This window comes from Pseudomonas sp. PB105, from assembly GCF_009764655.1.
GTDB lineage: Bacteria > Pseudomonadota > Gammaproteobacteria > Pseudomonadales > Pseudomonadaceae > Aquipseudomonas > Aquipseudomonas cyclaminis.
Genome location: NZ_RWIO01000039.1, coordinates 1 through 56,047, shown reverse-complemented (window position 1 = coordinate 56,047; position 56,047 = coordinate 1). Strand labels below are relative to the sequence as shown.

Annotated in this window: 57 protein-coding genes (1 of these 57 cut by a window edge); 30 read left to right on the top strand and 27 right to left on the bottom strand. The window is 60.2% G+C overall.

Going from position 1 to position 56,047, the window contains the following annotated elements; translation table 11 throughout:
• Positions 1-361, top strand: the end of a protein-coding gene (arcD, locus tag EJD88_RS09200; protein ID WP_112196588.1) for an arginine-ornithine antiporter. 1,067 nt of this gene lie to the left of the window's left edge; the window shows 361 of its 1,428 coding nt (coding positions 1,068-1,428); its start codon lies beyond the left edge, outside the window; it ends in the stop codon at positions 359-361.
• 122 nt (positions 362-483) lie between these two features.
• Here the strand turns inward: arcD and EJD88_RS09195 are convergent, their stop codons facing one another.
• The 7 genes from EJD88_RS09195 to EJD88_RS09165 form a co-directional block, all read right to left on the bottom strand.
• Positions 484-1,833 (bottom strand): CoA transferase, encoded by a 1,350-nt coding sequence (locus EJD88_RS09195; RefSeq protein WP_158877813.1) that lies wholly within the window; start codon positions 1,831-1,833, stop codon positions 484-486.
• A 40-nt stretch (positions 1,834-1,873) separates the two neighbouring features.
• Entirely contained in the window at positions 1,874-3,217 is a 1,344-nt protein-coding gene (locus EJD88_RS09190) for a HAMP domain-containing sensor histidine kinase (RefSeq protein WP_158877812.1), read from the bottom strand.
• Positions 3,218-3,285: 68 nt separating this feature from the next.
• Entirely contained in the window at positions 3,286-3,750 is a 465-nt protein-coding gene (locus tag EJD88_RS09185) for a Spy/CpxP family protein refolding chaperone (protein WP_158877811.1), read from the bottom strand.
• Between the two features lie 262 nt (positions 3,751-4,012).
• Positions 4,013-4,690 (bottom strand): response regulator transcription factor, encoded by a 678-nt coding sequence (locus tag EJD88_RS09180; RefSeq protein WP_099585469.1) that lies wholly within the window; start codon positions 4,688-4,690, stop codon positions 4,013-4,015.
• 7 nt (positions 4,691-4,697) lie between these two features.
• Positions 4,698-5,105, bottom strand: a complete 408-nt coding sequence (locus EJD88_RS09175) for a translation initiation factor 2 (RefSeq protein ID WP_158877810.1) — start codon at positions 5,103-5,105, stop codon at positions 4,698-4,700.
• 106 nt (positions 5,106-5,211) lie between these two features.
• The gene (locus tag EJD88_RS09170) at positions 5,212-5,511 is read right to left on the bottom strand and encodes a YciI family protein (protein WP_015885584.1); all 300 of its coding nucleotides are present in this window, start codon (positions 5,509-5,511) and stop codon (positions 5,212-5,214) included.
• Position 5,512: 1 nt separating this feature from the next.
• Entirely contained in the window at positions 5,513-6,109 is a 597-nt protein-coding gene (locus tag EJD88_RS09165; protein WP_112196584.1) for a septation protein A, read from the bottom strand.
• 87 nt (positions 6,110-6,196) lie between these two features.
• Here EJD88_RS09165 and EJD88_RS09160 point away from each other — a divergent pair, with 87 nt between their 5' ends.
• The 6 genes from EJD88_RS09160 to rluB all read left to right on the top strand — a co-directional run bounded on the left by EJD88_RS09160 (position 6,197) and on the right by rluB (position 11,120).
• Positions 6,197-7,060 (top strand): PHP domain-containing protein, encoded by an 864-nt coding sequence (locus EJD88_RS09160; RefSeq protein ID WP_099585466.1) that lies wholly within the window; start codon positions 6,197-6,199, stop codon positions 7,058-7,060.
• A 13-nt stretch (positions 7,061-7,073) separates the two neighbouring features.
• A complete protein-coding gene (locus EJD88_RS09155) occupies positions 7,074-7,703 on the top strand; it encodes an L-threonylcarbamoyladenylate synthase (protein WP_158877809.1) in 630 nt (209 codons plus the stop codon).
• Positions 7,704-7,823: 120 nt separating this feature from the next.
• On the top strand, positions 7,824-8,522 hold the full coding sequence (locus EJD88_RS09150; RefSeq protein WP_174244890.1) for a ScpA family protein: 699 nt from the start codon (positions 7,824-7,826) through the stop codon (positions 8,520-8,522).
• Positions 8,523-8,534: 12 nt separating this feature from the next.
• Entirely contained in the window at positions 8,535-9,443 is a 909-nt protein-coding gene (scpB, locus tag EJD88_RS09145; protein WP_122305129.1) for an SMC-Scp complex subunit ScpB, read from the top strand.
• A 129-nt stretch (positions 9,444-9,572) separates the two neighbouring features.
• Positions 9,573-9,764 carry a DUF1289 domain-containing protein gene (locus EJD88_RS09140; protein WP_112196582.1) on the top strand — a complete coding sequence of 64 codons (192 nt, stop codon included), beginning with the start codon at positions 9,573-9,575 and terminating at the stop codon, positions 9,762-9,764.
• A gap of 144 nt (positions 9,765-9,908) precedes the next feature.
• Positions 9,909-11,120, top strand: a complete 1,212-nt coding sequence (gene rluB / locus EJD88_RS09135) for a 23S rRNA pseudouridine(2605) synthase RluB (RefSeq protein ID WP_099585462.1) — start codon at positions 9,909-9,911, stop codon at positions 11,118-11,120.
• A gap of 125 nt (positions 11,121-11,245) precedes the next feature.
• On the opposite strand, the gene EJD88_RS09130 is transcribed toward rluB, so the two are convergent.
• Positions 11,246-12,205 (bottom strand): leucyl aminopeptidase, encoded by a 960-nt coding sequence (locus EJD88_RS09130; protein ID WP_158877808.1) that lies wholly within the window; start codon positions 12,203-12,205, stop codon positions 11,246-11,248.
• 70 nt (positions 12,206-12,275) lie between these two features.
• Entirely contained in the window at positions 12,276-12,413 is a 138-nt protein-coding gene (locus EJD88_RS27000; protein WP_034100099.1) for a hypothetical protein, read from the bottom strand.
• 637 nt (positions 12,414-13,050) lie between these two features.
• Between EJD88_RS27000 and EJD88_RS09125 the strand changes: the two genes are divergently transcribed.
• Complete coding sequence (locus EJD88_RS09125) at positions 13,051-14,472, top strand: amino acid permease (RefSeq protein WP_158877807.1); 1,422 nt, start codon at positions 13,051-13,053, stop codon at positions 14,470-14,472.
• An 84-nt stretch (positions 14,473-14,556) separates the two neighbouring features.
• On the opposite strand, the gene EJD88_RS09120 is transcribed toward EJD88_RS09125, so the two are convergent.
• Entirely contained in the window at positions 14,557-14,931 is a 375-nt protein-coding gene (locus EJD88_RS09120) for a cytochrome c (RefSeq protein WP_099585459.1), read from the bottom strand.
• A gap of 63 nt (positions 14,932-14,994) precedes the next feature.
• On the opposite strand from EJD88_RS09120, the gene arfB reads away from it, so the two are divergent.
• Positions 14,995-15,408, top strand: coding sequence for an alternative ribosome rescue aminoacyl-tRNA hydrolase ArfB (gene arfB / locus EJD88_RS09115; RefSeq protein WP_088426440.1), 414 nt, complete (start codon positions 14,995-14,997; stop codon positions 15,406-15,408).
• On the opposite strand, the gene EJD88_RS09110 is transcribed toward arfB, so the two are convergent.
• The 4 genes from EJD88_RS09110 to EJD88_RS09100 form a co-directional block, all read right to left on the bottom strand.
• Positions 15,409-16,605, bottom strand: coding sequence for an MFS transporter (locus EJD88_RS09110; RefSeq protein ID WP_099585458.1), 1,197 nt, complete (start codon positions 16,603-16,605; stop codon positions 15,409-15,411). It lies immediately after the preceding gene.
• Between the two features lie 105 nt (positions 16,606-16,710).
• Positions 16,711-16,884, bottom strand: a complete 174-nt coding sequence (locus tag EJD88_RS26995; protein WP_178117069.1) for a hypothetical protein — start codon at positions 16,882-16,884, stop codon at positions 16,711-16,713.
• 75 nt (positions 16,885-16,959) lie between these two features.
• Positions 16,960-17,121: a hypothetical protein gene (locus EJD88_RS09105; protein ID WP_155989987.1), complete on the bottom strand. Its 162-nt coding sequence runs from the start codon at positions 17,119-17,121 to the stop codon at positions 16,960-16,962.
• Positions 17,122-17,249: 128 nt separating this feature from the next.
• Complete coding sequence (locus EJD88_RS09100; protein ID WP_112196578.1) at positions 17,250-17,561, bottom strand: DUF962 domain-containing protein; 312 nt, start codon at positions 17,559-17,561, stop codon at positions 17,250-17,252.
• 161 nt (positions 17,562-17,722) lie between these two features.
• Between EJD88_RS09100 and EJD88_RS09095 the strand changes: the two genes are divergently transcribed.
• Complete coding sequence (locus EJD88_RS09095) at positions 17,723-18,781, top strand: AraC family transcriptional regulator (protein ID WP_112196577.1); 1,059 nt, start codon at positions 17,723-17,725, stop codon at positions 18,779-18,781.
• On the opposite strand, the gene EJD88_RS09090 is transcribed toward EJD88_RS09095, so the two are convergent.
• Positions 18,738-20,192: a TrkH family potassium uptake protein gene (locus EJD88_RS09090; RefSeq protein WP_099585456.1), complete on the bottom strand. Its 1,455-nt coding sequence runs from the start codon at positions 20,190-20,192 to the stop codon at positions 18,738-18,740. The genes EJD88_RS09095 and EJD88_RS09090 overlap by 44 nt on opposite strands.
• A gap of 183 nt (positions 20,193-20,375) precedes the next feature.
• On the opposite strand from EJD88_RS09090, the gene EJD88_RS09085 reads away from it, so the two are divergent.
• Complete coding sequence (locus tag EJD88_RS09085; protein ID WP_158877806.1) at positions 20,376-24,482, top strand: dermonecrotic toxin domain-containing protein; 4,107 nt, start codon at positions 20,376-20,378, stop codon at positions 24,480-24,482.
• 63 nt (positions 24,483-24,545) lie between these two features.
• Here EJD88_RS09085 and EJD88_RS09080 read toward each other — a convergent pair whose 3' ends face one another.
• The 6 genes from EJD88_RS09080 to EJD88_RS09055 form a co-directional block, all read right to left on the bottom strand.
• Complete coding sequence (locus tag EJD88_RS09080; RefSeq protein ID WP_099585454.1) at positions 24,546-25,889, bottom strand: imelysin family protein; 1,344 nt, start codon at positions 25,887-25,889, stop codon at positions 24,546-24,548.
• Positions 25,890-26,016: 127 nt separating this feature from the next.
• A complete protein-coding gene (locus EJD88_RS09075) occupies positions 26,017-28,068 on the bottom strand; it encodes a bifunctional diguanylate cyclase/phosphodiesterase (protein ID WP_158877805.1) in 2,052 nt (683 codons plus the stop codon).
• A gap of 444 nt (positions 28,069-28,512) precedes the next feature.
• Entirely contained in the window at positions 28,513-28,734 is a 222-nt protein-coding gene (locus tag EJD88_RS09070) for a hypothetical protein (RefSeq protein WP_158877804.1), read from the bottom strand.
• A gap of 135 nt (positions 28,735-28,869) precedes the next feature.
• Positions 28,870-29,466 (bottom strand): superoxide dismutase, encoded by a 597-nt coding sequence (locus EJD88_RS09065; protein ID WP_003212997.1) that lies wholly within the window; start codon positions 29,464-29,466, stop codon positions 28,870-28,872.
• A 177-nt stretch (positions 29,467-29,643) separates the two neighbouring features.
• Positions 29,644-30,246 carry a LysE/ArgO family amino acid transporter gene (locus EJD88_RS09060; protein WP_099585451.1) on the bottom strand — a complete coding sequence of 201 codons (603 nt, stop codon included), beginning with the start codon at positions 30,244-30,246 and terminating at the stop codon, positions 29,644-29,646.
• Positions 30,247-30,251: 5 nt separating this feature from the next.
• Entirely contained in the window at positions 30,252-30,446 is a 195-nt protein-coding gene (locus EJD88_RS09055; protein WP_099585450.1) for an ACT domain-containing protein, read from the bottom strand.
• Between the two features lie 96 nt (positions 30,447-30,542).
• Here EJD88_RS09055 and EJD88_RS09050 point away from each other — a divergent pair, with 96 nt between their 5' ends.
• The 10 genes from EJD88_RS09050 (at position 30,543) to EJD88_RS09005 (ending at position 41,645) form a co-directional block, all read left to right on the top strand.
• Positions 30,543-31,436: a LysR family transcriptional regulator ArgP gene (locus EJD88_RS09050; protein ID WP_112196573.1), complete on the top strand. Its 894-nt coding sequence runs from the start codon at positions 30,543-30,545 to the stop codon at positions 31,434-31,436.
• Between the two features lie 52 nt (positions 31,437-31,488).
• Complete coding sequence (locus tag EJD88_RS09045; RefSeq protein ID WP_158877803.1) at positions 31,489-32,487, top strand: NAD(P)-dependent oxidoreductase; 999 nt, start codon at positions 31,489-31,491, stop codon at positions 32,485-32,487.
• Between the two features lie 123 nt (positions 32,488-32,610).
• On the top strand, positions 32,611-33,456 hold the full coding sequence (locus tag EJD88_RS09040; protein ID WP_099585447.1) for an ATPase: 846 nt from the start codon (positions 32,611-32,613) through the stop codon (positions 33,454-33,456).
• A 171-nt stretch (positions 33,457-33,627) separates the two neighbouring features.
• Complete coding sequence (locus EJD88_RS09035) at positions 33,628-34,887, top strand: AGE family epimerase/isomerase (RefSeq protein ID WP_158877801.1); 1,260 nt, start codon at positions 33,628-33,630, stop codon at positions 34,885-34,887.
• A 104-nt stretch (positions 34,888-34,991) separates the two neighbouring features.
• Positions 34,992-36,278 carry an ABC transporter substrate-binding protein gene (locus EJD88_RS09030; RefSeq protein WP_099585445.1) on the top strand — a complete coding sequence of 429 codons (1,287 nt, stop codon included), beginning with the start codon at positions 34,992-34,994 and terminating at the stop codon, positions 36,276-36,278.
• An 80-nt stretch (positions 36,279-36,358) separates the two neighbouring features.
• On the top strand, positions 36,359-37,267 hold the full coding sequence (locus tag EJD88_RS09025; protein WP_003175732.1) for a carbohydrate ABC transporter permease: 909 nt from the start codon (positions 36,359-36,361) through the stop codon (positions 37,265-37,267).
• Complete coding sequence (locus tag EJD88_RS09020) at positions 37,260-38,105, top strand: carbohydrate ABC transporter permease (RefSeq protein ID WP_099585444.1); 846 nt, start codon at positions 37,260-37,262, stop codon at positions 38,103-38,105. The genes EJD88_RS09025 and EJD88_RS09020 overlap by 8 nt, the downstream gene beginning before the upstream one ends.
• Before the next feature lie 2 nt (positions 38,106-38,107).
• On the top strand, positions 38,108-39,268 hold the full coding sequence (locus EJD88_RS09015; RefSeq protein ID WP_099585443.1) for an ABC transporter ATP-binding protein: 1,161 nt from the start codon (positions 38,108-38,110) through the stop codon (positions 39,266-39,268).
• An 85-nt stretch (positions 39,269-39,353) separates the two neighbouring features.
• Complete coding sequence (locus EJD88_RS09010) at positions 39,354-40,700, top strand: carbohydrate porin (RefSeq protein WP_122308159.1); 1,347 nt, start codon at positions 39,354-39,356, stop codon at positions 40,698-40,700.
• A gap of 99 nt (positions 40,701-40,799) precedes the next feature.
• Positions 40,800-41,645, top strand: coding sequence for a D-hexose-6-phosphate mutarotase (locus EJD88_RS09005; RefSeq protein WP_099585441.1), 846 nt, complete (start codon positions 40,800-40,802; stop codon positions 41,643-41,645).
• Positions 41,646-41,767: 122 nt separating this feature from the next.
• Here EJD88_RS09005 and EJD88_RS09000 read toward each other — a convergent pair whose 3' ends face one another.
• The gene (locus tag EJD88_RS09000) at positions 41,768-42,628 is read right to left on the bottom strand and encodes a MurR/RpiR family transcriptional regulator (RefSeq protein WP_169851198.1); all 861 of its coding nucleotides are present in this window, start codon (positions 42,626-42,628) and stop codon (positions 41,768-41,770) included.
• 219 nt (positions 42,629-42,847) lie between these two features.
• Between EJD88_RS09000 and zwf the strand changes: the two genes are divergently transcribed.
• From zwf to EJD88_RS08985, 3 genes are read left to right on the top strand one after another with little or no spacing between them, the layout of a single operon-like run.
• Positions 42,848-44,314 (top strand): glucose-6-phosphate dehydrogenase, encoded by a 1,467-nt coding sequence (gene zwf / locus EJD88_RS08995; protein ID WP_158877799.1) that lies wholly within the window; start codon positions 42,848-42,850, stop codon positions 44,312-44,314.
• Positions 44,301-45,014 (top strand): 6-phosphogluconolactonase, encoded by a 714-nt coding sequence (gene pgl, locus EJD88_RS08990; protein ID WP_158877797.1) that lies wholly within the window; start codon positions 44,301-44,303, stop codon positions 45,012-45,014. The genes zwf and pgl overlap by 14 nt, the downstream gene beginning before the upstream one ends.
• 17 nt (positions 45,015-45,031) lie before the next feature.
• On the top strand, positions 45,032-45,697 hold the full coding sequence (locus tag EJD88_RS08985; RefSeq protein WP_099585438.1) for a bifunctional 4-hydroxy-2-oxoglutarate aldolase/2-dehydro-3-deoxy-phosphogluconate aldolase: 666 nt from the start codon (positions 45,032-45,034) through the stop codon (positions 45,695-45,697).
• A gap of 107 nt (positions 45,698-45,804) precedes the next feature.
• Here EJD88_RS08985 and EJD88_RS08980 read toward each other — a convergent pair whose 3' ends face one another.
• Together EJD88_RS08980 and EJD88_RS08975 are read right to left on the bottom strand one after the other, a co-directional pair.
• Positions 45,805-46,980: an aminotransferase class V-fold PLP-dependent enzyme gene (locus EJD88_RS08980; RefSeq protein ID WP_158877795.1), complete on the bottom strand. Its 1,176-nt coding sequence runs from the start codon at positions 46,978-46,980 to the stop codon at positions 45,805-45,807.
• Between the two features lie 14 nt (positions 46,981-46,994).
• Entirely contained in the window at positions 46,995-47,231 is a 237-nt protein-coding gene (locus tag EJD88_RS08975) for a DUF3820 family protein (RefSeq protein WP_099585436.1), read from the bottom strand.
• A gap of 208 nt (positions 47,232-47,439) precedes the next feature.
• Here EJD88_RS08975 and EJD88_RS08970 point away from each other — a divergent pair, with 208 nt between their 5' ends.
• Entirely contained in the window at positions 47,440-47,907 is a 468-nt protein-coding gene (locus EJD88_RS08970) for a PA2169 family four-helix-bundle protein (RefSeq protein WP_099585435.1), read from the top strand.
• 71 nt (positions 47,908-47,978) lie between these two features.
• Here the strand turns inward: EJD88_RS08970 and EJD88_RS08965 are convergent, their stop codons facing one another.
• Positions 47,979-48,449 carry a MaoC family dehydratase gene (locus EJD88_RS08965; RefSeq protein WP_010208208.1) on the bottom strand — a complete coding sequence of 157 codons (471 nt, stop codon included), beginning with the start codon at positions 48,447-48,449 and terminating at the stop codon, positions 47,979-47,981.
• A gap of 69 nt (positions 48,450-48,518) precedes the next feature.
• Entirely contained in the window at positions 48,519-49,463 is a 945-nt protein-coding gene (locus EJD88_RS08960) for an alpha/beta hydrolase (RefSeq protein WP_099585434.1), read from the bottom strand.
• 211 nt (positions 49,464-49,674) lie between these two features.
• Here EJD88_RS08960 and fadD2 point away from each other — a divergent pair, with 211 nt between their 5' ends.
• Together fadD2 and fadD1 are read left to right on the top strand one after the other, a co-directional pair.
• Positions 49,675-51,363 carry a long-chain-fatty-acid--CoA ligase FadD2 gene (fadD2, locus tag EJD88_RS08955; RefSeq protein WP_099585433.1) on the top strand — a complete coding sequence of 563 codons (1,689 nt, stop codon included), beginning with the start codon at positions 49,675-49,677 and terminating at the stop codon, positions 51,361-51,363.
• Positions 51,364-51,700: 337 nt separating this feature from the next.
• Positions 51,701-53,392 (top strand): long-chain-fatty-acid--CoA ligase FadD1, encoded by a 1,692-nt coding sequence (gene fadD1 / locus EJD88_RS08950; protein WP_158877793.1) that lies wholly within the window; start codon positions 51,701-51,703, stop codon positions 53,390-53,392.
• A 129-nt stretch (positions 53,393-53,521) separates the two neighbouring features.
• Here the strand turns inward: fadD1 and EJD88_RS08945 are convergent, their stop codons facing one another.
• Entirely contained in the window at positions 53,522-53,899 is a 378-nt protein-coding gene (locus tag EJD88_RS08945) for a hypothetical protein (protein WP_099585431.1), read from the bottom strand.
• A gap of 199 nt (positions 53,900-54,098) precedes the next feature.
• On the opposite strand from EJD88_RS08945, the gene EJD88_RS08940 reads away from it, so the two are divergent.
• The 3 genes from EJD88_RS08940 to def all read left to right on the top strand — a co-directional run bounded on the left by EJD88_RS08940 (position 54,099) and on the right by def (position 55,958).
• On the top strand, positions 54,099-54,284 hold the full coding sequence (locus EJD88_RS08940) for a CsbD family protein (RefSeq protein ID WP_099585430.1): 186 nt from the start codon (positions 54,099-54,101) through the stop codon (positions 54,282-54,284).
• A gap of 181 nt (positions 54,285-54,465) precedes the next feature.
• Complete coding sequence (locus EJD88_RS08935; protein ID WP_099585429.1) at positions 54,466-55,422, top strand: YihY/virulence factor BrkB family protein; 957 nt, start codon at positions 54,466-54,468, stop codon at positions 55,420-55,422.
• A complete protein-coding gene (gene def / locus EJD88_RS08930) occupies positions 55,419-55,958 on the top strand; it encodes a peptide deformylase (protein ID WP_158877791.1) in 540 nt (179 codons plus the stop codon). Before EJD88_RS08935 ends, def begins: the two co-directional genes overlap by 4 nt.
• Positions 55,959-56,047 lie beyond the last annotated feature (89 nt).

Sequence of the window (56,047 nt, the reverse complement as noted above, 5' to 3'; positions counted from 1 at the left end):
CACGCTGATTTACCTGGCTTCGTCGATGATCCTGGTGCCGTACCTGTGGTCGGCGGCCTACGCGGTGCTGTTGAGCGGGCGCGGCGAAACCTATGAAGGTGCCCAGCGTCAGCGATTCAAGGATCTGTTGGTGGGCGTGATTGCCCTGAGTTACGCGGTATGGCTGCTCTACGCCGGGGGGTTGAAGTATTTGCTGCTGTCGGCGCTGCTCTATGCGCCGGGCGTGATCCTGTTTGCCCTGGCCAAGCGTGAGCAGGGGCGGCCGTTGTTTACTCACATGGAGAAAGGCATTTTCAGTTGCGTGATCGCCGGTGCCGGGCTGGCGGCGTATGGGCTGTACAGCGGGGTTCTTTCGTTATGATTGGGTTAGCTGTACTGGCCCCATCGGGAGCAAGCTGCCTCCCACATTTTGATTTGTGAACACAGTCACATGTGGGAGGGGCGGTGCGACGGTTCGACTTGCCCCCGATAGCGACCGCCAGATCACCACTGTGCTCGGTGCGAGCCTAATTCCCCGGCCGGCAAATCCCACTGCAATGGCGTACCGCTGATGGTCAGCGGGGGGAGCAACCGGTGGGCCTGGCCCCAGGCGGTCTGTTCCACGACCAGGCCTTGATCACACGGCTCTTCGGCCCGCAACGCTGGTTGCTCCGGCGCTTGTCCCGCTTCTACCAACAACGTTGCCGTGCGCGCCAAGGACAACCGCGCCGACCCACCACGGCCGGATTCCAAACGCTCGCTCAAGGCCTGGATCGCGCTGGCCGCCATCAAATACCCGGTGGCGTGGTCCAGGGCCTGCAACGGCAGCGGCACCGGTTTATCCGCTTGTTTCCAGGCCATGCCCGCGTCGGCGATGCCGCTGCTCATCTGCACCAGGCTGTCGAAGCCTCGGCGGTTGCGCCATGGGCCGCTCCAGCCGTAGGCGTTGAGGCTTACGTCGATCAGGCCGGGGGCGAGGGTTTGCAGTGCACTTGGGGTGTAGCCCAGTTGTTCCAGGGCATCGGCGCGGTAACCGTGCAACAGGATGTCGGCTTCCTTGAGCAGGCTTTCGAAAATCTGCCGGTCTTCGGGGTTTTTGAGGTCCAGTCGGGCGCAGCGTTTGCCGAGGGTCATTTCCGGCACCACGCCGGGCTCGTTCCAGGTGGGCGAGTCGATTCGCAATACACTGGCGCCCAGGCCCGCCAGAAAGCGGCTGGCCACGGGACCGGCCAGTACGCGGGTCAGGTCGAGCACCTTGATGCCGGCCAGCGGACGGGCGATCGAGCCGAGCCAGGGCGTGTCACGGCTGGTGTCGAAGGTCTGGCGCTGTATCAGCGCTTCAGCATTCACCGCCAACCCCTGCGGATGGATTTGCCAGGCCTGCCACGTGCGCATCTGCGCGACGCAACCACCGGCATCGACAATCGCCTGTTCCAGCTCTGCGGCATTCCACGTTGAGACTTTGGCTGCCATCTCGGCGCGATCTGCGACGTTGCCCAGCACCTGTTCGGCGGCGGCACGGTGATGGGGCGCGTTGGTGTGCAGGCGGATCCAGCCATCGGCGCTGGCGTAGTCGCCGGCCACCGGGTCCCACAGTGGCGGCACTTGCCAGCCCAGCGGGCGAATTGAGGAAGAGAACCAGAACGACGCGAGGCGGCGGTCGACATTCACGCTGGGCAAACGTCCGGTCTGTTGTTGGATCAATCGGGCGACGGCCTGTCCGGCGGCGCCGATGCTGGCGCTGGCCAGTTCGGTAACGGCGAAAATCGAGGGCAGGGCGCCAGCCTCGGTCAGGGTCAGCGGTGTCTGGGGCAGATCGAGTGCGGCTTGGATGGGAGTCAGCAGGTCAGTCATCAAAGGCCCTCCATAAGAGAAGGGCCACTATAAAAGAACATCACACCGGTGTGACAACCCCAGGTTCCAACGGCAGGTCGATGCTGGCGATAAAGCCACCGCCGGGGTGATTGGCCAGAATCAGGCTGCCGCCATGGCGTTCGGCTGCACGCCGCGCAATCGCCAGGCCCAGGCCGTGGCCTTGGGCGGTCTGGCCGGGCGCCCGGTAGAACGGCTCGCCCAGTTGGCTGAGGTGCTCGGCGTCCACGCCGGGGCCATGGTCGCGCACGCTGATCAGGATTCGTTCGTCGTGGCGCTGCGCCCGCAATTCGATGGCCTCGCCTGGCGGGTTGAACCGTTGGGCATTGCGCAGCAGGTTGTCGACGGCGCGTTCGATCATGGTCGGCCAGCCCTTGAGGTGCAGGTCGTTTTCGCTGGTCAGTTGCACCACCTGGTCGGGCGCGCTGAGCTGGGCGTCTTTTTGCAGGGTCTTGAGCAGGGGATTGAGGTCGACGTCTTCGGCGCTGGCGTTATCGGCATCGACGCGGGCCAATACCAGGATCTCGCTGATCAAGGCCTCCAGGCGGTCGCATTCGCGGGTCAGGCGAGGCCAGAGTTTTTCCCGCTCTTCGGGGCTGGCGCGTTCGGCCAGGGCCAAGGCTATCCGCAGGCGCGCCAGGGGCGAGCGCAGTTCGTGGGACACGTCGCGCAGTAATTGGCGTTGACTGCCGATCAGGCTTTGCAGGCGTGCACCCATGCGGTTGAAGTCGGTGGCGAGTACGCCGAACTCATCACGACGGTTGGCCAGGCGCGCCAGGCTGTTTTGCTGGTAGGTGGCCTGGCCAAGGTCATGCACCGCACCGCGCAGCCGGCTCAGCGGGCGGGTGATGGATAGGGTGACGAACAGGCTGAACAGGGTCAGCACCACCAGGGCAATCGCTAGGGCGCTCAATGGCCACGTGAGGCTGCTGCGGTGCCATTCGTCGAGTTCGGGGTGGGCGATGCGGTAGATCAGCAAGTACGTGTCGCCGGTTTTCTCGCTGGTGTACTCGGCGGTCAGGCGGCGCCAGGGCAGGTGGCCTTCCTTGCTGTCGTTTTGCCGTGCTTCAAAGGCGGCGGCGCGGCGCGGGAAGGTGCCACGCACCACGGGCTCGCCGCTTTCGTTCAGCACTTGCACATCGATGTGGTACTGGCGCTTGCGCTGTTGCAGCAATTCCTGGGCAGCGTCTTCGCCCTGGGTTTCGTAGAGTTGGGTCCACTCTTGCGCCAGGTTTTTGAGGCCGGGGTGGCGGCTGAGAATCCAGGCATCTTGATTGAGCATATGCCCAAGCAGGATCGACAACCCGGCAACCAAGGCGATGGCCAGCCAGAAACTGGCCAGGATGCGCCAGAACAATGAACGCACAGGAAACCCTCAAACAGGAAAAGCCCAGTGGCGGGGGCCACTGGGCTGGGAGCGTTAACGCGGGGGCATTATTGCGCTTTTTGCGGCTGTTGCGCTTTCCATGCCTGGAATTCCTTCCATTCGGCGCGGCGCTGTTCCTGCTTTTTGATGATCTCGTCGAACTGCTTCTGCTGGTCAGGCTTGAGCACGGCACGGATATCGGCCTGGGTCTTCTGCTTGCCGGCGGCGATTTCATCCTGCATGGCTTTCTGGTCAGCGGCCGGGAGCTTGTCCAGGTACTTTTTGGTCAGGTCTTTGCGAGCGTGCCATTGGTCGCCCATCAGCTTGCCGATCTGCTGGCGCTGTTCCTTGCTCAGGTCCAGCTGGCTGAAGGGGCCGCCTTTGCCACGCGGACCGTGTTCACCGCCGTGGCCCGGGCCGCCCATCATGTGGCCGGAAGGCTCGCCCATCGGGCCTGGGCCTTCAGGCATCGCGGCCATGGCAACGGTTGGCAGGGCAGCGGCGAACATCAAAGCGATAAGGGTCTTGCGCATGGTGATTCTCCTGTCTCTATTCCGGTGAGTCCGGATGTGAGTAGATTACCCAGAGCAAGGTCAGCGGCGGTCAGGGGAGCGTAAAGCTTGGGTAAAGAGGGGTTTGATGCGAGCTGACAAAAGGTTCGCGAGCGCAGAGGTAAATAGTGGGAGCGGGCTTGCCTGCGATGGGCATGTGTAGCGTACGTATTGACACCCCGCGATCACCGAGACCCCAACGCAGCCTCGCTTGCGCTCGGCAGCTGCTACACATGGGGCTTGCTTAGAGGCTGTAGTAATAGCCACGACTGCGCAACGCCACGATCCGTGGCCGGCCATCCGGGTGCGGGCCGATTTTTTTGCGCAGGTTGCTCACGTGCATGTCCAGGCTGCGGTCGTACAGGGTCAGCTTGCGGCCCAGGGCGATCTGCGCCAGTTCCTGCTTGTCCAGCGGCTCGCCGGGCTGGCGCAGCAAAGCTTCCAGCAGGCGGCTTTCGGAGACGGTGAGGGTGAATTCCTGTTCATCGATACTGACCACGCCGCGCACCGGGCTGAAGCACAGGTCGCCCAGCTCAAGCTGGCTGGATACGGCGGCCGGGTGGCTGCGGCGCAATACGGCGCGCAGGCGGGCGGTCAGCTCCCGTGGGTCGCAGGGTTTGGCGAGGTAATCGTCGGCGCCCAGTTCCAGGCCGAGGATGCGGTCCAACGGTTCGCCCCGTGCCGAAAGCATCAGCACCGGCAATTCAGGGTGATCGTTGCGCAATTGCTTGAGCAGCTCCAGGCCACTGCCGTCGGGCAGCATCACATCGAGCACCACGGCGGCCGGAGCGCTGTCGGCCAAGGCCTTGCGCGCGCTCAAACCGTCGTGACAGGCATGCACCTGAAAGCCTTCCTGGCTCAACCAACTGGTCAGCAGCTCACAGAGCTCCTGGTCATCATCTATCAGTAACAGCTCGCTCATGACTCACTCAATTTAGCCATTGTCGACGGCGACGGTGCCCACCGCTGGCGAAGATCCCGCACAGCAAGGCGATCAGTGCGACGGCCCCGCCGGTGACAAACCATTGCTGTTGCTCGGTCAGCCATCGGGTCAAGGCACCGCCCTGTGAATCTTTGAGTTGCTGGGCCAGCTTTTGGTTCTCTTGACGAAGGCGACTCAATTGAGCGCTTTCGCGGGAAGCATCCGCGTTTTGCAGTTGCTTGTTCAGTTCTTCACGCTGGCGCTCGCTTTCTTTCAAACGTTGCTGCAACTCGCTGATCTGGCTGCCGGCACTCAAGGACAGCGGCGTGGAACTGCCGGTGTTCGAGGTTTCTTCAGCATGGGCCGTAGCCGCGATCGTTAACACTGCCAATAGACACAACTGACGTAAGCGCATCGGAACTCCTGATTCCACACGAATATTCAGACTGTTGTCGGCCGGTTACCGAGAATAATGAGCAATTAGCAGCGCGCCGAACGCAATGTGTCCGGCGCAGCACGGGTTACGGCAGGACTTGCTTGAACGGCTTGATCACGACATCGGCGTAAACGCCGGCCGCGACATAAGGATCAGCCTTGGCCCAAGCCTGGGCATCGGCCAGGGAGGCGAACTCGGCGACAATCAGGCTACCGGTGAAACCGGCGTCGCCCGGATCGTTGCTGTCCACGGCCGGGTGCGGGCCGGCCAGTACGATGCGGCCTTCGGCTTGCAGCTGCTTGAGGCGCTCGACGTGGGCCGGGCGTACGGACAGGCGTTTTTCCAGCGAGTTGGCAACGTCAGTGGCAATGATTGCGTAGAGCATGTCAGTCCTCGGTTTTCGGCGTGGTGGGCTCGGCGTCATGCAGGTGGCGCGACAGGTAAATGCCCTGGGCGACCAGGAACAACACGGTCATGCCCAGGCTGCCGAACACTTTGAAGTCGACCCAGTATTGCTGGAAGGTAAAGGCCACGAACAGGTTGGCCGCGCCGCAGAAGATAAAAAACACGATCCAGGCCACGTTCAGGCGTACCCAGACCGGTTCCGGCAGGGTCAGCGCGTGGCCCATGATCCGCTTGATCAGGAGGCGGTCGCCGATGAAGTGGCTGCCGATAAACGCCAGGGCAAACAGCCAGTTCACCACCGGGGCTTTCCATTTAAGGAAGGTTTCGCTGTGAAAAGCCAGGGTCAGGCTGCCGAAAACCAGGCACGCGACCAGGGTCAGCCATTGGCTTTTTTCCAGTTTGCGCTGGGAGATGAAAATCGCGCCGTAGACCACGACAGAGCTGATGATCAGCACGGCGGTGGCGCTGTAGATGCCGCCGACAGTGAGCTCATGGCCGGCCAGATCGACGACCCGAGGGTCGAGTTTGTAAACGATGAAGAACAGCAACAGCGGGATGAAGTCGATGAATTGTTTCACAGTAAGAGCCAGAAGCTGGATGTGGCGGCATAATAACAAACATCCTTGGTTGCGAAAGCGCCAGCTGACTTGAGGTTACACACTCCCGTGAATGTTGATTTGCACTGCCACAGCACGGCCTCCGACGGCGCCCTGGCGCCCGCGGTACTGGTTGCGCGTGCGTTTGAAAAAGGCGTGCGAGTCCTGGCGTTGACCGACCACGACACCCTCGAAGGCCTCGACGAAGCGCGTGTAACCGCCCATTCGTTGGGCATGCAGTTGGTCAACGGCGTGGAATTGTCCTGCACCTGGGGCGGCGCGACCATTCACGTGCTCGGCTACGGCTTCGATCAGAAAGCCCCGCCGCTGGTGGAGGCTATCGCGCAATTGCACGACGGCCGCTGGCTGCGGTCCGAAGAAATAAGCCGCAAATTGGCCCTCAAAGGCATGCCCAATGCCCTCGACGGCGCCCGCGCCATCCAGCAGGAACTGGGTGACAGTGGCAATGCACCGGCCCGTCCGCACTTTGCCGACTGGATGGTGCGTGAAGGTTTTGTCAAAGACCGCGCTGAAGCCTTCCGCAAATGGCTGGGGGCTGGCAAGTTGGGTGATGTGAAGCAACATTGGCCGACCCTTGAGGACACCGTCGAGACCCTGCGGGCCTCCGGGGCCTGGGTCAGCCTGGCGCATCCCTGGCATTACGATTTCACGCGCAGCAAGCGTCGCAAGCTGATCAGCGACTATATTGGAGCGGGCGGCCACGCGATCGAAGTGGTCAACGGGCATCAACCCGCCGAACAGGTCGGCAGCCTGGCGATTCTTGCCCGCGAATTTGGTCTGCTGGTCAGTGCCGGCAGTGATTTTCATGGCCCAGGCGGCTGGTCCGAGATCGGCGAGTACCGCGCGGTCCCGGAAGATTTGCCGCTTTTGTGGGGGCGATTCAAGCATGACCCCATTATTGCCACCGTCTGAACAGGTAGAACCCGTGAGTCAATTCTTCCAGATTCATCCGGAAAACCCCCAGGCACGCCTGATTAAACAGGCCGTGGAGATCATTCGCGCCGGCGGCGTGGTGATCTACCCGACTGATTCGTCCTACGCCATCGGTTGCCAGATCGGCGACAAGGGCGCGGTCGAACGTGTGCGCCGTTTGCGTCAATTGGACGACAAGCACAACTTCGCGCTGATCTGCAGCGACTTGTCCCAACTGGGCCTGTTCGCCAAGGTCGACACCGGCACTTTCCGCCTGCTCAAGGCGCACACGCCGGGCCCGTACACCTTCATTCTCAACGCCACCCGCGAAGTGCCGCGCCTGCTGTTGCATCCGAAGAAGCGCACCATCGGCCTGCGTGTGCCGAGGCACCCGATTGCCCTGGCGTTGCTGGCTGAGTTGGGTGAGCCGCTGATGAGTGTGTCGTTGATCATGCCCGGCGACACCGAACCCCTGGAAGACCCGTACGAAATGCGTCAACTGCTGGAAAAGCAGGTGGACCTGATCATCGATGGCGGCGTCGGCGGCGGCAAAGCCTCCACCGTGATCAACTTGGCCGATGGCGATCCAGAAGTGATCCGTGTGGGTTGTGGTGATCCGGCGCCCTTTATGGTCGAGGCCTGAATGTCGTCAGTGGAAACCGTCGACCCTCAGGCAGGCGCCCAGCAGGAACTGCCGTTTGCCATGGTGTACGGCCAGGCCGTGCTGGAAATGCCCCTGGATCTGTACATTCCGCCGGACGCGCTGGAGGTCTTCCTTGACGCCTTCGAAGGCCCGCTGGACTTGTTGCTGTACCTGATCCGCAAGCAGAACATCAACATTCTCGACATCCCGGTGGCGGAAATCACCCGCCAGTACATGGGGTATGTCGAGCTGATGCAGTCGGTGCGCCTGGAACTGGCCGCCGAGTACCTGGTAATGGCCGCCATGCTGGCCGAGATCAAGTCGCGCATGTTGCTGCCGCGTTCGGAGACGGTCGAAGCCGAAGAAGACGACCCACGTGCCGAACTGATCCGCCGTCTGCAAGAGTACGAACGCTTCAAGGCCGCCGCCGAAGGCATCGACGGTCTGAGTCGCGTGGGCCGCGACGTGGTGGTGCCCAAGTTGGATGCTCCCGAAGCCCGCGCGCGCAAACTGCTGCCAGACGTGAGCCTGGAAGAATTGCTGATGTCCATGGCTGAAGTGCTGCGCCGTGGCGATATGTTTGAACACCACCAGGTCAGCCGTGAGGCGCTGTCCACCCGCGAGCGCATGAGTGATGTGCTGGAGCGCCTCAAGGGCGGTGGGTTTGTGCCGTTTGTCGAGCTGTTCACCAAGGAAGAAGGGCGCCTTGGGGTGGTGGTGACCTTTATGGCGGTGTTGGAATTGGTCAAGGAGTCCTTGGTCGAGCTGGTCCAGAATGAGCCTTTTGCGGCTATCCACGTGCGGGCGCGAGCCGAATAAAGAGCTGAATCGATGAATCTGACTGAACCCCGCGAACTGGCGCCCCTGCTGGAGGCCTTTCTCCTGGCCTCGGGCAAACCGCAATCCCTGGAGCGCCTGTTCGAACTCTTCGAAGAGGCCGAGCGCCCCGAACCGCCGGTGTTCAAAAAGGCGCTGGAGATTTTGCGCAAGTCCTGTGAAGGCCGCGCCTTTGAACTGCGCGAAGTGGCGTCGGGTTATCGCCTGCAAATCCGTGAGAAATTTTCCCCGTGGGTCGGCCGTCTGTGGGAAGAGCGCCCGCAGCGTTATTCACGGGCGATGCTGGAGACCATGGCACTGATCGCCTATCGCCAGCCGATCACTCGTGGCGAGATTGAGGATGTGCGGGGCGTGGCGGTCAACAGCCATATCGTCAAGACGTTGCTGGAGCGTGAGTGGATCCGCATCGTCGGCTACCGCGACGTGCCGGGCAAACCGGCGATGTTCGCCACCACCAAGGTATTCCTCGACCACTTCAATCTGAAAAACCTCGACGACCTGCCGCCGCTGGCCGAATTGCGCGAGATGGAAGCCGAGCCGGTGCTGGACTTCGACGACGCCCCGGTGCCGGCAAGCCTGCAGGAACTGGCCGATGCCAGTGCCGAGCCGGAAGAGCCCAAGGACGAAACCAGTTTCCACACGTTGTTGCTGGAGCTGGACGACATGGAGCAGGGCATCAAGACCGACTTTGACGATCTGCTGCGTGATGGTGCGGCGGAGCCTGAAGCCGAAGCCCAGCCTGAACCAGAGCCAGAGGAAGACATCCTCGGTGTGGCCGAAGCCCGGGAAAAACTCCTGGCCGCCGTCGCCGCGCTCGAACAGCCGCCGTTGAGCGATGAAGAAGACGAAGCTCGCGCGTTGGCCGAAGCTATCGAGGCCGAACGTCGCGAATTCGAAGACTGATGAGGGCATATGTGGGAGGGGGCTTGCCCCCGATTGTGGTGTGTCAGTTTGCACATGTATTGACTGACCCACTGCCATCGGGGGCAAGCCCCCTCCCACATTTTGATCTCCATTTGACTGGGAGAAACCATGAGCTCAACCAAAGACCCGTGCATCAGCATCTGCAAATTCAGTGACGACATCTGCGTCGGTTGCGGTCGCAGCAAACGCGAAATCCGCGCCTGGAAGAAACTCGACAAAGTCGACAAACGCAGTGTCCTGGCCGAAGCCGAACTGCGTTTGCTGGCCCTGGGCGCCACCGGTCGGCGGAAAAACAAATGACTTGGCGCATATCGACTAGTCTCTGATGCGCAACGCTCACCATGAGCGTATGATTCGCGACCCTTTGCCGACCTATTCGGCCAAAGCCCCGCTTTCAACACTCTTCAGGCCACGCCTGAATCGACCCACCGGGAGGTGCTTAAGATGAACGACAAAGACCAGAACGACAGCCAGGAAATCGGCCCAGCAGGTGAAAAACTGCAAAAGGTGCTGGCGCGTATCGGCGTGGGCTCGCGCCGCGACGTCGAAGCCTGGATCACCCAGAAGCGCATCAAGGTCAACGGCGTCGAGGCCACGCTTGGCCAGCGCGTCGACCTGCACGATGCAATCACCATTGATGGCAAGGTCATCAAGCGTGAAGAGGCCGCCGAATCGGTGCGCCGCGTGATCATGTACAACAAGCCCGATGGCGAGATCTGCACCCGTGACGACCCTGAAGGCCGTCCGACCGTGTTTGACAAGATGCCCAAGCCTAAAGAAGGCCGCTGGATCAACATTGGTCGCCTCGACATCAACACCACCGGCTTGCTGATGTTCACCACCGACGGTGAACTGGCCAACCGCCTGATGCACCCGTCTTACGAGATGGACCGTGAATACGCGGTACGTGTCCGTGGCGAAGTCGATGACGAGATGATCGAGCGCTTGAAAGCCGGCGTCGTGCTGGAAGACGGCCCGGCCAAGTTCACCGATATCAAGCAGGCTCCAGGTGGCGAAGGTTTCAACCACTGGTACCACTGCGTGGTGATGGAAGGCCGTAACCGTGAAGTACGTCGCCTGTGGGAGTCCCAGGGCCTGGTGGTCAGCCGCCTGAAGCGCGTGCGTTTCGGTCCGGTGTTCCTGAACTCCGACCTGCCGATGGGCCGCTGGCGCGAAATGAGCCAGTACGAAGTCGACATCCTCAGCGCCGAAGTGGGCCTGACGCCGGTCGCCATGCCGCAGATGAACGCCAAGAGCAAAGACAAGCTTGAGCGTATGCAGCGTAAATCGTCGCGTCCTGTGGCCCGTACCGAGCGTGTGGCGCGTACCGTACGCCCGGCACTGGATGCCCCGGCGACCGGCGGGCGTATCTCCCGTCAGCCGCATATCGAAGGTGAGCGCCGCCCAACGGCCCCATCGCGTCAGGAAGGCGAGCGCGCACCGCGTACCCCGCGTCCGGCGCCGGCCGGTGGTCGCAGCAACCGTGGCGAGGCAGATCGCCCAGCCGACAACGCCAGCACCAAGCGCCCAGCCAAGCCGGCGGCGAACAAGCGCCCCGGTCCGAAACTGGTGGCCGACGAGCCATCGGGCAAGCGCCGTGGCGCTCCGGCGGGTTCGGGTCAGCGTCCGGGTTTTGGGCGCAAGAAGCCGCAGTGATGCGCTAAGCGCTGCGCAAAAACGCCAACCCTCGGGTTGGCGTTTTTTTTAGATCTGGATTTGAAATGCATTCAATTGCGGGCAAGGCCGGCTCCCACAGGGGGCCTCGTCATCCTGATGTCCTTCTAAAACGCGAAAGTGCCATCAAACACCGGCTTGTCGTCGAGTGCCAATACCCCGCTGGCAAAGATCAGATCCAGGTGATGGCTGCCTTTCTGCCCGCCGCCCAGGCCCAGGTGCAAGCCGCAATGGCGCTCCTCAAACCCGGCATTGCGTGCATACAGGTCCTTCACGCCTTCATTGGTACCAATCCCCAGTTCTTCCACACGCCGGTTCGACGGGTTGGCGTTCAGGTACTTATTGAAATCATCCACCAGCCCCGGCACATCGCTGGCGACGCTGCAGACGGTCGAGTTCTCGATCCACAACTCCAGCGGCGATTGCAGCACGCCGTATTTGCGCGCAAACGGGATGGTGCTGAGAAAAGTGCCGACAAACCGAACCTGGCCGTTGATGGCTTCGCTGTGGGTGGCGATCTCGCCGGGGGCCAGGTCGTGGTTACCGACGCCGTTGATATTGGTCCACTTCTTGATGCTGCTCAGTGGCGCCTCAAGGCGCGAGCCATGTTTGTCGGTAAAGCTGAGCACATTGGCCTGGCCCATGCGCCGGATCAGCGTGGCGTTGAGATCGGCAATACGCTGCGGCTCCACGCTGAAGGTGTCGTAGAAGTAATCGCCGTAATCCTTGAACAGCAGGGACTTCTTCCAGTGCTCAGCCATTACACCCTGCAAGGCGCGGATAAAGTCCGGGCCTTCGGCGCGTGGGTTTGGCAGGGTCGAGGAATCGTAGAGAAACAGGTACAGGTCACAGGTTTCGATGGAGTGGGCCAAGGTATCGCTGGCGGTCAGGTCCAGGCGCTGTACCTGGAAGTTGAAGCGGGCGGCGCTGCTGTGGGTGATGGCCTGGGCAATGGCGTCGTAACGCTCGGTATGGCCCAGCAGCACGGTGGGGCAGTTCAGGCCGCTGAGAGCCGGGTGGTGGGCGAGGTAGTAGAGAAAGTGTTCGACGGCGCGGGCCTTGTCCATGACGTGTGTCCTTGTGTGCCTTGGGAAAGGGGGCAGGCGCCGTGCACAGCACCTGCCGGATGCCTGCCGGTTAGAACGGCCACATCGCAGTGCCGAACGGCACCACGGCATCGGCTTGCATCATTTCAACGGCGGCCTCGTGGGTCGGTGCTTCAAACCAGTCGTCGAGTTGCAGTTCGGTTTCCAGGTCGTTTTCCAGTACTTGCATGGTGTATCTCCTAGAGGACGGTGTTTGAGTACGGCCTGCCAACGGGCTTCGCTGGCAAGTGGAATGAACCTAGGAGAGGCTGTTACTTAATGCAAAATATTTATTGACACGGTTTCATTTGGATTTTTTCTTCTGTTTTTTTAGCACGCATTTTTTCTGAGGAAAAACAGTGAGCTGGCAGCCTCTTGTTGACGGAAATTTCGGATCGCCAATTTTCCCAAAGATGACAGCTGTAACGCAGATTTTCCGCGATGTAACGATTAGTTTACGACTAAACGGTGGCGTTATTGGGCGACTCGAAGCTGTAAGGAATCCCTGACAGATCGTCGCATGCACCGTTCGGGGGCGGGCGTAAGCTGTCGAGCGGTGTACAATGCGCCGCGTTTTACTGTGACCCCCTTTGCGTAACCCGCAAAAGGCCAAGACCTTGGGGTTTGCCGACCCCGATCACTCCGCCCGGCCACGAGCCTGGCGGGTTCGATTTCGTCACAGATAAAAACAAACAGGTGACGCATGACCATTAGAAAGACGCTGTACTCCTGGTGCCTGCGCTGGGGTTTGAGCGGCGCTGCTTGAGTCGAGATTCCAGGCAGCAACCTGCATTCAATATCCTCAAACCTTGCGTGAGACCCTTTTCATGAGTGGACCCCATTCCCCTTCAGGCGAGCTGAAACGCGGCCTGAAAAATCGGCATATCCAGTTGATCGCCCTCGGTGGCGCCATCGGCACCGGCTTGTTCCTCGGCTCGGCCGGGGTGCTCAAGTCCGCCGGCCCGTCGATGATCCTGGGTTATGGAATCTGCGGCTTCATCGCCTTCATGATCATGCGCCAGCTCGGCGAAATGATCGTCGAAGAGCCGGTCGCCGGTTCCTTCAGCCACTTTGCCCACAAGTACTGGGGCGGTTTCGCCGGCTTCCTGTCGGGTTGGAACTGCTGGATTCTGTACATCCTGGTGGGCATGTCCGAGCTGACCGCCGTGGGCAAGTACGTGCACTACTGGTGGCCGGAGATCCCGACCTGGGTCTCGGCGGCGGCGTTCTTCGTATTGATCAACTTGATCAACCTGGCCAACGTCAAAGTCTTCGGTGAAGCTGAGTTCTGGTTCGCCATCATCAAGGTCGTGGCCATCGTCGGCATGATCGCACTGGGCAGCTACCTGCTGGTCAGCGGCAGCGGCGGCCCGCAGGCCTCGGTGAGTAACCTGTGGGAACACGGCGGCTTCTTCCCCCATGGCGTGGGCGGTTTGGTGATGGCCATGGCGATCATCATGTTTTCCTTCGGTGGCCTGGAAATGCTCGGCTTCACCGCCGCCGAAGCCGACCAGCCACGCACCGTGATCCCCAAGGCCATCAACCAGGTGATCTATCGCATCCTGATCTTCTACATCGGCGCCCTGGTGGTGCTGTTGTCGCTGACGCCGTGGGACAGCCTGCTGGCGACCCTCAATGCGTCCGGCGATGCCTATAGCGGCAGCCCGTTCGTGCAGGTGTTTTCGATGCTGGGCAGCAACACCGCTGCACACATCCTTAACTTTGTGGTCCTGACCGCAGCGTTGTCGGTCTACAACAGCGGCACCTACTGCAACAGCCGCATGCTGCTGGGCATGGCCGAGCAGGGCGACGCGCCCAAGGCCCTGGCCAAGATTGATAAACGCGGCGTGCCGGTGCGCTCCATCCTCGCCTCGGCGGCAGTGACCCTGGTGGCGGTGCTGATGAACTACTTCATCCCGCAACACGCGCTGGAACTGCTGATGTCCCTGGTGGTGGCCACGCTGGTGATCAACTGGGCGATGATCAGCTTCTCCCACTTCAAGTTCCGCCAGCACATGAACCGCACCGGTCAGGTGCCGCTGTTCAAGGCGCTGTGGTACCCGTACGGCAACTTCGTTTGCCTCGCGTTTGTGGTGTTTATCCTGGTGATCATGCTGATGATTCCGGGGATCCAGGTGTCGGTTTACGCGATCCCGGTGTGGGTGGCGTTTATGGCGGTGTGTTACTGGCTCAAGAACAAGCGCAGTGCTGAAGCCGCGTTGAACACAGCGAGTGCTGCGTTGAAGTAAACAGATGCACGTCCACAGAAAACCCCGCGTCCTGTATTCCTCTATCGGGAACTCAGGACGCGGGGTTTTTGAGTTTTCAAGTCGTCAATTTTTTGAAATCACGCCGCTCATGTATTCATTCAAATCGCGAAAGTCCTTGACGGTCCAGGCATGCGGCGCGACCTGCACACCGTTTTCGCGCAGCGTTTTCGGGATCAAATCTCCATTCGGGCGAAGTATGACCGAAGAAACAATAACGCCCGGATAAGCCGCCAGCCGTTTTTTGAAGGCGGGCGTTGTAAGGTCGGGTGTAGGCGGGTTGCTTTTCTTCGCCAACGGCCCCGTGGCCTTGAGGTCTGGCCCGTGGCACATGGCGCATCGCTGTGAATAGAGGTTTTTGCCATTGGCATTATCTGCAAAGGACAGTGATGTTTGAATGAGTGATAAGGTGCCGAGCAAAGTGATCAGTAGTGTTTTCATGTTCATGCGTCCTTGTTGATGTTGTCCGAATTGGGCGTGTCCGTTGCCTAAGGTTTTTGATTGATGCTGGTAATTTCCAATAACGTCCACCTGCCCGACGCCGAGATCGAGTTGACCGCCATTCGCGCCCAGGGGGCGGGTGGGCAGAACGTCAACAAGGTGTCGAGCGCGGTGCACCTGCGTTTTGATATTCCGGCGTCGTCGTTGCCGGACTTCTACAAGGAGCGCTTGCTGGCGCTGCGCGACAGCCGCATCACCAGCGAAGGGGTGCTGATCCTCAAGGCCCAGCAATACCGCACCCAGGAACAGAACCGCGCCGACGCGCTCGAGCGCCTGGTGGAGTTGATCCTCAGCGCCACCAAAGTGGAGAAGAAGCGCCGTCCGACCAAGCCGACCCTGGGCTCGAAGAAACGCCGTCTCGAATCCAAGACCAAGCGCGGCAGCATCAAGGCCGGGCGCGGCAAGGTCGACTTTTAGTCAGTCGCCACGTGCCTCGCGGGCCTTGGGTGCCTGTCGGTACAGGTACACGCTCAGCAGCAAGCCGCCGAGGGCGGCGAGAGCGGCGAACAGGAAGATCGAGGCAAAGCCGAAGCCAGCCGCCACAGCCCCGGCCAATGGGCCGGTGATGCCCAGCGACAAGTCAATAAACAACGAGTAGGCCCCCACGGCGGAGCCTCGGCTGGAGGCCGGCACCAGGTTGACGGCCTCCACGCCAAGCGCCGGGAACACCAGGGAAAAGCCAAAGCCGCTCAATGCGGCGCCAGCCAGGGCCAGGTTGGCGTCCGGCGCCAGCCACAGCAACAGCAAGCCGAGAATCTCTACTGACAGGCAGGCAATCGCCACGCGAAAGCCGCCGATGCGGTTGATCAAATTGCCGAACAACAACCGTGCACCGATGAAGCTGGCGCCGAACAGGCTCAGGGCCCACACCGCGTTATCCCAGTGCTGCGTGGTGTAATACAACGTGATAAAGGTGGCGATGGTGCCAAAGCCGATAGAACCCAAGGCCAACGCGCAGCCGTGGGGCAGTACGCGGCCCAGCACGTTCATGAACGGCAGGCGCACGCCGGCCACAATCGGCGCGGCGACCTTGTTCCAGGCCAGCAGCAGGCCGACGATGGCCAGCAGGATAATGCTGACGCCCATGCTCCACAGGCCGAAACTCTTCACCAGGACCACGCCCAGCGGCGCGCCAACGGCCAGCGCGCCATAGCTGGCAATGCCGTTCCAGGAGATGACCTTGGCCGTATTCGCCGCGCCTACCCGGCCGATGCCCCAGCCGATGGCGCCCGAGCCCACCAGGCTTTCCGCGCTGCCCAGTACCAATCGACCGACAAGCAAGCTGCCCAGGCTGACGGCCGGCAGGTTTGAAAACCACGCTGCGAGCAGCATGAACACGCCACTCAGGCCGCAGCCCGCCAGGCCGATCAGCACGGCGCGCTTGCTGCCCAGGTTATCGATGATTTTGCCGGCGTAAGGACGGCTCAGCAGGGTGGCCAGGTATTGCACGCTGATCACCAGCCCTGCGATCACCGCGCCATAGCCCAGCTCACTGTGGACATAGCCCGGCAATACAGCCAGGGGAATGCCAATATTCAGGTAGCCGATAAAGGTGAACAACACGATGGAAACAACTTGCAGCGTGACCGCCATGGGGCGCTGGGTATCTGGCATGGGGAGAGGTCCACTGTCGCAGCAGGTAAAGATAGGCTGCTAATGATACCGGGGCTTTGGCGTGCGCAGGGCGGTAAAACGCAAAAACGTCAGATCAAAAAGACGTCAGGTTTTGGCAGGCGCCAGTAATTGGGTGGTGACCAGAGCCGCCAAGGCGTTTTCCTGGGTGCCGAAGCGCTTGAGCAGCACGGCTTGTTTGTCCGCGCTGAGACGGTTCCACACGTCGACCATTTGCAAGGCAGCATCGAGTACGGCGGTGTCGGGGAGGGTGTCGGTCATGATGGGGAATCTCGGGTGATTCAGGCAGTGTGGAAAGCGCTCAAAGCTGCGCTTTCCACACGGTCTGGTACGGCGTCAGTCCTGGCTTTTGCTGTCGACTGGTTTTGCTTCTTTGGCCTCAGGCTGCTTGGCGCTGGCCTGCTGCGGTGTTGGCTGCTCAGTTTCGTGCAGGCTTGGGAAGGGGAGATTAGGTATCTCGTGCATCGTCGTCGCTCCTCGCAAGGTCTGTTTTTTCAATCGCAGGTGATTCCGCGCTCTCAAAAAGCCTTGGCAGGATACAGCACTGTAAATGACAAAAAGACTTTTATATCGACGGATGCACGAACCTTCATGGTTTTTACGCAAGTGACAAGAGGTCACACCGTTCAGAACGGCACTTTGCCCAGGATCATGTCGCGGTACATCACAAAATCCCCTATCAAGCTGTAGAACGGGTGCTGAAAGGTGGCCGGGCGGTTCTTTTCGAAGAAGAAGTGGCCAATCCAGGCAAAGCTGTAGCCCGCGATAGGCAAGGCGATCAACAGGCCCAGGGAACCCCGGCCGATGGCATACGCCAGGATCCCGATCACCAGCGTTGTGCCGATAAAGTGCAGGCGCCGGCAGGTGCTGTTGGCGTGCTCGGCCAGGTAATAAGGGTAAAACTCGGCGAAGCTGTTGAATCGCTTGACGTTTTCCACGGTGATCGGCCCTTTGGTTGTTATGCCGCCCAACAGGTGTTCGGCGGGGAGCTTATTTGAGTCTAGAGTGATCAGTGGTAACAGCCAGTGACATTAGATGCCACTTTAGTATCCTTGGCTTCCTGGCTGCCGTTTTGAGCCTGCTTTATTAAGAAGACGCCATGAGCGAACGAACAACTTCTGCAAGCTGGGCAATGGGGATAGTCAAGGCACTGGAAATGGATGGCCTGGATTGCCGCGCTCTGTTCAAACAGCTGGGCCTGGACTACGCCGCCCTCAACGACCCCGACGCGCGGTTCCCGCAGGATTCCATGACCCGCCTGTGGCAGCGCGCAGTGGAGCTGTCGGGCAACCCGGCGATTGGCCTGAACATGGGCAAGGTGGTGCGCCCGGCGTCGTTTCATGTGACCGGTTATGCGTTGATGTCCAGTAACACACTGGCTGAAGGTTTTATGCGGCTGGTGCGTTACCAGCGGATCATCGCCGAAAGCGCCGACTTGAGTTTCCGACTTTTACCTGAAGGCTATGCGCTGATTCTGACGGTGCATGGCGACCATCTGCCGCCCACCAGGCAAAGCGCCGAAGCCTCCCTGGCCTGTGCGTTGGCGCTGTGCGGCTGGCTGACCGGGCGCACCCTGCAACCGCGCAAAGTCCTTTTGCAAGGTGAACAGCCGGCTGACCTGGAGCCCTATAAGCAAGCGTTTCATGCCCCGTTGGAGTTCAACGCGGCCTATGACGCGTTGATTTTCGAGCGCGCCGACATGGACGCGCCGCTGCCCACGGCCAACGAGGCCATGGCGCTTTTGCACGACCGGTTTGCCGGTGAATACCTGGCGCGCTTTTCCGAGAGCCGCGTGACCCACAAGGCGCGCCAGGTGCTGTGTCGTCTACTGCCCCAGGGCGAACCCAAGCGTGAAGTGGTGGCTCAGACGTTGCACCTGTCCCAACGCACCTTGCAGCGGCGTTTGCAGGAGGAGGGCACGAGTTTCCAGACCTTGCTCGACGACACCCGCCGCGAACTGGCCGAGCAATACCTGGCGCAGCCAAGCATGACGCTGCTGGAGATTGCCTACCTGCTGGGCTTTGCCGATCCCAGCAACTTCTTCCGTGCGTTCCGCCGCTGGTTCGATGCCACGCCCGGCGAATACCGGGCGCGGTTGCAAGACACGGCGCCCGTCAGTGACGCCAGAACGCCGGGATGCACAGAACAAAGACTGTGATGATTTCCAGACGGCCCAGCAGCATGCCCAGGGACAGGATCCACTTGGCCGCATCCGGCAGGCTGGCGAAGTTGCCCGCCGGGCCAATGGTTTCGCCAAGGCCGGGGCCGACGCCGGAGACGGTACTGGCGGCGCCGGTGAGTGCGGTCATCCAGTCCAGGCCCAGCAGCGACAGGGCCAAAGCGATCGCGCAGATGGTGATGGCGAAGAAAAACGAGAAGGTCAGGATCGACCGTACGATTTCTTCGTCGAGACGGTGGCCGTTGTACTTCTGCTTGATCACGGCACGCGGGTGAATCAGCTGGTTCAAGTTGGCCTTGAGCAGGATGTAGGCAACCTGGAAGCGGAAAATCTTGATCCCGCCCGCGGTGGAGCCCGAGCAACCACCGATAAAGCCCAGATAGAAGAACAGCATCAGTGAGAAGTTGCCCCAGAGGCTGTAGTCCCCCAGTGCAAAGCCCGTGGTGGTCACGACTGACGTGACGTTCAGCGCCACGTGGCGCAAGGCATCCAGCCAATGCAAGTTGGTGGTCCACCAGTACCAAGTGCCGAGCACCAGCCAGGTCACCACCAGCAAACCGAGCAAACCCTGTACCTGTTGGTCGCGGATCAAGGCCTTGCGATTACCGCGCAAGGTGGCCACGTACAGGGTAAACGGCAGGCTGCCGAGGATCATCACCACCACCGCCACCCAGTGCACCGCCGGTTGTTTCCAGTGCGCGAGGGATTCGTCGGAGGTGGAGAAACCACCGGTGGAAATCGCCGACATCGCGTGGTTGATCGCATCGAACAGGCCCATGCCGGCCCACCAGAACGCCAGGCTGCCCAGAATGGTGATGCCCACATACGCCGCCACGATCAGCCGCGCCACCATGTGCGAGCGGGGCATGACCTTTTCCGAGCGGTCCGAGGACTCGGTCTGGAACAGGCGCATCCCACCAATGCGCAGCAGCGGCAGGATCGCCACCGCCATGCCGATAAAGCCGATACCGCCCAGCCAGTGCAGCAGTGAACGCCACATCAGTATGCCCGGCGACATGCTGTCCAGGCCGCTCAGTACCGTGGAACCGGTGGCGGTGATGCCGGACATGCTTTCGAAAAACGAATCGGTGTAACTGATGTGCTGAGTCAGCAAAAACGGCAGCGCAGCGAACACGCACACCACCACCCAGCTGGTGACCGTGAGCAGGTACATGTCGCGTGGGCGCAGGTGCACATGTTCGGGACGGCCTGGGATAACCAGCGCCAGCCCCGCGATAAAGGTGATCAGGCTGGCCCACAGGAACGAGGGCAAGTCGCTGGTGCGTTCGAAGATCACCAGGGTGGCCATGGGCACAACCATGGCGATCGCGAGTGTGATCAGGAAGATGCCGATGATGAATCCGATGATGCGCAGGGTCGGCAACGCCATGAAGTGAGCTCGAAATAGGGCAGAGGCGCCATTCTACCTGGGGTGCGGGGCATGTAAACCCGGGGCTGTCGGTGCGCCGCGAGTCTCATCGTTCCGGTTGCGCAAGACAACTATGTAATTCATCCGCGGCCCTTGATCCAAGCAGCATGGATGCTTCCCAGTCAATGGCTCCAAGGTGGTCCCATGTCCTCTAATCACGTGCCGCTGCATCCCTCGATCAGGCGGCGATTGTCGTCGATCGATACGCCGCTCCAGGTTTCCCAACTGAACGACCTGGTGGCGCTGAATGTCACGATCCGACGTTTTTTCCAGCAACAGCCAACATTCCAGGGATTTGTCCAGGACGCGCTGGAACAGGCGTTCCCTGCGTTGGGTTCCTACAGCGATCCTCAGGCGATCTTCATCCGCGAGGGCAACACCAACCCGTTGTTCGACCGTGACCACACCCACAACCTGCCTGCCCATGTGTTGGATGCCGTGGTCCGGCGAATTGTCCATCAGCAGCCGTCGGACTATGCCAAAGGCAAGACTGCCTTTGAGCGCCGGACCGGAACGGGGGATGCCACCACGCCGGTGACCGAGTTGACCCCCGCCACTTTCGATCGTTTTCTGGACGCCTTGGCGGGCGAGCTGCCGGTGCGTTATGAGCGTTATCTGCAGCATTATTGGTCGAGCCCGATTGGCCTGACCGACACCCGAACGCGCAAGGCCTGGCTGATCGCCCAGAGGTCCGAGCAACTGCGGCTTGAGGCCGAGTTGCTCAAGAGCGATGGCACCTTGAGCGACGGTGCCTACGTGCTGCTGACTAAAATCCTGCGCTATCCCGATAACGCGTCCCGGCAGCAGCACCTCAAGGGCTACCGGCCCTCTGTGTTCAGTGTGGCGCTCAAGGGTGAGGGCGCCGCGCCGAGTTTGCTGCTGCACGGTGCGTTGGTGCTGACTGCCAGGGAGCCCGGCGGTCAATCCGCCAGCTCGGCACCAGATCGTGAGTTGGCGAGTGATGCCTCGGTCGGCACGGTTGTGTTGTTCACCCCGGAAAGAGGGCTTGAAGGGTTTGAAACGCTGGCGCAGCTCGATCAGGAGCTGCATCGCCGATTGAGCGCCGAGACGACCTTCGAAGAGCTGTTGATGATGATTGCCCAAAAGCACCACATCCGTGGGATGGGCACGCACAAGCAGGCGAACGCACAGAACCAGTGGCTGTACCGGGAAATCACCGACTCGGCCTGTGCGGCAAGCGTTGAGGCGCAATGTGAGCGACTGCGTGAGGACTTCGCCACCCAGATCGAGCATTTTCGCGGTCGTGAGCTGTTTGACGGGATCAGTGACCTGCCCGATAGCCTGAACCGCGTCACTGATTTGGGCGATACCTTCGGCCTGCAATCCATTGAGCTGGCCCGAGAGCCCAAGCGCATCGCCGGGCGACTCAAGGCGTTCCTGAAGTCGGCATCACCGGCCGAGCAAACCGCATGGACGAGCGCTTTCACACAGTATCAACACGAGCTTGCGCGTGTGCTTGAATGGGACGGCTTGCCCTCCCTGCAGCAGTTCGGTGACAAGGCGACGTTGCTGGCCTACGCCAATGAGCAACTGCGCAACGCCTTGAAAGCCGAGCATGGGCTTGAGGTGGACCCCGATCACATCAAGGTCCAGACCAGAACGCCACGCCTACCGTCGGCGGTGTATGGCGCCGGCGCCAGGCCGGTGATACCGGATGAAGGACCGCGCCACCTCACGCACACCCGCAGCTTGACCCAAGTGGCCCTGGAAAACGTCGGCGGGTTGGATTTCAACTTCGTCAATTTCTCCACGATCACCGATAACCAAGGCAAACCCTACGAGGGCCTGAGCGCTTCCCAGGTCAAGGACCTGGTCCGAGGCCTGAACATCGGTGAAAAATATGATGCCTTTCTCAAGGACCGCTTGCTGACATCGCCCGCAGCCCTTGCCCAGCGAGACAGTTACGCGACGCTCATGCAATACCAGGTACGTGTGGATGCCGTTGAGGCAAAGATCGCCGGGGATTTCCTGCCCAATCGACACGACCGGGGATTCAACTGGGTCAATTGCGCGCTGGATCACCCTGAAGATACCAGTGAGCGTGCCCTGGTCGAGGGCCATCGCATTTTGGTGCGCAGCCTCAAACTGCGCGGTGCCCGGGTGCGTGGTGTGCGGGTGTTCAGTACAGCGTCGGAGTCTGTCGGTTCGCTGGTGGTGTATATGCCCCAGGCGCCTTTGGGGCGTGTGTTTTACGAGTTCAGCGATCGCGCTGCCTTTTATCGCGAGGTGATCAACCACAGCGCCTGGCACGACTACCTGGTGAGTCGCGTCAGTCGAGATGAACAGTCGAGCGTGCGTAACCTGTTGAAGACGCCGGTGCCCGGCACGCTGGTGCATCTGGCCAGGATTGCGGACAACATCTTTCTGGAGGCTTACGAGATCGAAGCCTCGGCGGCGATCAATTCAGCCGCCGCCCAATCGACCACGACCCAGGAAACCAACATCGACACGGTGTCTGGTGTGACTGAAGTGGCGCTGGATGTGGTCATGGCGATCCTGCCGATCAAGGTGACCATGGTGATCGGTTTGGCCAGGAGCCTGTATTCACTGGTCAAGGCCATCGAAGCGGCGAAACAGGGGGACCGGGAGGTGGCGGCCCATGGCTTTGTCAGAGCTTTCGCCGAATTGGTTGGCACGGTGTTTGATGGCTGGATGGGCCATGCACCGTCCCGCAAACCCTCCCAGCCCTGGGGGTTGAACAGCAAAATGGCGCAACGCACAGTGCCTTCGCGGTTAACGCCATTGAAGGGCTGGGAGCGCCAGAACGTGTTCACCCAGGCGCCCGTAAACGGTGGTTTGGCGAGGCACTTTCTGAAGGACGCCGGGCATTGGTACCTCGTCAAGTACGACGCCGATGTGCACGTCTGGCGCGTAATCGATGCACGCACGCCGTTCGCTTTTCATCATGCGCCGATCCGCCGACATGCCTTGGGGCATTGGGAAATCGCTGCACCGGCCATTGGCTTGAAAGGTGGTTTCCCCGTTGAGCGGACATTGATGAATGCCTTTCCCTATTTGTCTCGAACCCGTGCGCGGCAAGTGCTCGACTCGTTCAGCTTCCCTCAGGGGCGGGTCCTGGAACTGGAGTTGGAGTTTGCGAGGGAAATAAGTACCTGGCGTGAGATCCCCAGCCGTTTTCAGGCCTACCTGAACCGCCCCGTGGATGATGTGTGGGACTTGTTGAACGGCTACCAACCGCTTGGCGCGTCGACCGTCACGGTCAGCGAACCTGCCGTCGTGGTGCCAGGCCCCGGTTTCCCCATAGTGCCAAGTGTGTTGCCGGGCAAGTACGTATGGTCTGGCTGGAGGCTGGAGCTGGATGCTTCGCAGTTGACGCCCAATGCATCTCGCCCTCACACGTTCAAGGTACCTCAAGCGTCAGGCGTTGCAGCCGCAGATGTCATCCAGGTGGAGCAGCAGTTCTATCCAATCCTGCCCAAGGGGGACAGTTTTCCCGACAATTGGGTTCATATCTATGATCCGCGCTTGCCGCCGAGTGTCACCGCTGACATTGACGTGATGGTGAGCCGCAACATCTTTCAACAGCCTCGCTTGGCGTGTTTCGATGTGTCTAGCAATCAATGGCTGATCGATAGCAGTCGGCACTTTAAGCGAACTCCAGCTGGCTATGCGATGGAGGCCTTTCCGGTCTTGACCACACGCGCCGCTAAAAAATTGGTCGGTGCGCTGTCCGATTACTGCAATCCTGGCGGCGTTGTCAGCTCAAGCGGGCTGACGGCGTTCCTGGCTCAGTTGAACAGATGGCGTGCAAAAGGCATGGGGCTGGGGCTTGATCCATTGATGCTGCTTCAGCCTTTATCGATTATCGACAACCAAGCCCTTTCAGGGTTTGTAACGCTGAATTTCAACTTGCCCAAGACGTACGGGAATAATCTGCTGGACCCATGGGGTGCAGTCCAAGCCAGAGCATTGCTGAAGGGCCATTTGGGCGCGATGGGCTACCAGTTCATTGCCGACGGAGGGCCGAGCCCGGAGTTGTTATTTCGATGGCCGCAAGGTGACACGGTGTACTGCATGATTCCGAGGGGCGGCGTATCCTCGGCGCGTCACTTTGTCCCAGGTGCGCCATCGCAGCTGAGCCTGAATGTTCTGGATGAGGTGAGCAAAACGCTCATCCGGCAAAGTCAGGACAGCGGGAAGTTTGTAGTGCTGCAGGGCGGGCTGATCAATCGTTATAACAGCGCTATTGCTTCCATCATCAGGGGCTGACGCAAAGGCGGGAGACTTGTGACCAGGCACCGCAAGCATTGCGCTTGCGGTGCGCTGCTTTGATCAGAACTCGTGATCAGCGTTATCCGGATTGAGGTCGCTGATGCCCAGCTTGCCCGCTGCGGCTTCGATCGAACCGGTCTGCTTGACCAGCGAGGCGATCGCGTCGCGCACGATCTGGTTGCCGGCGTCATTGCCGGCCGCGATCAACTGGTCGTAGTGCTCACCCTTGTTGGCGTGATCAACGATGACCTGCATCTTGGCTTCGGTCGCAGCCAGGTCTGCCTTCAGCGCGGTGTCGGCAGCCGGATCGGCCTTGGCCACCAGGGATGCCAGGCTCGCGCCGGTCATCTTGGTGCCGTCGACGCGGGTGTACTCGCCCAGGTAGACGTTGCGGATGCCCTTGGCGTCATAGAACTGCGAGTTGTGGGTGTTATCGCTGAAGCAATCGTGTTCGTCTTCCGGCGAGTTGGCTTCCAGGGAAACCTTCATGCGTTCACCGGCCAGTTCGCCGAGGGACAGGCTACCCATGCCGAACAGCATTTTGCGCAGGCCGTCGGTGGCAGGTTCTGCCTCCAGGGTGGCGCGGTAGTTGTCTTCGACGTTGGGTTTCCAGTTGCCGACCATTTCCTGCAGGTCGCTGACCAGCAGTTGGGTCACGGCGCTCAGGTAGGCACGGCGGCGCTCGTTGTGGCCGCCCGTGGCGCCATCACCGGTCAGGTAGTCCGACGCAGGACGGTTGCCGGCGCCAGGGCCGGTGCCGTTCAGGTCCTGGCCCCAGAGCAGGAATTCGATGGCGTGGTAGCCGGTGGCGACGTTGGCTTCGGAACCGCCCAGCTCATTGAGGCTGGCGAGTTTTTCCGGAGTGATGTCCTTCACGTCGATCTTGTCTTCGCCGACCTGGATCTCGGTGTTGGCGATGATGTTGGCCGTGGCGCCTGGGTTACCCAGGGCGTGCTCGTAGGATTTGTCTACGTAGTCGATCAGGCCTTCGTCCAGGGGCCAGGCGTTAACCTGACCTTCCCAATCGTCGATGATGGTGTTGCCGAAGCGGAACACTTCGCTCTGCAGGTAAGGCACGCGAGCGGCAACCCAGGCGGCACGGGCGGCTTTCAGGGTTTCGTCGTTCGGCTTGGCGAGGAACGCGTCGATAGCGGTCTGCAGGGTTTTCGCCGTGGACTCGGAATCGCTGTACACCGCAAAGACCATGTCGGCGTAATGCGCGACCACGGCCTTGGCAGCCGCTTCGTCGACCTTGCCGGCAGGGGTGGCAGCCGCTGGAGCGGTAGTGCTGGCAGCCGGGGTCGGCGCCTGGGGCGCTGCGGCCTTGTCTTTACCTTCGCCGCAACCGGCGAGAGAAATGGCAATGGCCAGCAGACTGGCGGTGGCCAGGGGCATACGAATCATGGCGAACATCCTGCTTCGGTTGTTGATAGGGCGCGCGCGAGAGCGCAAAAACTGCGACATAATGCGAAAGATTTGCATTTTGTGTAAAGGGTTAAACGCGGGAAATATTCAGTATCGTTTTGCCGCGTCAGAGAATGGCTGCGTTATTGCGCTCGGCCTGCTTCAAAAAAACCGCCAGCTCCCGGGCCTGCAGGGGTTTGCTGTAGTAGTAGCCCTGACCTTCATGGCAGCCCTCGGAGATGATGTAAGCCTCCTGCTCGGCGGTTTCCACGCCTTCGGCGATGACCTGCATGCCCAGGCTTTTGCCCAGTTGGATAATCGCCCGCACGATCGTCGCATCGTCGTCATCGTCCAGCAGGTCCTGGACGAAGCTCTTGTCGATCTTGATCTTGTCCAGCGGCAGGCTCTTGAGATAGCTCAGCGATGAATAGCCGGTGCCGAAGTCATCGATGGCGATCAATGCCCCGGAACGGCGCAGGCTCAGCAGGTGCTGGGCGGCCGTGCTGATGTCTTCCATCAGGCCGGTTTCGGTGACTTCCAGCTCCAGGCTGCGCGGCGGTAGCCGGTAGATTTGCATCAGGTTATTGACCACCCGTGGCAACTCGGCGTGGTGCAACTGCACGGTAGACAGGTTGACCGCCATGCGCAGGTCGGTGAAGCCCTGGTCATGCCATTCGCGCAATTGCCGGCAGGCCTGGTCCAGCACCCATTCGCCAATCGGGATGATGGTGCCGTTCTGCTCGGCCAGCGGAATAAACAGGTCCGGCGGCACCAGGCCGTGTTCCGGATGTTGCCAGCGGATCAGCGCCTCTACACCCACTACATGTTGGTCGCGATAGCTGATTTGCGGCTGGTATACCAAGTGGAACTGCTCACGGCCCAAGGCGTCGCGCAGGTCTTTTTCCAGCTCGCGGCGACGGCGCATTTCGCTGTCGACGCTGGCGATATAGAACTGATAGCGGTTGCGCGAACGGCTCTTGGCCAGGGTCATGGTCTGTTCGGCTTTTTGCAGCAACTTCTCGGTGCTGTCGCCGTCTTCCGGGAACAGGGTGATGCCGATGGTGGCGCGCAGGCGAATTTCCTCATGATCGAGGGCAAACTCCGCCTCCAGGTCGTCGAGGATACTTTGCGCCAGCTCCGCCGCTTCGTAGGGCTGGTCAATATCGGCCTGTACCAGGGCGAATTGGTCGCCGCCCAGGCGGGCGAGGGTGCCGAGGCGGCCGCTGTGGGCACGCAACCGGTCTGCCAGGGCCAGCAACAATTTGTCGCCAGCCTGGTAGGTGAACTGCTCGTTGACGCTTTTGAAGTCATCCAGCCCCACGCACAACACCGCCACGCGGCGCTGGCGGCGGCCGGCGTCGATGAGGATCCTGTCCAGTTGCTCCTGCAGTTTCTGGCGATTCGGCAGCCCGGTCAGGAAGTCGTATTGAGCCATGCGCAACAGGCTGCTTTCTGCTTCATGGCGCAGGTGGGTGTTGCGCTCGATGGATTCGAGCAACTGGTTGGCGGTGTTGATCCACAACCCCAACTCGTTGTGCTCGTGGCCCTTGAGTTGCGGGATCTTGTGCTCGCTGGGGCGGTCCGGGTTGATCGACGTCAGGTGCTCGATAATCCGCGAGAGCGGCTTGGTCAGCAGCCAGTGGTAAACCAGATACAACACCAGGCCCATGGCCAAGGCACGTAACACCCCGGAAATAAAGATGATCACCGAGCTGACAATAAAACCTTTGCCATAGGTGGCCGTGTCCAGAGTGATGCTCAGGTCGCCGTAATACTCGCTGTAGGGGCCCTTACCGACCAATGCGGTGGTGAAGGTGCGTTCCCGTCCCAGGATCAGATCGGTCAACCAGCGGCTGGAGGATTGCTGCAAGGCACGGTTTTTTTCCGCGAGCATGGTTTCGTTGGGATGACCGATGGAGGCCATGCGCACGGCGTCGTCCTGAAACAGCCCTTCGATCACCTGCATACCCATCTCGCGGTCCAGGCTGTAGACGGCCTGGGTCGAGGGGTCGCGAAACATGTCGAGGATGCGCTGGGCATCGCCCGCAACGGCCTGGCGCGTCTTGTACGCATCGAAAACGATCTGCGCCACGCTCAGCGCCACGCCCACGATCAACGCCGACAGCAGCACAACCCGTAGCAACTTCACCGACAAGCTGTTCTTGAGTTCCAGCTTCAAAGGGGCATTCCTTGTCTCATGCGGGTGGCCTTCACTATGCCATGAGTATTGGCAATCTGGTGATGGCAGTCAAAGGGACATTGGGCCATCCGTAAAAAGTTACGAAAAACGGAACCGAAGACTCGGAACTGGCCACCCAAGTCATGAAAGGAATACCCCTTTCACACATTTCGGAGTATTGAGGATGATCGCAGCAGGAGCAGGAATGGCAGCAGCATCGGCGCTGGCCCCTATGGTTCTTCCACTGGTGGGCCAGGCGGCAAGCATGGCAGCGGACCTCGCAAAAACCGTGTTGAGTGGCTCAGTGGGTTCTGCCGGCGGGAGTTCGAGCCAGCCGCCGCAAATCACATTCTAATGGCGCAGGCCTGGTGCCCGCGCCGAAAAGCCCTGAGCGAGGGGGCAAGCAAGACTGCTTGCCCCCTTGAGCTACCAGCGTCTTCTTGTTTATTGCGAGAACGTGACCGTAATCTTTTCAGCCTTTGGCGCGGAAAAATCTACGGGTTTGTCTGAAGCCTCAGTGTCCTCGCCTCCAATTTTCTTTGCCATCGCATCCGCAAAGGGTTGAAGCAGTGGCGCAATCGCCTTGACCACATCTCCCACGACGGGAATGGCTGCTTTCAACAGGTCTCCAACCACCGGAATTGCTGCCGTTGCACCATTAATCATTGTTATTTCTCCGACAGGTAGTAGAGGAAAATTCCTCTCGCTGATTGCGTGGCAAAAACGGCCTGTTGGGTTCCGCCTTTTTTACAGCATAAAAAAGCCCGGCAATCGCCGGGCTCTTTTTACTGCAAGGGTTGCTTAGGCAGTGAAGGTCTTGCCTTCGAACTGCTCAGCCACGAACTTCCAGTTGACCAGGTTCCAGAACGCTTCCACATACTTTGGACGCACGTTGCGGTAGTCGATGTAGTAGGCGTGTTCCCATACGTCGCAGGTCAGCAGCGGGGTGTCGCCGCTGGTCAGCGGGTTGCCGGCGCCGATGGTGCTGGCCAGGGCCAGGGAACCGTCAGCCTTTTTCACCAGCCAGCCCCAACCGGAACCGAAGGTGCCGACGGACGTCTTGGTGAACTCTTCCTTGAACTTGTCGAACGAACCGAACGCAGCGTTGATGGCTTCAGCCAGTGCGCCGGTAGGTTGGCCGCCGGCGTTAGGCGCCAGGCAGTTCCAGTAGAAAGTGTGGTTCCAGACCTGAGCGGCGTTGTTGAAGATGCCGCCCGAAGAGGATTTGACGATCTCTTCCAGGGTCTTGCCTTCGAACTCGGTGCCAGGCACCAGGTTGTTCAGGTTCACGACGTAGGTGTTGTGGTGCTTGTCGTGGTGGTATTCCAAGGTTTCCTTGGAGATGTGCGGCTGCAGGGCATCGTGTGCGTAGGGCAGCGGCGGCAATTCGAAAGCCATGATGATTCTCCTAATCAGGTCAGTTGCGGTGAGCGCAAGGCCGATCACGGGCGGCCAAACAAGCGCCGGGGAGTTTGTACTCTTTGCGGCGCAGGGGCAGGATCATAGCACCGGGGGTGCGGCAAAACCACGCAACAACTGTGTGGAATAGAGGTTCCAGAGCCTTTTGGAATAAGTTCATGGCGCGCTTATTAATTGGTAGGCCACGCTGAACATCATCACCGCCACCAGCAGGTCCAGCAGGCGCCAGGTGGCGGGGCGTGCAAGCCAGGGTGCGAGCCACGCCGCGCCGAGCGCCAGGGTGGTGAACCACAGGAATGATGCGCTTGCGGCCCCGGCGACATAGGCGCCAGGTTCGGTCTGTTGTGCGCCGAGCGAGCCGATCAGCAGCACGGTGTCCAGGTAAACGTGGGGGTTGAGCAGCGTCACCGCCAAGGCACTGAGCAACACGGCGCGCAACGAGCGCACTTTCAGGTTGCCGCCTTGTTCCAGGCTCTGCGTGGAGAACGCCCGCCGCAGTGCCAGAGTGCCATACCACAACAGGAAAGCCGCGCCGCCCCAGCGCGCAATCGCCAACAGCAGCGGGTTTTGCGCAAGCACCGTGGCCAGGCCGAACACCCCGGCGGCCACCAGTAGCGCATCACACACCACGCACAATGCCGCCACGGGTAAGTGATGTTCGCGGCGCAGGCTTTGTGCCAGGACAAAGGCGTTCTGGGTGCCAATGGCCATAATCAGGCCGAGGGCGACCAGCAGTCCGTTCAGATAGCTTTGCCACATAGGATTTACTCCGCGTCCGCCGCCAGTTGCCGCAGCACGTGCATTGCGCGCTCGGCATCGGCGCGGCCGACAAACAGATGATCGTGGTAGTAGCCGGTCGGGATCCGATGGTCTGGCAGGGTGCAGAACACGTAGTCACCGTCATTGAGGTGCGGGCTCATGCTGCGCAGCAGGGTTGCCAGGGCGGTTTCGCCAGCCATGGGAGGTTCCTTATAGAGGTAAGCAATGCTGGTCATTCTCACGGGCGAGGCTGTATAAGAAAAACCAATATTGCTGATCGCTCATTAGAGAAACTGATGTTCGACTATAAATTGCTTTCCGCCCTCGCGGCGGTGGTGGAACAGGCTGGCTTCGAACGCGGCGCCCAAGTGCTCGGGCTGTCGCAGTCGGCCATTTCCCAGCGCATCAAGTTATTGGAAGCGCGTATCGGCCAGCCGGTGCTGGTGCGCGCATCACCGCCCACACCCACCGATATCGGGCGGCGCCTGCTTAACCATGTGCAGCAAGTGCGGTTGCTGGAGCGCGACCTGCAAAGCCAGGTGCCCGCGCTGGACGACGAGGGCATGCCCGAACGCCTGCGCATCGCCCTCAATGCCGACAGCCTTGCGACGTGGTGGGCCGAGGCCGTCAGTGACTTCTGCGCCGAACAGCATTTGTTGCTGGATCTGATTGTGGAAGACCAGACAGTCGGCCTCAAACGCATGCGCGCCGGTGAAGTGGCGGCGTGTATCTGTGCCAGTGAACGCCCGGTGGCCGGAGCCCGTAGCCTGTTGCTGGGCGCCATGCGATATCGGGCGCTGGCCAGTCCGGCCTTTATTGCTCGTCACTTCCCGCAAGGCGTGCGCGCCGATCAACTGGTTCGCACCCCGGCGCTGGTGTTTGGCCCGGATGACTTCCTACAGCACCGCTACCTGGCATCCCTGGGCGTGGACGGCGGTTTCGAACACCATTTATGCCCATCTTCCGAAGGCTTTATCCGCCTGGCGGAATCCGGGCTTGGTTGGGGCCTGGTGCCCGAATTGCAGGTGCGCGACCAACTTGAAAAGGGCGTGCTGGTGGAGTTGTTGCCAGATAAGCCCATCGATGTACCGTTGTACTGGCATCATTGGCGCAGTGGCGGGCAGTTGTTGGGCCTGCTGACCGACCATCTGGCCCAGGCATGTGGCCAATGGTTGGTGCCGTTGGACTGATGGCGGTCGTCAAGGCAACAGCGATGAAAAACGAAAGAACACGGGGTAATACATGAAGATTCTGGTCACCGGCGCAAGCGGCTTCATCGGCGGGCGCTTTGCGCGTTTCGCCCTGGAGCAGGGCCTGGACGTGCGGGTCAACGGGCGGCGCGCCGAGGGTGTGGAGCACCTGGTACGGCGCGGTGCCGAGTTTATCCAGGGTGATCTGAATGACGCCGACCTGGTGCGCGACCTGTGCCGCGATGTCGAAGCCGTGGTGCACTGCGCCGGTGCCGTGGGGCTGTGGGGGCGTTACCAGGACTTTCACCAGGGCAACGTGCTGGTCACCGAAAACGTTGTCGAGGCCTGCCTTAAACAGCGGGTCGGGCGCCTTGTGCACCTGTCGTCGCCGTCGATCTATTTTGATGGCCGTGATCATTTGGGCCTGACCGAAGAACAAGTGCCCAAGCGCTTCAAGCATCCCTACGCCGCGACCAAATACCTGGCGGAGCAGAAGGTCTTCGGCGCCCAGGAGTTCGGTCTCGAAGTGCTGGCCCTGCGCCCGCGTTTCGTCACCGGCGCCGGGGACATGAGCATCTTCCCGCGCCTGTTGAAAATGCAGCGCAAGAAGCGCCTGGCGATCGTCGGTGACGGCCTGAACAAAGTCGACTTCACCAGCATTCACAACCTCAACGAAGCCCTGCTCAGCAGCTTGCTGGCGCCCGGCTCGGCGTTGGGCCGGGCCTACAACATCAGCAACGGCGCGCCCGTGCCGGTGTGGGATGTCGTGAACTACGTGATGCGCCAAATGGAATTGCCCCAGGTCACCCGATATCGGTCCTATGGTTTGTCCTACAGCGTGGCGGCGCTGAACGAGGCCGTCTGCGCGATGTGGCCTGGGCGGCCGGAACCCGCGTTGTCGCGCCTGGGCATGCAAGTGATGAACAAAGATTTCACCCTCGACATCAGCCGCGCCAGGCATTATCTGGATTACGAGCCCAAGGTCAGCCTGTGGACCGCCCTCGACGAGTTCTGCGGTTGGTGGAAGGCCCAGGATCCAGGGTTCAAGTAAGGTCACACCAGGCAACACATGGGGAACCGAATTCGCGGTTCCGAGTCGATCAGTGCGACGGGGCTGCGGTTTATACTCCCGTCGTTCGGCGTTCCAGCCACTTCAGCGATTCAGGGTTGATTCATGCGTAACGATGCTAAAGACGACTTCGACAACGTTCCCAGCCTGCGGGCCGATACTGGGGATGACGACGATTTCGAACCTTCCCCGGCCACCTCGGTGCGTTCGCGCAACACGCCAGTGGTCAAGGTCAAGGGCGCCAACACCGGCCCGCTGTGGGCATTGATCGGCGCGCTGCTGATCGCCTTTGCCGGCCTGGCCTGGTGGAGCTTCCAGCAGATATCGCTGATGGGGCAGCAATTGGTTGCCACCCAGGAAAGTTTTGCACGCATCAGCGAAGAAGCGGCGGGGCGCCTGCAGGATATTTCCGGCAAGGTTGTCGCCAGTGAAGCCAGCGTGAACAACGGCAGCGAAGCATTGAAACTGCAGATCAAGCAGTTGGAAAGCCAACTGCTGGAGCAGGGCAAGCAGCAGCTCGGCGTCGCCGGCCAGGCCACCGAACTGGACAAACGCCTCGCCCAAATGACAGCCAGCACTACCGAGCTGTCGAGCGCCAACGCCAAGCTGCAAGGCCAGGTCCAGGCCCTGACCGACGCCGTAGCCACGCTCAAGGCGGCACAGGGTGATGCGGGCAAGCGCGACACAGAGATCAAAGAGCTGGTCGCCGACGTTGCGGCGCTGAAAAAACAAGGCAACCCAAGCGCCGCCATCGCGCGTCTTGAGCAGGATTTGGTGGTGCTCAAAAGCGCGCAGGACAACCAGCCGGCCAATAGCGATGCGCCGACCAACAAAGAGTTCGACGTGTTCCGCATCCAGACCACGCGCAATATCACTACATTGCAGAGCCAGGTGCAGAACCTGCAGCAACAGCTCAACGCGCCGGCGAAGGTCACCCCGCTGGGCCAATGACGTCTGGCATCCGGGATGACTGACCCTTGTGGTGAGCCCGCTCACCACTGGAGTCATCTGTCCTTTTGCAATGTCACCACTTGGTGACATTTCCCATCCCCTTCGTTACTTGCCCACCTCCCGCCCTTGTTTAGACTCCGGTCATCCCACAAAAAATAATAAGGGCCACCCATGACCATGCAACCACTGCCTGCCAGCAGTTGGCTTAACGCGCCTGCCCACCATGCCTGGCTCGCTGCCGAAGGCCAGCGCCTGCTGGCATTTGCCAAGGCGTCGCGCCTGCCAGAAGGGTTTGGCAACCTTGACGACAAAGGCCAACTGCCGGCCAATGCCCACGCCGAAACCATGAACACCGCCCGCATGACCCACAGCTTTGCCATGGCCCACGCCATGGGTCTGCCGGGCTATGCGGCGCTGGTCGAGCACGGGGTCGCGGCCCTCAGTGGCCCTTTGCGTGATAGCAAGCACGGCGGTTGGTTCGCCACGCCCCAGGCCCAGGATGGCAACACCGGCAAGGCCGCCTACCTGCATGCGTTCGTCGCCCTGGCGGCCAGCTCCGCCGTGGTGGCGGGAGCGGCGGGTGCGCAGAACCTGCTCAATGACGCGACCCACATCATCGACCAGTTTTTCTGGAGCGAAGAAGAGGGCGTGATGCTCGAATCCTTTGCCCAGGACTGGAGCGGCGTCGAAGCCTATCGCGGCGCCAACAGCAATATGCACGCGACCGAAGCCTTCCTCGCCCTGGCCGATGTGACGGGCGATACCCGCTGGCTGGACCGTGCACTGCGGATCGTCGAGCGCGTGATTCACACCCATGCGGCCGGCAACCAGTTCATGGTCATCGAGCATTTCGACCCGCACTGGCAGCCGCTGCTCAATTACAACGAAGACAACCGCGCCGACGGCTTCCGCCCCTATGGCATCACCCCCGGCCACGGTTTTGAATGGGCGCGGCTGGTGCTGCACCTGGAAGCCGCTCGCCTGCAAGCCGGGCTTGTTACGCCAGAGTGGCTGGTGAGCGACGCCAAGGGCCTGTTCGCCAGTGCCTGCGAATATGCCTGGGCCGTGGATGGCGCCCCCGGCATCGTCTACACCCTGGACTGGAACCACCAGCCGGTGGTGCGCGAACGCCTGCATTGGACGCACGCTGAGGCCAGCGCTGCAGCCCAAGCCTTGCTTAAACGCACGGGCGAACTGCATTACGAGACCTGGTATCGGCGCTTCTGGGAGTTCTGCGAAACCCACTTTATCGACCGTATCCACGGCAGTTGGCACCACGAACTCAATCCGCACAACCAGCCCAGCAGCAACATCTGGGGTGGCAAGCCGGACCTGTACCATGCCTGGCAAGCGGTGGTGCTGCCTGCACTGCCCTTGGCGCCGAGCATGACCAGCGCGTTGAGTGCTGGGCGCTATGTCACCAAATGGTGACATTTGTGCATCCCTTTGTTACCTGCGCTCGAAAAAACCATGTTTAAACTCCGTGCAGCGCAAGCCCTAGACTTGCATGCATAACAACAAGAAAAGGTATTCAGATGAACGCGATTAATCGCCTCGCCGTAGCTATTTCCGTTGCCTCGTTGTTTCCCCTCAGTGCATTTGCCGCCGACTCCAAAGGGACGGTTGAAGTTGTGCATTGGTGGACCTCGGGTGGCGAAAAAGCGGCTGTAGATGTCCTGAAGGCCCAAGTTGAGAAAGACGGCTTCACCTGGAAAGACGGTGCCGTCGCAGGTGGCGGTGGCGCCACGGCCATGACCGTGCTGAAAAGCCGCGCGGTCGCCGGCAACCCGCCCGGCGTTGCCCAGATCAAAGGTCCCGACATCCAGGAATGGGCGTCCACCGGTCTGCTCGACACCGACGTGCTCAAAGACGTCGCCAAAGCGGAAAAATGGGACTCCCTGCTCGACAAGAAAGTCTCCGACACCGTGAAGTACGACGGTGACTACGTTGCCGTACCGGTCAACATCCACCGTGTGAACTGGCTGTGGATCAACCCGGAAGTCTTCAAGAAAGCCGGCATCACCAAGAACCCGACCACCCTCGAAGAATTCTACGCAGCCGGCGACAAGCTCAAGGCCGCAGGCTTCATCCCGCTTGCCCACGGTGGCCAGCCTTGGCAGGACAGCACCGTGTTTGAAGCGGTCGTGCTTTCGGTGATGGGTGCCGATGGTTACAAAAAAGCCCTGGTCGACCTGGACAACGCTGCGCTGACTGGCCCGGAAATGGTCAAGTCCCTCACCGAGCTGAAGAAAGTCGCGACCTACATGGACGTCGACGGCAAAGGCCAGGACTGGAACCTCGAAGCTGGCAAAGTCATCAACGGCAAGGCCGGTATGCAGATCATGGGTGACTGGGCCAAGTCCGAATGGACGGCCGCCAAAAAAGTCGCCGGCAAGGATTACGAGTGCGTAGCCTTCCCGGGCACCGACAAAGCCTTCACCTACAACATCGACTCCCTGGCAGTGTTCAAGCAGAAAGACAAAGGCACCGCCGCCGGTCAGCAGGACATCGCCAAAGTCGTGCTGGGTGAAAACTTCCAGAAGGTGTTCAGCATCAACAAGGGCTCGATTCCTGTTCGTACCGACATGCTCAATGAAATGGACAAGCTCGGCTTCGACTCCTGCGCCCAGACCGCCGCCAAGGACTTCCTGGCAGACGCCAAGTCCGGCGGCCTGCAACCAAGCATGGCGCATAACATGGCCACCACCCTGGCTGTGCAAGGTGCGTTCTTTGATGTCGTGACCAACTTCATCAACGACCCGAAAGCCGACCCGGCCGACACCGCCAAGAAGCTCGGCGCTGCGATCAAGTCAGCCAAGTAACAGCTGACCTTGTGAGGGGGACCCCTGACCCCTCACAAGGCCTGTTTCTGTAGTCCTTTTTCCCTGTATTGGATTTTCCCATGAGTTCTGTTGCTGTGTTCAGCAAAGCCTCGCCGTTCGATGCACTGCAGCGCTGGCTACCCAAATTGGTGCTGGCGCCCAGCATGTTCATCGTGTTGGTGGGCTTCTACGGCTACATCCTGTGGACGTTTGTGCTGTCGTTCACCACGTCTACGTTCCTGCCGAGCTACAAGTGGGCGGGCCTGGCGCAGTACGAGCGTTTATTCGACAACGATCGCTGGTGGGTGGCGAGCAAGAACCTGGCGCTGTTTGGCGGCATGTTTATCGGCATCACCCTGGTGATCGGCGTGACCCTGGCGATCTTCCTCGACCAGAAAATCCGTCGCGAAGGCTTCATCCGCACTATTTACCTGTACCCGATGGCGCTCTCGATGATCGTCACCGGTACCGCCTGGAAATGGCTGCTCAACCCGGGCATGGGCCTGGACAAACTCCTGCGTGACTGGGGCTGGGAAGGCTTCCGTCTCGATTGGCTGATCGACCCGGACCGTGTGGTCTATTGCCTGGTGATCGCCGCTGTCTGGCAAGCCTCCGGTTTCATCATGGCAATGTTCCTTGCCGGTTTGCGTGGCGTTGATCAATCGATCATCCGTGCCGCCCAGATCGACGGCGCGAGCCTGCCGCGCATCTACTGGAGCGTGGTGTTGCCCAGCCTGCGTCCGGTGTTTTTCAGTGCGGTGATGATCCTGGCGCACATTGCGATCAAGAGCTTCGACCTGGTGGCGGCCATGACCGCGGGTGGTCCGGGCTATTCGTCCGACCTGCCGGCGATGTTCATGTACTCGTTCACCTTCAGCCGTGGCCAGATGGGCATGGGCTCTGCCAGTGCCATCCTGATGCTCGGTGCGATCCTCGCGATCATCGTGCCTTACCTCTACTCCGAGCTGAGGACCAAGCGTAATGACTAGTCTCGCTAACAAACCGGCCATCAGCCTGAGCCGCGTTGCGATCTACGCGGTGCTGATCCTTGCGGTGCTGCTGTATCTGGTGCCGCTGGTGGTGATGCTGCTCACCAGCTTCAAAACCCCGGAAGACATCACCAACGGCAACCTGCTGAGCTGGCCCACCGTGGTCACCGGCATTGGCTGGGTCAAGGCCTGGGACACCGTCGATGGTTACTTCTGGAACTCGATCAAGATCACCGTTCCCGCCGTACTCATTTCCACCGCCATCGGCGCATTGAACGGCTATGTGCTGTCGTTCTGGCGCTTCCGTGGTTCGCAGCTGTTCTTCGGCCTGCTGTTGTTCGGCTGCTTCCTGCCGTTCCAGACCGTGCTGCTGCCGGCGTCGTTCACCCTCGGCAAGATGGGCCTGGCGAGCACCACCACTGGCCTGGTGTTCATCCACGTGGTCTACGGCCTGGCGTTCACCACGCTGTTCTTCCGTAACTACTACGTGAGCATTCCGGACGCGCTGATCAAGGCCGCGCGCCTGGACGGTGCGGGATTCTTCACCATCTTCCGTCAGATCATTCTGCCGATGTCGACACCGATCATCATGGTCTGCCTGATCTGGCAGTTCACCCAGATCTGGAACGACTTCCTGTTCGGCGTGGTGTTCTCCAGTGGCGACTCCCAGCCCATCACGGTGGCGCTGAACAACCTGGTCAACACCAGCACCGGGGCCAAGGAATATAACGTGGATATGGCGGCGGCGATGATCGCCGGGCTGCCGACCCTGCTGGTCTATGTGATCGCAGGCAAGTATTTCGTGCGCGGCCTCACGGCCGGCGCGGTCAAGGGGTAATCATGGCTACGCTTGAACTTCGCAATGTAAACAAGACCTATGGCGCCGGCCTGCCCGACACCTTGAAGAACATCGAACTGTCGATCAAGGAAGGTGAATTCCTGATCCTGGTCGGCCCTTCTGGCTGCGGTAAATCCACGCTGATGAACTGCATCGCCGGCCTTGAGACCATCACCGGCGGCGCGATCATGATCGGTGATCAAGACGTCAGCGGCATGAGCCCCAAGGACCGCGACATCGCCATGGTGTTCCAGTCCTACGCGCTGTACCCGACCATGAGCGTGCGCGAGAACATCGAATTCGGCCTGAAGATCCGCAAGATGCCTCAAGCCGACATCGACGCCGAAGTCGCGCGCGTGGCCAAGCTGCTGCAGATCGAACACCTGCTCAACCGCAAGCCGGGCCAACTCTCCGGCGGCCAGCAGCAGCGCGTGGCCATGGGCCGGGCGTTGGCGCGTCGGCCAAAGATCTATCTGTTCGACGAACCGCTGTCCAACCTCGACGCCAAGCTGCGCGTCGAGATGCGCACCGAAATGAAACTGATGCACCAGCGCCTCAAGACCACCACGGTCTACGTGACCCACGACCAGATCGAAGCCATGACCCTGGGCGATAAAGTGGCGGTCATGAAGGACGGCATCATCCAGCAGTTCGGCACGCCGAAAGAGATCTACAACAACCCGGCCAACCAGTTTGTGGCGAGCTTTATCGGCTCGCCGCCGATGAACTTTGTGCCGCTGCGCCTGCAACGCAAGGACGGTCGCCTGGTAGCCCTGCTCGACAGCGGCCAGGCGCGTTGTGAGCTGGCGCTGAACGTGACAGATGCCGGCCTGGAAGACCGCGACGTGATCCTGGGCCTGCGCCCGGAGCAGATCCTGTTGGCGGCGGGCGAGGGCGACAGTGCGTCGAGCATTCGTGCCGAAGTCCAGGTCACCGAGCCGACCGGGCCGGACACCCTGGTGTTCGTGCAACTCAACGACACCAAAGTCTGCTGCCGCCTGGCGCCCGATGTGGCACCTCAGGTGGGCGAGACCCTGACCCTGCAATTCGATCCGGCCAAGGTGCTGCTGTTTGACGCCAACACCGGTGAGCGTCTGGGCACGGCTACTTCAGTGCCGACACAGGGGCACGCCGATAACGTGGCCCAATTCAAGGGTCGCTGAACGAGATAAGTTGTTGTTTTAGTTAAAAAATGTAACCCGCGTTAGATAAAAACAGTTTAATAACAATAAAGACGAGGATGTAGGGATGAAAAAGCAACACAACAACACCCGGCTGATCTGCCAACTGTCAGCTGCAGCAGCCCTTGTATTGTCCGCCAATGCGATGGCGGCCGATGCGTTCAGCGCCGATTCCAAATGGATGACCGGCGATTGGGGCGGCGAGCGTACCAAGCTGATCGAGCAAGGTATCGATATCAAGGCCGACTACGTAGGGGAAATGGGCTACAACGCCCACGGTGGTTACAACAACGACAAGACCGGTCGCTACGCTGACCAGTTCGGTCTGGGCGTTGCCCTCGACCTGCAAAAACTGTGGGGCTGGGACAACACCCAGGCCAAGATCCAGTTCACCAACCGTAATGGCCAGAACATCTCCAACGACCGCATTGGCGACCCACGTGCCGGCACGCTCAGCTCGTCGATGGAAGTCTACGGCCGTGGCCACATGGTGCGTCTGACCCAGTTCTGGATCCAGCACCAGATGTTCGACAACAAGTTGGACGTCAAGCTCGGCTATTTCGGTGAAGGCGAAGACTTCAACACCTTCCCATGCGACTTCCAGAACCTGTCGTTCTGCGGCTCGCAAGTAGGTAACTACGTCAGCACCTGGTACAACTGGCCGGTCAGCCAGGCCGCGATCCGCGTGAAGTACAACATCACGCCTGAGCTGTATGCGCAAATCGGTGCGTACAACCAGAACCCGTCGCAACTGGAGCACGGCAACGGCTTCAAACTGAGTGGCAGCGGCACCAAAGGCACTGTGATCCCGGTGGAATTGGTCTGGTCGCCGAAGGTGAATAACCTGCCGGGCGAATACCGTGTGGGCTTCTACAAGAGCGCCGCCGATGCCAGCGACGTCCGTGAAGACGTGAATGGCAATGACGCGGCCACTACCCGCGCAGACTACCGCACCCACAGCAGCAAAAAAGGCTACTGGTTCGTTGCGCAACAGCAACTCACCAGCCACAACGGTGATGCTTCCCGTGGCCTGAACATCGCTGCCAACGCCACGTTCCACGACAAGGAAACCAACACTGTCGACAACTACCAGTCGATCATGCTGGTGTACAAAGGCCCATTCGATGCGCGTCCAAAAGACGACGTCGGTATTGGTGCCGCGCGCCTGCACGTCAACGATGACGTGAAGAAAAACGCCGAGCTGCTCAACGCCTCCAATGGTGTGAGCGACTACGACAACGCGCTGTTCTCGCCGATCCGCGAGACCGAGTACAACTTCGAAATCAACTACGGTTTCCACGTCACCAACTGGCTGACCGTGCGTCCCAACCTGCAATACGTTGTCCAACCGGGCGGCGTGGATAAAGTCGACAACGCGCTGGTGGCTGGCCTGAAAATTCAGTCTACGTTCTAACGCTGTTGCGATAAGCTCCTTCTCTCTGTGCGCATTTGCGGGTAGCCATGGCTATCCGCTTTTTTTTGGGCTGCACTGTGATATTCAGGACCGTGGCACATGCATGAGCATCCGCTGCAACGTTTTTTCAAATCCCTGCGCGAGCGTCCGGTGTTCGCCTGGGAGCGCTTTCAGATGCGCGATGTGTTGGTGATTGACCACCCGCTGTGCCAGGCGGTGTTCAGCCGCCAGGGTGCGCAACTGTTGCATTTCCAGCCCCGTGGCCAGAAACCCTGGTTGTGGTGCGCGGCCAAGTGGCCGCAAGTCGGCGCCATCCGTGGCGGCGTGCCGGTGTGCTGGCCGTGGTATGGCCGCCATCCGAGCGAAAACGCATGGCCATCTCACGGCTGGGCGCGGTTGATCGACTGGAAGCTCCTCGACAGCAGCACCGACGACGACGGCGTGCGTCTGCACTGGCAATTGCAGCTGTGCGACTGGCAGGTCGACCTGCACGCGCACCTGGGCGACACCCTGGAACTGCGCCTGAGCACCGAGCATCAGGACGAACTCCCGTGCCAGTTGAGCCATGCTTTGCACGCTTACTGGCGTATTGGTCACGTCGACGAGATAGCGCTGTCTGGGCTCGACGGTGCGCAAGGTTATGACCAGCTCAGTCGCCAGGTTTGCCAGCAGGAAGGCGAATTGCGGGTGGACGGTGGGTGTCAGCGGGTGTTCCAGCACGAGGGTGAATTGCAGCTCAAGGATCATGCTTGGCAGCGTGAACTGTGCATCGACACGGGTGACAGTGCGGACACCGTGGTCTGGCATCCGGGCAGCCGGCCGTTGCTGGGCGTGAGCTTCAACGAGGCGTCGGGGTTTGTGTGTGTGGAATCGGCGATGGCCGGGGCCAGTTTGGCGCCGGGGGAGAGGGCGCATTTGAGTTTGCAGGCTCGGGCTGGGGTTTAGCGGTGTGGCTGATGGCCCTATCGGGGGCAAGCCCCCTCCCACACTTTGACCTGTGAATACATTTCAAATGTGGGAGGGGGCTTGCCCCCGATAGGGCCAGTAAAGCCAACACACATGCTGGCTTAGTTAAACTCATCCCCCACCGGATACCGGCTGTCATTCAAGCTCTCTTTGATCTTGCGCAAATGCGGCTGGAAATCCACGCCTCGGCGCAAGGTCATGCCGGTCGCCAGCACATCCAGCACCGTCAATTGGATGATCCGCGAGGTCATCGGCATGTAGATGTCGGTGTCTTCCGGCAGCGGAATGTTCAAACTCACGGTGCTGGCCTTGGCCAGCGGTGAGTTCTCTGCGGTGACACCCAGTACTGACGCACCGTTTTCCCGCGCAATACGCGCCACTTCCACCAGCTCGCGGGTACGCCCGGTGTAGGAAATAATCACGAACAGCTCGCCCGTATGCGCCACCGAGGCGATCATGCGTTGCATCAGCACGTCGGCATGGGCGGTCACTGACAGGTTGAAGCGGAAGAATTTGTGCAGCGCATCCATGGCCACCGGCGCCGAGGCGCCCAGGCCGAAGAAGTGGATCTGCCGCGCCTGGATCAACAGGTCTACGGCCTTGCTGATCAGGTTCGGGTCCAGGGCCTGGCAGGCGCTGTCCAGGGAGGCGATGGCGCTGCCAAAGATCTTCTGGGTGTAGGCCTCGGGGTTATCATCGGCTTCCACTGCGCGGCTGACATACGCCGCGCCGCTGGCCAGGCTTTGCGCCAGCTGCAATTTAAGTTCAGGGTAACCGCTGACGCCGAATGAACGGCAGAAACGGTTGACCGTCGGTTCACTGACCGAAGCGGCCTGGGCAAGGGCGGCGATAGAGAAGCGGGTCGCCTGCTGCGGGTTGAGCAGGATGACCTCGGCGACTTTTTTCTCGGCCTTGTTTAATTCTTCGAGGCGGTTCCGGATCTGTTCCAGAAGATTTCGCACGCGGTCCATTCAGTCTTTCCTTCGGGCGACGATGCAAATAAAGGGCGGTAGCCAATCGACGAGTGGCATTTCGCGGTGGCCTATCCTACTGAGGGTAGCTGAACACCACCACTCGGAATGCGTATTTCGGGAAAATGTTGTGGTTATTACTACATTTTTCCTTGAGTGATGCCTTGAAAAAAGGTATTTGTAGCTTAACTTGATAAAAGAACAAACATCATGCCTTCGATAACCGTAGAACCCTGCACCTTTGCCCTCTTTGGCGCCTTGGGTGATCTGGCGCTGCGCAAGTTATTTCCTGCCCTCTATCAACTTGATGGCGCCGGGCTGCTGCACGACGACACGCGCATCCTGGCCCTGGCCCGTGAAGCCGGTTCCGAGCAACAGCACCTGGCCCATATCGAAAAAGAACTGCGCAAGTACGTCGGCAAGGAATTGGACGAAAGCATCGCCCAACGTTTCCTGGCGCGCCTGACCTATGTCCACGTCGACTTCATGAAGGCCGACGACTACGTGGCCCTGGCTGAACTGGCCGGCACCGAGCAATGCCTGATCGCCTATTTCGCCACGCCGGCGGCGGTGTATGGCGCGATCTGCGAGAACCTGTCCAAGGTCGGCCTGGCCGAAAACACCCGCGTGGTGCTGGAAAAACCCATCGGTTCGGACCTGGAGTCCTCGCGCAAGGTCAACGACGCCGTGGCGCAGTTTTTCCCGGAAAACCGCACCTACCGCATCGACCACTACCTGGGCAAAGAGACCGTCCAGAACCTGATCGCCCTGCGTTTCGCCAACAGCCTGTTCGAAACCCAGTGGAACCAGCACTACATCTCCCACGTGGAAATCACCGTGGCCGAGCAGGTGGGTATCGAAGGCCGTTGGGGCTATTTCGACAAGGCCGGCCAACTGCGGGACATGATCCAGAATCACTTGCTGCAGTTGCTGTGCCTGATCGCCATGGACCCGCCGGCCGACCTGTCCGCCGACAGCATTCGCGACGAGAAGGTCAAGGTGCTCAAGGCCCTGGCGCCGATCAGCCCGGATGGGCTGACTACCCAAGTGGTACGTGGCCAATACATCGCCGGTTACAGCGCCGGCAAGGCTGTGCCGGGTTACCTGGAAGAAGACAACTCCAACACCCAGAGCGACACGGAGACTTTCGTCGCGCTGCGTGCCGATATCCGCAACTGGCGTTGGGCCGGGGTGCCGTTCTACCTGCGTACCGGCAAACGCATGCCGCAAAAGTTGTCGCAGATCGTTATCCACTTCAAGGAACCGTCCCACTACATCTTCGCCCCCGAGCAGCGCTTGCAGATCAGCAACAAGCTGATCATCCGCCTGCAGCCGGACGAAGGGATTTCCTTGCGTGTGATGACCAAGGAGCAGGGCCTGGACAAGGGCATGCAACTGCGCAGCGGGCCGCTGCAACTGAATTTTTCCGACACCTATCGCAGCGCACGCATCCCCGATGCCTACGAGCGGTTGCTGTTGGAAGTGATGCGCGGCAATCAGAACCTGTTTGTCCGTAAAGATGAAATCGAAGCCGCGTGGAAGTGGTGTGACCAGTTGATCGCCGGGTGGAAAAAATCCGGTGATGCGCCCAAGCCGTACGCGGCGGGTTCCTGGGGGCCGATGAGCTCCATTGCACTGATCACGCGGGATGGGAGGTCGTGGTATGGCGATATCTGAATTGAAACTGCCTCGGGGCGTAACGGCCCACGAGTACCGCACCCCGGTGCTGTTGGCCGAAGGCCTGGCCCTGGATGTAGCCGAACAACTGCGCGCGGCCATCAGTGCCCGTGGCGAAGCAACGTTGGTGGTATCCGGTGGCCGCAGCCCCGTGGCGTTTTTCCAGCACCTGGCCAAGCAAGGCCTGGACTGGTCCAACGTCACCATCACCCTCGCCGACGAGCGCTGGGTGCCAGTGGAACATGCCGACAGCAATGCTGGCCTGTTGAAACAGCACCTGTTGCAAGGTCCTGCGGCCAAGGCCAGGTTCCTCAGCCTGTACAGCGCCGCCGCCAATCTCGAAGACGCTGCCGAGCAGGCCGATCGCCTGCTGGCCGAATTGCCGGCAATTGACGTGCTGGTACTGGGCATGGGCGATGACGGCCACACTGCCTCGCTGTTTCCCAACAGCCCGAACCTTGCCCAAGCGTTGCAGGCCGACGGCACCCGCCGTTGCTGGCCGATGCTTGCGCCAACCGTGCCACACCAGCGCCTGACCATGAGTCGTGCGCTGCTGGCCACGGCCAACTACACCGTGCTGTCGATTTCCGGCAGTTCGAAATTGACCACCTTGAGCGCCGCCCTGGCCAGTGACGACGTTGCTGCCATGCCGATTCGCGCGTTTTTGCAACCTACATTAGAGATTTACTGGTGCCCATGAGCCAAGGATCAGCCGCTATGAAAAGCCCTCAACCGACCGTGTCCATGGCGGATAAAGTTGCCTTGATCGACAGCCTCTGCGCCAAGGCGCGGATCCTGCCGGTGATCACCATCGCCCGCGAACAGGACATCCTGCCGTTGGCCGATGCCCTGGCAGCCGGTGGTTTGACCGCATTGGAAGTGACCCTGCGTTCCGAGTTCGGCCTCAAGGCCATTCAGGTGCTGCGCGAGCAGCGCCCTGAACTGTGCACCGGTGCCGGCACCGTGCTCGACCGTCACATGCTCGAAGCAGCCGAGGTTGCCGGCTCGCAATTTATCGTCACCCCCGGCATTACCCGCGACCTGCTGGAAGCCTCGGTGCACAGCCCGATCCCGCTGTTGCCGGGCATCAGCAATGCCTCGGGCATCATGGAAGGCTATGGCCTGGGTTATCGCCGCTTCAAGCTGTTCCCGGCGGAAGTCAGCGGCGGCGTGGCGGCCATCAAGGCCCTGGGCGGCCCGTTCGGCGAAGTGAAATTCTGCCCGACCGGCGGCGTCGGCCCGGCCAACATCAAAAACTACATGGCGTTGAAAAACGTGATGTGCGTGGGCGGTAGCTGGATGCTTGATCCTGAGTGGATCAAGAACGGCGACTGGGCCCGCATCCAGGAAGTCACCGCCGAGGCGCTGGCGCTGCTGGATTGATCTGATTTACCGAATCGTTGTTGCTGTGCTTAACGGCATTTTTGCGGTGCACTTGGTCGGTGTACCGCTTTTTTTTGCCTGCAAAAAACCGTGAGGCCACCACATTTTCAGTCTGTGCTCAGTTCGGTAATGGCGTTGACCAGCACATCAATGTCCGCCTTTGATGTGAGCAACCCCGGCGTCACCCGGATGCACGTACCAAACGCCGCCCCGGTGCGCGTGGTGGTGAACAGGCCGTAATCCTTGAGCAACCGATCCACCATCACCTGCTGGTCACGCCCGCTGAATTTGAGCGCGGTAATCCCGCAATACAGCCGTGGATCATCCGAAGTCAGCACCTCAATGCCTTTGAGGGGGCGCACCTGGCTTACCCACAGATCGCGCAGGTAATTGACCCGCGCACCTTTGGCCGCCGCGCCCCCCAATGCCTGATGTTCTTCAAACACCAGTGGCAAGGTCATCAAGGCCGGAAAGTTTGGCGTGCTGTAGGACGTGCGTGCGCGCACGTCCGTGATGGGGTAGTGGAACTCACCCATGTCCGGGTCGATATCTGCGAGGCGTTCCGGGGCGATGTACAGAAAACCCAGGGTCAGCGGCGCGCCGATCCATTTATGCAGGTTAAAGCCAGCGAACTGGATGCCCAGCTCGGCGAGGTTGAAGTCGATCTGGCCCAGGGCATGGGCGCCGTCGAGAATCACGTCGATACCCTGTTCACGCGCCGCCTCGGCGATGGCTGCAATGGGCATCACCAGGCCTGTGCGGTGGGTGACGTGGGTCAGCGCCATCAGCTTTATACGCGGGTACTCAGCGAAGGCGGTGCGATAGGTCTGCAACAGGTTGTCGAAACTGGCCGGGTGCGTGTGGGAAAGCTCAATCACCTCGACACCGCGAACCCCGGCCAACCAGCGCATGGCGCCCTTGACGGTGTCGTACTCCAGATCACTGATCAGCACTTGGTCGCCCGGTTGCAGGCGGTTGTAGTTGCGAATCAGCGACTGCAAGGCTTCGGTGGCGTTGCGGGTGAAGGCGACCGACTCCGGGTCCACATCGATCAACTCGGCCAATTGGCGGCGGATCTCGACGTTTTCGCCTTGTTCGAAGCGCTGGCGCACGTGCAACGAATTGCTGCGGTTGATAAACGCCACGTGGTCCAGGTACTGCGCCTGGACTGCACGGCTCATGCGCCCGAAGTAGCCGTTTTCCATATTGATCGGACCCGGTTCCAGGTCGTAGCGCTGGGCGATGGCCTGCCAGTGCAGTTCGTTGTCAGCATTGCGTGGCATGGCGGCGCTCCTGATTAATGACGCGGGGCAGGCTTGCCGTGCTTGGCGCGCAAGGGGTCGAGCAGTTCCGACAAACCGTTGTGGTCGATTTCCTGCATCAAGGCCAGCAAACCGCCCAGCTCGCCGTGGGGGAAACCCTCACGGGCAAACCAATTCAGGTAAGGGCCCGGCAGGTCGGCGATGATCCGGCCCTTGTATTTGCCGAAGGGCATTTCGCGGGTGATCAGCAATTCGAGTTTTTCGGGGTTCATGGGGAATTCAGTGGCGTGAGTCGAGACTTCGGAAAATACAGGCATTCTGCATGAAGGCCAAATGACAGATCATGCAAATAACGTACATACAGATGGTTCAAATATTTTTAAGTTGTTGAAATTAAACATAAAAACTGTTTTTCAAAACCTGGCACGAGCGCTGCAATCATTAAGACAACCCTTCGTAACCTGCCTGAGGAATTGAAAAATGACTGACATCAATAAAGAATCGATCTCCGTACTCAACGACCTGATCGAGACCAGCATCGACGGCCAGAAAGGTTTCAAAGAATGCGCAGAAGACATCAAGCACCCAGAACTCAAGGCGCTGTTTGCCAAGCGTTCCGCTGATTGCGCAACCGCTGCCGCCGAGCTGAAAACCGCCGTACGTGCACTGGGCGGTGATCCGGAAGACTCCGGCAGCATGGCCGGCGCGCTGCATCGTGGTTGGGTCGATGTGAAGTCGATGCTCACCGGTAAAGATGAAGAGGCTGTGCTGAACGAAGCCGAGCGCGGTGAAGATCACGCACTCAAGGCTTACAAGGAAGCGATCGAGAAGATCAACAAGCACAACCTGCTGGGCATCCGTGACCTGGTTGAGCGTCAGTACCATGGCGTACAGCGCAACCACGACCAGGTGAAAGCCCTGCGTAACCAGGCTCGCGCTCAGTCGTAAGCCAAATGCGGTAAAAAAAATGTGGGAGGGGGGAAAGCCCCCTCCCACATTTGTGTTGTGTCGGCCTTGAGTCAGCCGATGCTGATTGGCGGCAGCTCGGTCAACGTTACAACCTGTTGCTTACGCGGGGCGAGAATCTCGGCTTCGCCATCCACCACCAGCTCATCGCGCTGGTTGAACACGCGAGTGGCAATACGCACGCGGAATTTCGGCAGTTTTTCAAGGATTTCCAGGCGCACCGTCAGTGTGTCGCCGATCTTGACCGGCTTCTGAAAGCTCATCTGCTGGCCAATATAGATAGTGCCCGGCCCAGGCAGCTCGCAGGCCACCGCCGCGCTGATCAGCGCACCGCTGAACATGCCGTGGGCGATACGCTCCTTGAACATGGTCGCCTTGGCGTATTCGGCGTCCAGGTGCACCGGGTTGTGGTCGCCGGACATGGCGGCGAACAGCTGGATATCGCGCTCTTCTACAAGTTTGCTGTAGCTGGCGGTCTGGCCGACTTCCAGGGCTTCGTACGGGGTGTTGGTTACCTGTGTCATCTAAAGGTGCATCCTGTGGCTAATCGGTAATTATCGGCCGATTTTAAACGGCTGATTTTAAAAGAAAAGTTATTCGCAGTGAGCCGGCCTGCGCAAGGTCAGGGCCTGGTCGAGCCACGTCAGTACATCCGCGATAACGGCATCGCGGTTGGTTTCGTTGAACACTTCGTGACGCGCCTGCGGGTAGATATTCAGTTGCAGATGCTGACAGCCGGCCTCACGTAGCGCATGGGCCAGGCTTTTGAGACGCTTGCCCTCACTCACCGGATCACATTCGCCGCCCATCACCAGGATCGGCAGCCCCGGATCGATCTGGACGAGATTGGACGCTTTGCTGATTTGCTGCAAGCCGCCCAGCAGGTCGATCCACAGTTGGTTGGTACACCGGAAGCCGCACAGTGGATCGTTGATGTACTTGTCCACTTCAGCCGGGTCACGGCTGAGCCAGTCGAACGCCGTGCGGTTGGGCTTGAATGCTTTGTTGAACGAGCCAAATGACAGGAACTCGATCAACGCACTGCGCCCGCGCGCACCCTGGCGCAAACGCTCGGCCCGCGCGATCACCCGTGCGGCGCGGTACAGCGCCACCGGCTGGAAATTCGAACCACTGAGAATCGCCCCGTGCAGGCTGGCGCTGTGATGCAGCAGGTAGGCCTGGGCTATATAGCTGCCCATGCTGTGGCCCAGCAGGATGATCGGCAGCCCCGGTTGCTGCTGGCCGATGTGCTGATTGAGGCTGGCCAGGTCGCCCACTACTTTGTTCCAGCCATCCTTTTCGGCGTAGAGCCCCAAGGTGCCTTCGTCGGCGGTGCGGCCGTGGCCACGCTGGTCCGGTGCATACACGCCATAGCCAGCGCCACATAACGCTTCGGCCAGCCGCGCATAACGCCCGCTGTGCTCAGCCATGCCGTGGGACAGCATGACCACGGCGTGAACCGGGCCTTCAGGCATCCACTGATTGACGTACAGGCGACTGCGGTCATTCGCGGTCAGCCAGAAGGTGCTGTGGTTCATGGCGCTTCCTTTCTTCAAGGTCTGCTCGGGGTCGTTGCAGTGTATAGCTCATCTGCCGAGGGCCGGGGTATCTGCCTACGCATCAGCGGCAAGATTCATACAATCAATGACACGATTTAGCGTATTTGCCTGTTTGGTCATAGCTGCTAACGTCCCCAAAGCTCCGCTTTTTTTAAGCGGCCGGACACACTCAGGTAAGGGGACAAGAATAATGCAACCTGGTTTCTGGAATGACAAACGCGCGGCGGGCGTTCCCAATGATATCGACCTCACGGCCTACAAGTCGGTGATCGAAGTCTTCGAACGCTCGTGCAAGACCTTCGCCGACCGTCCGGCCTTCAGCAACATGGGCGTCACCCTGACCTACGCCGAGCTTGAGCGCCAGAGTGCGGCGTTCGCCGGTTACCTGCAACAGCACACCGACCTCAAGCCCGGCGAGCGCATCGCCGTACAGATGCCCAACGTGCTGCATTACCCGATTGCCGTGTTCGGCGCCCTGCGCGCCGGGCTGATTGTGGTCAACACCAACCCGCTGTACACCCCGCGCGAGATGCGCCACCAGTTCAAGGACGCCGGCGTGCGTGCGCTGGTCTACCTCAACCTGTTCGGTGCGCGGGTGCAGGAGGTGTGCAGCGACACCGAGATCGACTACCTGATCGAAGCCAGGATGGGTGACTTCCTGCCCGCCGCCAAAGGCTGGCTGGTCAACACTGTGGTCGACAAGGTCAAGAAGATGGTCCCGGCCTACAGCCTGCCGCGTGCGGTGTCGTTCAAGCGTGCGCTGCGCATGGGCGCCGGCCTGGGGATCACGCGTCATCCGGTGACCCTCGATGACGTCGCCGTGCTGCAATACACCGGCGGCACCACCGGCCTGGCCAAGGGCGCGATGCTGACCCATGGCAACCTGGTGGCGAACATGCAGCAGGCCCGTGCGTGCATGTCCCAGGTTGGCGACGACGGCCACCCGTTGATCAAGGAAGGGCAGGAGGTGATGATCGCGCCGCTGCCGCTGTACCACATCTATGCCTTCACCGCGAACTGCATGTGCATGATGGTCACGGGTAACCACAACGTACTGATCACCAATCCACGGGACATCGGCGGGTTTATCAAGGAGCTGAAAAAGTGGCGCTTTACCGGGTTGCTGGGGCTTAACACACTGTTTGTGGCGTTGATGGACCATCCGGAATTCAAGACGCTGGACTTCTCCCACCTCAAACTCACCAACTCCGGTGGCACGGCACTGATCAAGGCCACAGCCGAACGCTGGCAGCAAATCACCGGCTGTACCATTGGCGAAGGCTACGGCCTGACAGAAACCTCGCCAGTGGCCAGCACCAACCCTTATGGCAACAAATCGCGCCTCGGCACCGTGGGCATCCCCGTGCCGGCTACCGCGATGAAAGTGATTGATGATGAAGGCGTCGAGTTGCCGCTGGGCGAACGCGGCGAGCTGTGCATCAAGGGCCCGCAGGTGATGAAGGGTTACTGGCAGCAGCCGGCTGCGACCGCCGAGACCCTGGACGCTGAGGGTTGGCTCAAGACTGGCGACATTGCGGTGATTGATGAGGACGGCTTTGTACGTATTGTCGACCGCAAGAAAGACCTGATCATCGTCTCGGGTTTCAACGTGTACCCCAACGAAATCGAAGACGTGGTGATGGCGCACCCGGCGGTAGCCAACTGTGCGGTGATCGGCGTACCGGACGAGCGCACGGGGGAGGCCGTGAAGCTGTTTGTGGTGGCGCGGGCCGAAGGCGTGAGCCTTGAAGAATTGAAGACCTACTGCAAGGCCAACTTCACGGGGTACAAGGTGCCCAAGCAGATTGTGTTGCGCGATTCGTTGCCGATGACGCCGGTGGGCAAGATCCTGCGGCGGGAGCTGCGCGACATCGCCTGATCTTGAATTGAAATGTAATTCAAATGTGGGAGGGGGCAAGCCCCCTCCCACATTTGTTTAATGTTGTTCTGGAAGCCTTGTTCCAGAGCCTTCTGTCGGGGGATTTCAGCTACGATTAAAGTGTGACTAAATATTGTAGGACAGTCATGTTTATGACTGTCGAGCCCTCTTTAGGCTCTAGTCGGCCCTTGGCAAAGCTGCTACTCTCGGCGCGCTTTGTGACGTCTAGGCCTGCTTGAAAGCGCCAGATTCACCTTAAAAAAACATACACCAATAATAATCGCATCAAATGCGATGATGAATTCGCGTCGCTGACGTCGCTGAGGAGTGGGCTTCCATGAACGAAGACTTTTGGAAGGATAAGTACCCCGCCGGGATTGCTGCACAAATCAATCCAGACGAGTATCCGAATATTCAGGCGGTACTGAAGCAGTCCTGCCAGCGCTTCGCCAACAAACCGGCCTTCAGCAACCTGGGCAAGACAATCACCTACGGTGAATTGTACGAACTGTCCGGCGCCTTCGCCGCGTACCTGCAACAACACACCGACTTGAAGCCCGGCGATCGAATCGCTGTGCAACTGCCCAACGTCCTGCAATACCCGGTCGCGGTATTCGGCGCCATCCGCGCCGGCCTGATCGTGGTCAACACCAACCCGCTGTACACCGCGCGGGAAATGGAACACCAATTCAACGACTCCGGTGCCAAGGCCCTGGTCTGCCTGGCCAACATGGCCCACCTGGCGGAAAAGGTCGTGCCCAAGACCGCCGTCAAGCATGTGATCGTCACCGAAGTCGCCGACCTGTTGCCGCCGCTCAAGCGCCTGCTGGTCAACAGCGTCATCAAGTACGTGAAGAAAATGGTCCCGGCGTATCACTTGCCTCAGGCGATCAAGTTCAACGACGTGCTCGCCAAGGGCCACGGTCAACCGGTCAGCGACGTCAGCCCGGCCAGCAGCGACGTGGCCGTGTTGCAATACACCGGCGGCACCACCGGCGTGGCGAAGGGCGCGATGCTCACCCACCGCAACCTCGTCGCCAACATGTTGCAGTGCAAGGCGCTGATGGGCTCCAACCTCAACGAAGGCTGCGAGATCCTGATCACGCCGCTGCCGCTGTACCACATCTATGCCTTCACCTTTCATTGCATGGCGATGATGCTCATCGGCAACCACAACATCCTGATCAGCAACCCGCGCGACCTGCCTGCTATGGTCAAGGAGTTGTCGAAGTGGAAGTTCAGCGGTTTTGTCGGCCTGAACACGTTGTTCGTGGCGCTGTGCAACAACGAAGGCTTCCGCAAGCTGGACTTCTCCGCGCTGAAAGTCACCCTGTCGGGCGGCATGGCCCTGCAACTGGCCGCCGCTGAACGTTGGAAGGCTGTGACCGGCTGTGGCATCTGCGAAGGTTACGGCATGACCGAAACCAGCCCGGTAGCCACCGTCAACCCGATCCAGCATATCCAGATCGGTACCATTGGCATTCCGGTGCCGTCTACCGTGTGTAAAGTCATTGCCGACGACGGCACTGAGTTGGCGCTGGGTGAAACCGGCGAGCTGTGCGTCAAGGGCCCGCAAGTGATGAAGGGCTACTGGCAGCGCCAGGACGCCACCGACGAGATGCTCGACAGTGAAGGCTGGCTCAAGACCGGCGACATCGCGATCATCCAGCCGGACGGCTACATGCGCATTGTCGACCGCAAGAAGGACATGATCCTGGTCTCCGGTTTCAACGTGTACCCCAACGAGCTGGAAGACGTGCTGGCAGGCCTGCCGGGCGTGCTGCAATGCGCGGCCATCGGTGTGCCGGACGAAAAATCCGGGGAGATCATCAAGCTCTTCATCGTGGTCAAACCGGGCGCCACCCTCACCAAGGACCAGGTGATGGAGCACATGCGCGCCAACGTCACTGCCTACAAGGTGCCCAAGGCGGTGGAGTTCCGTGATGCATTGCCGACCACCAACGTGGGCAAGATCCTGCGTCGTGAGTTGCGTGATGAAGAACTGAAGAAGCTGGGCCTTAAAAAATAACCCGCCAAATTGAAATGCAGACCAATGTGGGAGGGGGCTTGCTCCCGATAGCACTGGTTCAGTCAACACATACTGTGACTGACCCACCGCCATCGGGGGCAAGCCCCCTCCCACATGTTTAACCGTGTTTTACAGCGCGAAATGCGCGAAGCTCACGTTAGCGCCTGATGGGCGCACGTCTTTCAAGAACGAATCCTTGTCTGCGCTCAGCTCCAACGTAATCTCCGGCTTGCGCTTGCCCGCATTGCGCACCACCAACCCTTCGATGTGCTCGCGCAGAAACGCCGTCGGCACCTTCAGGTGCAGCAACTGGTCAGTCTCGGCGTTGTGCATCAACAGGTGGATCCACTCGTACTGGCCGACGGCAATGCGGCCCAGCGGCAGGTCGAACCACCAGATATTGCGCTTGCGGTCCAGGTCGGTGAAGTGGCAGTTGTTGACGCCGAGTACGGCACCGCCCAGTTCGGTATTTCTGCGGGCAATGGCCTGTGCTTTATTGAGTTTCATAACCTTCCTACGGGATCTGTTATCCAGCGTTATAGCCTGAATGTGCCGGGCATTCTCGTGGGTTGGCTCCCAAACATAAAGCCAAACCTGCCGCTTTCGACGAAATGCCCGCCGAAAATAATTGAAACTCTGCCGAAGGGCCCCGGGTCAATCTCTAGGTAATCACCAAAACCCTTGATTGTTCTTTCGGAGAAACACCATGAGCAGCACATCGGATAAGGCAAAAGGCTTGGCGAACGAAGCGGTCGGCAATATCAAGCAAGGCGTCGGCAAAGTCACCGGCAACGACAAGCTGCAAGCGGAAGGTGTGATCCAGGAAAAGAAAGGCGAAGTGCAGAAAGCGGTCGGCGATACCAAAGATGCGGTAAAAAAAGCCACCAAGTAAGCCTGCGTCACTGGCTGTGTTCCTACAGCCCGGCGGCCATCCACGGATGGCCGTTTTTGTATCTGACGATGCAACTAAACTTTCGTAATTGTTTCAAAGTCGCCAAATGGGCTACTTTGATGTAGAAAACGGCCCCTGAGTCGCCCACGAACTTAACCTTTTTGCGGCGAAAGGAGACGCTATGATCTTTCCGGTTCTCGATGGTCTCAAGCTGCACAAAGTGCTGATACGCACCGTCAAGGAATTCGTCGACGACGAAATGCCCACCTACGCCTCGGCACTGGCCTACCAGATGCTGTTCTCGCTGTTTCCCTTCCTGCTGTTCCTGATTGCCCTGATCGGTTTCCTGCACTTGCCCGACTTTTTCACCTGGCTGCGCCTTCAGTCGGAACTGGTGTTGCCGCCCCAGGCCCTGGAGCAGGTCAACCCGGTGATTGACCAGTTGCAGCAATCCAAGGGCGGCCTGCTGTCGGTGGGTATCGTGATTGCGCTGTGGACTGCTTCGGCGGGCGTGCGGCTGATGATGAGTGCGATGAACGCAGCCTACGACGTGGTGGAAGGCCGGCCGATCTGGAAGCGTTTTCCGCTGTCGATTTTCTACACCGTGGGCATCGCCGGCATGCTGCTGGCCGCTGCTGCCTTGATGGTGCTCGGCCCACAAGTGATGGAATGGGTGGCGGGGCAGATCGGCATGCAGGAGTTCGTGGTCACCTTGTGGACCATTCTGCGCTGGCCGCTGATTGTGATTTTGCTGATGTTCGCCGTGGCCCTGATGTATTACGTGATGCCCGACGTCGAACAGAAATTCCGCTTTATCACCCCAGGTTCGGTACTCGCGGTGGTGGTCTGGATCGTGGCCTCACTGGGCTTTGGCTATTACGTCAAAACCTTCGCCGACTACAACGCCATGTATGGCAGTATCGGTGCGATCATCGTGTTGCTGCTCTATTTCTACATTTCCGCTGCTGTGCTGCTGCTCGGTGCGGAGATGAATGCGGTGATCGAACACATGTCGGCCGAGGGCAAGGATCCTGGTGCAAAAGAGTTCGACGAACCCGGCCACACCGATGAAAAACAGCATGTCTCTGGCCTCGGCCGTGACCACTCCAAGCCCACTCCCGTTGAGCCTGATCAATGATCCGTGAAATCCTGAAAATGGGCGACGAGCGCCTGCTGCGTATCGCGCCACCGGTCCCGCCGGAGATGTTCGACAGCCCAGAGCTGTGGCAATTGATCGATGACATGTTCCAGACCATGGAACACGTCGGCGGCGTAGGCCTGGCAGCGCCGCAGATTGGCGTCGACCTGCAATTGGTGATCTTCGGTTTCGAAGCCAGCGAACGTTACCCGGACGCGCCGCCGGTGCCGCAGACCATCCTGATCAACCCGTTGATCACGCCCCTCAGCCCCGTGCTGGAAGAGGGTTACGAAGGTTGCTTGTCGGTACCCGGCCTGCGCGGTGCGGTGGATCGTTACCAGCAGATCCGCTACGAGGGTTTCGATCCCAAGGGCGAGCCGATCGGGCGCATTGCCGACGGTTTTCATGCGCGGGTGGTGCAGCACGAGTGCGATCACCTGATTGGCCGGTTGTATCCGTCGCGGATTACCGACTTCAGCAAGTTCGGGTTTATCGAAGTGATGTTTCCCGACATGGACCCCACAGCCGACGAATAGCCCCCAGACACACTGAAATCAAAAAATGTGGGAGGGGGCTTGCCCCCGATGGCAGTGTTTCAGCCACCTCATGCATCGGCTGACACTCT

Coding starts and splice junctions, on each gene's coding strand:
- EJD88_RS09195 (WP_158877813.1), bottom strand. CDS start 1,833: ATGACTGACCTGCTGACTCCCATCCAAGCCGCACTCGATCTGCCCCAG.
- EJD88_RS09185 (WP_158877811.1), bottom strand. CDS start 3,750: ATGCGCAAGACCCTTATCGCTTTGATGTTCGCCGCTGCCCTGCCAACC.
- EJD88_RS09180 (WP_099585469.1), bottom strand. CDS start 4,690: ATGAGCGAGCTGTTACTGATAGATGATGACCAGGAGCTCTGTGAGCTG.
- EJD88_RS09175 (WP_158877810.1), bottom strand. CDS start 5,105: ATGCGCTTACGTCAGTTGTGTCTATTGGCAGTGTTAACGATCGCGGCT.
- EJD88_RS09170 (WP_015885584.1), bottom strand. CDS start 5,511: ATGCTCTACGCAATCATTGCCACTGACGTTGCCAACTCGCTGGAAAAA.
- scpB (WP_122305129.1), top strand. CDS start 8,535: ATGAATCTGACTGAACCCCGCGAACTGGCGCCCCTGCTGGAGGCCTTT.
- EJD88_RS09140 (WP_112196582.1), top strand. CDS start 9,573: ATGAGCTCAACCAAAGACCCGTGCATCAGCATCTGCAAATTCAGTGAC.
- rluB (WP_099585462.1), top strand. CDS start 9,909: ATGAACGACAAAGACCAGAACGACAGCCAGGAAATCGGCCCAGCAGGT.
- EJD88_RS09130 (WP_158877808.1), bottom strand. CDS start 12,205: ATGGACAAGGCCCGCGCCGTCGAACACTTTCTCTACTACCTCGCCCAC.
- EJD88_RS27000 (WP_034100099.1), bottom strand. CDS start 12,413: ATGCAAGTACTGGAAAACGACCTGGAAACCGAACTGCAACTCGACGAC.
- EJD88_RS09125 (WP_158877807.1), top strand. CDS start 13,051: ATGAGTGGACCCCATTCCCCTTCAGGCGAGCTGAAACGCGGCCTGAAA.
- EJD88_RS09120 (WP_099585459.1), bottom strand. CDS start 14,931: ATGAAAACACTACTGATCACTTTGCTCGGCACCTTATCACTCATTCAA.
- arfB (WP_088426440.1), top strand. CDS start 14,995: ATGCTGGTAATTTCCAATAACGTCCACCTGCCCGACGCCGAGATCGAG.
- EJD88_RS09110 (WP_099585458.1), bottom strand. CDS start 16,605: ATGCCAGATACCCAGCGCCCCATGGCGGTCACGCTGCAAGTTGTTTCC.
- EJD88_RS26995 (WP_178117069.1), bottom strand. CDS start 16,884: ATGACCGACACCCTCCCCGACACCGCCGTACTCGATGCTGCCTTGCAA.
- EJD88_RS09095 (WP_112196577.1), top strand. CDS start 17,723: ATGAGCGAACGAACAACTTCTGCAAGCTGGGCAATGGGGATAGTCAAG.
- EJD88_RS09090 (WP_099585456.1), bottom strand. CDS start 20,192: ATGGCGTTGCCGACCCTGCGCATCATCGGATTCATCATCGGCATCTTC.
- EJD88_RS09085 (WP_158877806.1), top strand. CDS start 20,376: ATGTCCTCTAATCACGTGCCGCTGCATCCCTCGATCAGGCGGCGATTG.
- EJD88_RS09080 (WP_099585454.1), bottom strand. CDS start 25,889: ATGATTCGTATGCCCCTGGCCACCGCCAGTCTGCTGGCCATTGCCATT.
- EJD88_RS09070 (WP_158877804.1), bottom strand. CDS start 28,734: ATGATTAATGGTGCAACGGCAGCAATTCCGGTGGTTGGAGACCTGTTG.
- EJD88_RS09065 (WP_003212997.1), bottom strand. CDS start 29,466: ATGGCTTTCGAATTGCCGCCGCTGCCCTACGCACACGATGCCCTGCAG.
- EJD88_RS09060 (WP_099585451.1), bottom strand. CDS start 30,246: ATGTGGCAAAGCTATCTGAACGGACTGCTGGTCGCCCTCGGCCTGATT.
- EJD88_RS09055 (WP_099585450.1), bottom strand. CDS start 30,446: ATGGCTGGCGAAACCGCCCTGGCAACCCTGCTGCGCAGCATGAGCCCG.
- EJD88_RS09050 (WP_112196573.1), top strand. CDS start 30,543: ATGTTCGACTATAAATTGCTTTCCGCCCTCGCGGCGGTGGTGGAACAG.
- EJD88_RS09045 (WP_158877803.1), top strand. CDS start 31,489: ATGAAGATTCTGGTCACCGGCGCAAGCGGCTTCATCGGCGGGCGCTTT.
- EJD88_RS09040 (WP_099585447.1), top strand. CDS start 32,611: ATGCGTAACGATGCTAAAGACGACTTCGACAACGTTCCCAGCCTGCGG.
- EJD88_RS09035 (WP_158877801.1), top strand. CDS start 33,628: ATGACCATGCAACCACTGCCTGCCAGCAGTTGGCTTAACGCGCCTGCC.
- EJD88_RS09030 (WP_099585445.1), top strand. CDS start 34,992: ATGAACGCGATTAATCGCCTCGCCGTAGCTATTTCCGTTGCCTCGTTG.
- EJD88_RS09025 (WP_003175732.1), top strand. CDS start 36,359: ATGAGTTCTGTTGCTGTGTTCAGCAAAGCCTCGCCGTTCGATGCACTG.
- EJD88_RS09020 (WP_099585444.1), top strand. CDS start 37,260: ATGACTAGTCTCGCTAACAAACCGGCCATCAGCCTGAGCCGCGTTGCG.
- EJD88_RS09015 (WP_099585443.1), top strand. CDS start 38,108: ATGGCTACGCTTGAACTTCGCAATGTAAACAAGACCTATGGCGCCGGC.
- EJD88_RS09010 (WP_122308159.1), top strand. CDS start 39,354: ATGAAAAAGCAACACAACAACACCCGGCTGATCTGCCAACTGTCAGCT.
- EJD88_RS09005 (WP_099585441.1), top strand. CDS start 40,800: ATGCATGAGCATCCGCTGCAACGTTTTTTCAAATCCCTGCGCGAGCGT.
- zwf (WP_158877799.1), top strand. CDS start 42,848: ATGCCTTCGATAACCGTAGAACCCTGCACCTTTGCCCTCTTTGGCGCC.
- pgl (WP_158877797.1), top strand. CDS start 44,301: ATGGCGATATCTGAATTGAAACTGCCTCGGGGCGTAACGGCCCACGAG.
- EJD88_RS08985 (WP_099585438.1), top strand. CDS start 45,032: ATGAAAAGCCCTCAACCGACCGTGTCCATGGCGGATAAAGTTGCCTTG.
- EJD88_RS08980 (WP_158877795.1), bottom strand. CDS start 46,980: ATGCCACGCAATGCTGACAACGAACTGCACTGGCAGGCCATCGCCCAG.
- EJD88_RS08975 (WP_099585436.1), bottom strand. CDS start 47,231: ATGAACCCCGAAAAACTCGAATTGCTGATCACCCGCGAAATGCCCTTC.
- EJD88_RS08970 (WP_099585435.1), top strand. CDS start 47,440: ATGACTGACATCAATAAAGAATCGATCTCCGTACTCAACGACCTGATC.
- EJD88_RS08965 (WP_010208208.1), bottom strand. CDS start 48,449: ATGACACAGGTAACCAACACCCCGTACGAAGCCCTGGAAGTCGGCCAG.
- EJD88_RS08960 (WP_099585434.1), bottom strand. CDS start 49,463: ATGAACCACAGCACCTTCTGGCTGACCGCGAATGACCGCAGTCGCCTG.
- fadD2 (WP_099585433.1), top strand. CDS start 49,675: ATGCAACCTGGTTTCTGGAATGACAAACGCGCGGCGGGCGTTCCCAAT.
- fadD1 (WP_158877793.1), top strand. CDS start 51,701: ATGAACGAAGACTTTTGGAAGGATAAGTACCCCGCCGGGATTGCTGCA.
- EJD88_RS08945 (WP_099585431.1), bottom strand. CDS start 53,899: ATGAAACTCAATAAAGCACAGGCCATTGCCCGCAGAAATACCGAACTG.
- EJD88_RS08940 (WP_099585430.1), top strand. CDS start 54,099: ATGAGCAGCACATCGGATAAGGCAAAAGGCTTGGCGAACGAAGCGGTC.
- EJD88_RS08935 (WP_099585429.1), top strand. CDS start 54,466: ATGATCTTTCCGGTTCTCGATGGTCTCAAGCTGCACAAAGTGCTGATA.
- def (WP_158877791.1), top strand. CDS start 55,419: ATGATCCGTGAAATCCTGAAAATGGGCGACGAGCGCCTGCTGCGTATC.